Annotated in this window: 47 protein-coding genes, 4 tRNA genes, 2 pseudogenes and 1 other annotated feature (2 of these 54 only partly in view); of the genes and pseudogenes, 26 read left to right on the top strand and 27 right to left on the bottom strand. The window is 53.8% G+C overall.

Going from position 1 to position 57671, the window contains the following annotated elements:
- Positions 1-789: the 5' portion of an L-proline-binding transcription factor PsrA gene (locus L350_RS19740; RefSeq protein WP_032624001.1), read on the bottom strand. It extends 114 nt beyond the left edge of the window; only the first 789 of its 903 coding nucleotides appear in the window; the start codon lies at positions 787-789; the stop codon falls past the left edge of the window.
- A 266-nt stretch (positions 790-1055) separates the two neighbouring features.
- Here L350_RS19740 and mtfA point away from each other — a divergent pair, with 266 nt between their 5' ends.
- A complete protein-coding gene (gene mtfA, locus L350_RS19745; RefSeq protein WP_003859539.1) occupies positions 1056-1853 on the top strand; it encodes a DgsA anti-repressor MtfA in 798 nt (265 codons plus the stop codon).
- Here the strand turns inward: mtfA and L350_RS19750 are convergent.
- A complete protein-coding gene (locus L350_RS19750) occupies positions 1850-3058 on the bottom strand; it encodes an MFS transporter (protein WP_032624000.1) in 1209 nt (402 codons plus the stop codon). The genes mtfA and L350_RS19750 overlap by 4 nt on opposite strands.
- A gap of 138 nt (positions 3059-3196) precedes the next feature.
- Here L350_RS19750 and L350_RS19755 point away from each other — a divergent pair, with 138 nt between their 5' ends.
- The 6 genes from L350_RS19755 to L350_RS19780 all read left to right on the top strand — a co-directional run bounded on the left by L350_RS19755 (position 3197) and on the right by L350_RS19780 (position 11406).
- The gene (locus L350_RS19755; protein ID WP_032623999.1) at positions 3197-4939 is read left to right on the top strand and encodes an IucA/IucC family protein; all 1743 of its coding nucleotides are present in this window, start codon (positions 3197-3199) and stop codon (positions 4937-4939) included.
- Positions 4939-5886: a GNAT family N-acetyltransferase gene (locus tag L350_RS19760; RefSeq protein WP_032623998.1), complete on the top strand. Its 948-nt coding sequence runs from the start codon at positions 4939-4941 to the stop codon at positions 5884-5886. Before L350_RS19755 ends, L350_RS19760 begins: the two co-directional genes overlap by 1 nt.
- On the top strand, positions 5883-7625 hold the full coding sequence (gene iucC, locus L350_RS19765) for an IucA/IucC family protein (protein WP_032623996.1): 1743 nt from the start codon (positions 5883-5885) through the stop codon (positions 7623-7625). The genes L350_RS19760 and iucC overlap by 4 nt, the downstream gene beginning before the upstream one ends.
- Positions 7622-8947, top strand: a complete 1326-nt coding sequence (locus tag L350_RS19770; RefSeq protein WP_023306541.1) for a lysine N(6)-hydroxylase/L-ornithine N(5)-oxygenase family protein — start codon at positions 7622-7624, stop codon at positions 8945-8947. Before iucC ends, L350_RS19770 begins: the two co-directional genes overlap by 4 nt.
- Positions 8948-8973: 26 nt before the next feature.
- Positions 8974-11163, top strand: a complete 2190-nt coding sequence (locus L350_RS19775) for a TonB-dependent siderophore receptor (RefSeq protein ID WP_032623995.1) — start codon at positions 8974-8976, stop codon at positions 11161-11163.
- 167 nt (positions 11164-11330) lie between these two features.
- Positions 11331-11406: transfer RNA gene (locus tag L350_RS19780), tRNA-Asn, on the top strand.
- 99 nt (positions 11407-11505) lie between these two features.
- Here the strand turns inward: L350_RS19780 and cbl are convergent.
- The gene (gene cbl / locus L350_RS19785; RefSeq protein ID WP_003859532.1) at positions 11506-12456 is read right to left on the bottom strand and encodes an HTH-type transcriptional regulator Cbl; all 951 of its coding nucleotides are present in this window, start codon (positions 12454-12456) and stop codon (positions 11506-11508) included.
- A gap of 96 nt (positions 12457-12552) precedes the next feature.
- Complete coding sequence (nac, locus tag L350_RS19790) at positions 12553-13470, bottom strand: nitrogen assimilation transcriptional regulator NAC (protein ID WP_022648585.1); 918 nt, start codon at positions 13468-13470, stop codon at positions 12553-12555.
- Positions 13471-13790: 320 nt separating this feature from the next.
- Between nac and L350_RS19795 the strand changes: the two genes are divergently transcribed.
- A tRNA-Asn gene (locus L350_RS19795) sits at positions 13791-13866 on the top strand.
- A gap of 83 nt (positions 13867-13949) precedes the next feature.
- On the opposite strand, the gene ldtA is transcribed toward L350_RS19795, so the two are convergent.
- The 3 genes from ldtA to L350_RS19810 form a co-directional block, all read right to left on the bottom strand.
- Positions 13950-14882, bottom strand: coding sequence for a L,D-transpeptidase (gene ldtA, locus L350_RS19800; protein WP_032623994.1), 933 nt, complete (start codon positions 14880-14882; stop codon positions 13950-13952).
- A gap of 62 nt (positions 14883-14944) precedes the next feature.
- On the bottom strand, positions 14945-17638 hold the full coding sequence (locus tag L350_RS19805) for a cation-transporting P-type ATPase (protein WP_023300513.1): 2694 nt from the start codon (positions 17636-17638) through the stop codon (positions 14945-14947).
- A 47-nt stretch (positions 17639-17685) separates the two neighbouring features.
- Positions 17686-18117 (bottom strand): universal stress protein, encoded by a 432-nt coding sequence (locus L350_RS19810; RefSeq protein WP_023300514.1) that lies wholly within the window; start codon positions 18115-18117, stop codon positions 17686-17688.
- Between the two features lie 472 nt (positions 18118-18589).
- Between L350_RS19810 and L350_RS19815 the strand changes: the two genes are divergently transcribed.
- Genes L350_RS19815 through L350_RS19825 form a run of 3 tightly spaced genes read left to right on the top strand, consistent with a single transcriptional unit; the run spans position 18590 to position 23699 of the window.
- Complete coding sequence (locus L350_RS19815; RefSeq protein WP_022648590.1) at positions 18590-19675, top strand: efflux RND transporter periplasmic adaptor subunit; 1086 nt, start codon at positions 18590-18592, stop codon at positions 19673-19675.
- Positions 19675-22737 (top strand): efflux RND transporter permease subunit, encoded by a 3063-nt coding sequence (locus L350_RS19820; RefSeq protein WP_032623993.1) that lies wholly within the window; start codon positions 19675-19677, stop codon positions 22735-22737. The genes L350_RS19815 and L350_RS19820 overlap by 1 nt, the downstream gene beginning before the upstream one ends.
- A 38-nt stretch (positions 22738-22775) precedes the next feature.
- Positions 22776-23699, top strand: coding sequence for an acyltransferase (locus tag L350_RS19825; protein ID WP_161956935.1), 924 nt, complete (start codon positions 22776-22778; stop codon positions 23697-23699).
- Here the strand turns inward: L350_RS19825 and pagP are convergent.
- A complete protein-coding gene (gene pagP, locus L350_RS19830; RefSeq protein ID WP_032623990.1) occupies positions 23696-24271 on the bottom strand; it encodes a lipid IV(A) palmitoyltransferase PagP in 576 nt (191 codons plus the stop codon). The two genes, L350_RS19825 and pagP, sit on opposite strands and share 4 nt — an antisense overlap.
- Before the next feature lie 256 nt (positions 24272-24527).
- Between pagP and shiA the strand changes: the two genes are divergently transcribed.
- The gene (gene shiA / locus L350_RS19835) at positions 24528-25844 is read left to right on the top strand and encodes a shikimate transporter (protein ID WP_032623989.1); all 1317 of its coding nucleotides are present in this window, start codon (positions 24528-24530) and stop codon (positions 25842-25844) included.
- 76 nt (positions 25845-25920) lie between these two features.
- A complete protein-coding gene (locus L350_RS19840; protein WP_022648595.1) occupies positions 25921-27375 on the top strand; it encodes an AMP nucleosidase in 1455 nt (484 codons plus the stop codon).
- Positions 27376-27506: 131 nt separating this feature from the next.
- On the opposite strand, the gene L350_RS19845 is transcribed toward L350_RS19840, so the two are convergent.
- A tRNA-Asn gene (locus tag L350_RS19845) sits at positions 27507-27582 on the bottom strand.
- Between the two features lie 103 nt (positions 27583-27685).
- Positions 27686-29169: pseudogene (emmdR, locus tag L350_RS19850) on the bottom strand (multidrug efflux MATE transporter EmmdR).
- A 161-nt stretch (positions 29170-29330) separates the two neighbouring features.
- Here emmdR and L350_RS19855 point away from each other — a divergent pair.
- Positions 29331-29406 (top strand) — tRNA-Asn (locus tag L350_RS19855).
- 136 nt (positions 29407-29542) lie between these two features.
- Here the strand turns inward: L350_RS19855 and L350_RS19860 are convergent.
- From L350_RS19860 to dacD, 4 genes are all read right to left on the bottom strand, one after another.
- Positions 29543-29878, bottom strand: a complete 336-nt coding sequence (locus L350_RS19860) for a DUF496 family protein (RefSeq protein ID WP_000450410.1) — start codon at positions 29876-29878, stop codon at positions 29543-29545.
- Between the two features lie 147 nt (positions 29879-30025).
- Positions 30026-31084: an FUSC family protein gene (locus tag L350_RS19865; protein ID WP_032623988.1), complete on the bottom strand. Its 1059-nt coding sequence runs from the start codon at positions 31082-31084 to the stop codon at positions 30026-30028.
- 91 nt (positions 31085-31175) lie between these two features.
- Positions 31176-31649: a DNA gyrase inhibitor SbmC gene (sbmC, locus tag L350_RS19870; RefSeq protein WP_032623987.1), complete on the bottom strand. Its 474-nt coding sequence runs from the start codon at positions 31647-31649 to the stop codon at positions 31176-31178.
- A gap of 118 nt (positions 31650-31767) precedes the next feature.
- Complete coding sequence (gene dacD / locus L350_RS19875; RefSeq protein ID WP_144300339.1) at positions 31768-32940, bottom strand: serine-type D-Ala-D-Ala carboxypeptidase DacD; 1173 nt, start codon at positions 32938-32940, stop codon at positions 31768-31770.
- A 191-nt stretch (positions 32941-33131) separates the two neighbouring features.
- Between dacD and sbcB the strand changes: the two genes are divergently transcribed.
- Entirely contained in the window at positions 33132-34568 is a 1437-nt protein-coding gene (gene sbcB, locus L350_RS19880) for an exodeoxyribonuclease I (RefSeq protein WP_400182190.1), read from the top strand.
- A 123-nt stretch (positions 34569-34691) separates the two neighbouring features.
- Here the strand turns inward: sbcB and L350_RS19885 are convergent, their stop codons facing one another.
- The 4 genes from L350_RS19885 to L350_RS19895 all read right to left on the bottom strand — a co-directional run bounded on the left by L350_RS19885 (position 34692) and on the right by L350_RS19895 (position 38117).
- The gene (locus tag L350_RS19885; protein WP_022648602.1) at positions 34692-36050 is read right to left on the bottom strand and encodes an APC family permease; all 1359 of its coding nucleotides are present in this window, start codon (positions 36048-36050) and stop codon (positions 34692-34694) included.
- Positions 36040-36102, bottom strand: coding sequence for a membrane protein YoeI (yoeI, locus tag L350_RS24135; RefSeq protein ID WP_099458931.1), 63 nt, complete (start codon positions 36100-36102; stop codon positions 36040-36042). Before yoeI ends, L350_RS19885 begins: the two co-directional genes overlap by 11 nt.
- A 219-nt stretch (positions 36103-36321) precedes the next feature.
- A complete protein-coding gene (locus L350_RS19890; protein WP_022648603.1) occupies positions 36322-37251 on the bottom strand; it encodes a LysR substrate-binding domain-containing protein in 930 nt (309 codons plus the stop codon).
- Positions 37252-37292: 41 nt separating this feature from the next.
- Positions 37293-38117 (bottom strand): SDR family oxidoreductase, encoded by an 825-nt coding sequence (locus tag L350_RS19895; protein WP_023300524.1) that lies wholly within the window; start codon positions 38115-38117, stop codon positions 37293-37295.
- Positions 38118-38289: 172 nt separating this feature from the next.
- On the opposite strand from L350_RS19895, the gene hisL reads away from it, so the two are divergent.
- From hisL to hisIE, 9 genes are all read left to right on the top strand, one after another.
- Positions 38290-38340: a his operon leader peptide gene (gene hisL, locus L350_RS24130; protein WP_099516347.1), complete on the top strand. Its 51-nt coding sequence runs from the start codon at positions 38290-38292 to the stop codon at positions 38338-38340.
- Positions 38316-38439 (top strand) — a sequence feature (His leader region). (Overlaps the previous gene by 25 nt.)
- A 45-nt stretch (positions 38440-38484) precedes the next feature.
- Positions 38485-39384, top strand: a complete 900-nt coding sequence (gene hisG, locus L350_RS19900; protein ID WP_032623983.1) for an ATP phosphoribosyltransferase — start codon at positions 38485-38487, stop codon at positions 39382-39384.
- A gap of 5 nt (positions 39385-39389) precedes the next feature.
- The gene (gene hisD, locus L350_RS19905) at positions 39390-40694 is read left to right on the top strand and encodes a histidinol dehydrogenase (RefSeq protein WP_023300525.1); all 1305 of its coding nucleotides are present in this window, start codon (positions 39390-39392) and stop codon (positions 40692-40694) included.
- A complete protein-coding gene (gene hisC / locus L350_RS19910; RefSeq protein ID WP_032623982.1) occupies positions 40691-41752 on the top strand; it encodes a histidinol-phosphate transaminase in 1062 nt (353 codons plus the stop codon). Before hisD ends, hisC begins: the two co-directional genes overlap by 4 nt.
- Positions 41749-42816 (top strand): bifunctional histidinol-phosphatase/imidazoleglycerol-phosphate dehydratase HisB, encoded by a 1068-nt coding sequence (gene hisB, locus L350_RS19915; RefSeq protein ID WP_032623981.1) that lies wholly within the window; start codon positions 41749-41751, stop codon positions 42814-42816. Before hisC ends, hisB begins: the two co-directional genes overlap by 4 nt.
- Positions 42816-43406, top strand: a complete 591-nt coding sequence (gene hisH, locus L350_RS19920) for an imidazole glycerol phosphate synthase subunit HisH (protein WP_003859485.1) — start codon at positions 42816-42818, stop codon at positions 43404-43406. The genes hisB and hisH overlap by 1 nt, the downstream gene beginning before the upstream one ends.
- A complete protein-coding gene (hisA, locus tag L350_RS19925; protein WP_032623980.1) occupies positions 43406-44143 on the top strand; it encodes a 1-(5-phosphoribosyl)-5-[(5-phosphoribosylamino)methylideneamino]imidazole-4-carboxamide isomerase in 738 nt (245 codons plus the stop codon). Before hisH ends, hisA begins: the two co-directional genes overlap by 1 nt.
- Complete coding sequence (gene hisF / locus L350_RS19930) at positions 44125-44901, top strand: imidazole glycerol phosphate synthase subunit HisF (protein ID WP_003859481.1); 777 nt, start codon at positions 44125-44127, stop codon at positions 44899-44901. Before hisA ends, hisF begins: the two co-directional genes overlap by 19 nt.
- Positions 44895-45506 carry a bifunctional phosphoribosyl-AMP cyclohydrolase/phosphoribosyl-ATP diphosphatase HisIE gene (gene hisIE, locus L350_RS19935; RefSeq protein WP_032623979.1) on the top strand — a complete coding sequence of 204 codons (612 nt, stop codon included), beginning with the start codon at positions 44895-44897 and terminating at the stop codon, positions 45504-45506. The genes hisF and hisIE overlap by 7 nt, the downstream gene beginning before the upstream one ends.
- 111 nt (positions 45507-45617) lie before the next feature.
- Here the strand turns inward: hisIE and L350_RS22815 are convergent.
- Positions 45618-46573: pseudogene (locus tag L350_RS22815) on the bottom strand (IS4 family transposase); the annotation flags it as partial.
- Between the two features lie 112 nt (positions 46574-46685).
- Positions 46686-47666: an LPS O-antigen chain length determinant protein WzzB gene (gene wzzB, locus L350_RS19945; RefSeq protein WP_032623976.1), complete on the bottom strand. Its 981-nt coding sequence runs from the start codon at positions 47664-47666 to the stop codon at positions 46686-46688.
- A 192-nt stretch (positions 47667-47858) separates the two neighbouring features.
- Between wzzB and L350_RS19950 the strand changes: the two genes are divergently transcribed.
- Complete coding sequence (locus L350_RS19950) at positions 47859-48863, top strand: NAD-dependent epimerase (protein WP_032623974.1); 1005 nt, start codon at positions 47859-47861, stop codon at positions 48861-48863.
- Positions 48864-48914: 51 nt separating this feature from the next.
- Here the strand turns inward: L350_RS19950 and ugd are convergent, their stop codons facing one another.
- Together ugd and gndA are read right to left on the bottom strand one after the other, a co-directional pair.
- Complete coding sequence (gene ugd, locus L350_RS19955; protein WP_032623973.1) at positions 48915-50081, bottom strand: UDP-glucose 6-dehydrogenase; 1167 nt, start codon at positions 50079-50081, stop codon at positions 48915-48917.
- A gap of 222 nt (positions 50082-50303) precedes the next feature.
- A complete protein-coding gene (gene gndA / locus L350_RS19960; protein ID WP_006811221.1) occupies positions 50304-51710 on the bottom strand; it encodes an NADP-dependent phosphogluconate dehydrogenase in 1407 nt (468 codons plus the stop codon).
- 129 nt (positions 51711-51839) lie between these two features.
- Between gndA and L350_RS0122090 the strand changes: the two genes are divergently transcribed.
- Positions 51840-52295, top strand: coding sequence for an acyltransferase (locus L350_RS0122090; protein WP_032623972.1), 456 nt, complete (start codon positions 51840-51842; stop codon positions 52293-52295).
- A 95-nt stretch (positions 52296-52390) separates the two neighbouring features.
- Here L350_RS0122090 and L350_RS19965 read toward each other — a convergent pair whose 3' ends face one another.
- The 5 genes from L350_RS19965 to L350_RS19985 form a co-directional block, all read right to left on the bottom strand.
- On the bottom strand, positions 52391-53287 hold the full coding sequence (locus L350_RS19965) for a glycosyltransferase family 2 protein (RefSeq protein ID WP_032623970.1): 897 nt from the start codon (positions 53285-53287) through the stop codon (positions 52391-52393).
- A complete protein-coding gene (locus tag L350_RS19970) occupies positions 53280-54167 on the bottom strand; it encodes a glycosyltransferase family 2 protein (RefSeq protein WP_032623969.1) in 888 nt (295 codons plus the stop codon). The genes L350_RS19965 and L350_RS19970 overlap by 8 nt, the downstream gene beginning before the upstream one ends.
- A gap of 24 nt (positions 54168-54191) precedes the next feature.
- Entirely contained in the window at positions 54192-55361 is a 1170-nt protein-coding gene (locus tag L350_RS19975) for a hypothetical protein (RefSeq protein WP_127341374.1), read from the bottom strand.
- A 141-nt stretch (positions 55362-55502) separates the two neighbouring features.
- Positions 55503-56753, bottom strand: coding sequence for an O-antigen translocase (locus tag L350_RS19980; RefSeq protein ID WP_032623967.1), 1251 nt, complete (start codon positions 56751-56753; stop codon positions 55503-55505).
- On the bottom strand, positions 56750-57671 hold the 3' portion of the coding sequence (locus L350_RS19985) for a DegT/DnrJ/EryC1/StrS family aminotransferase (protein WP_032623966.1). It continues 182 nt past the right edge of the window; 922 of the gene's 1104 nt are visible here — the last part of the coding sequence; the start codon falls outside the window, past its right edge; it ends in the stop codon at positions 56750-56752. Before L350_RS19985 ends, L350_RS19980 begins: the two co-directional genes overlap by 4 nt.

Genomic DNA, 57671 nt, shown 5'->3' with positions numbered 1-57671 from the left:
TGTTAAAGGCACCGACGTCAGCAGCGAATGCTCTGCGCTGGGCATTGACATGGCGGGAACGGCCGCAATGCCGATCCCGGCTTCAACCATCCCGAGCATAGTCGTCACGTGCCGCGTTTCGCAGATGCTGGGGCGCTCAGGCCGAATATGTCCGACCCGCTGGTCGAGAAGATTGCGGTTGCCGGAGGTCTTATCCAGACCGATATAATCCTGCTGATAAAAAGCCTGCCACGTCAGGCTTTTTCTTTTTGCAAGCGGGCTGTCTCGTCGGCAGGCGGCCACGTAGACGTCCTCCACCAGCGGGACAAACTCGATGTCGGGCTGTAAACTCCGGGCAAAGCAGATACCAAAATCCGCCTGTCCGCGGGTGACGGCCTCGATAACATTTCCGGCGCTGCTGTCGATAAGTTTAATGCGCACGCGGGGGTAACGGGACTGAAAGCGGCGGATCACATCCGGCATAAAGTAACAGGCGGCTGACGGCACCGTCGCCACGGTGATTAATCCCGTGCGCTCCTCGCTGGCCTTATCGATATCCGAAAGCATGGACTCCACGTCGACAAGCAGTTGCCCGCACCGGTCGGCAAAGGTCTGTCCATACAGGGTCAGCGTGACGCGCCGGGTAGTTCTGTCGAACAGTTTTGTCCCCAGTGCCGCCTCCAGCTTTTCAATTCTGCGACTCAACGCCGACTGGGAAAGGCAAATAGACTCCGCCGCAAGACGGAAATTGCCGTATTCCAGTAAAGCGCGGAAGGCGTAGAGATCGTTGAGGTCAAAATTGACGGGCATACTGACGGGATCCTTAAGCACGGTAGGGTAAGAAGAGATTTATCATAGCCGCGTACGACATACTTCACAAAATGAAGGGGATACCCCTAAAGCGCTATCAACCTTACGGCACATAGTGATAGTTTATGCGGGCTGGATTCCTCTTAAACAGGCTGCCAGTCTGCATGCCGCCGAAGAGGAGTGTCATACTGCTTAACAGAGTATGTTGGCATGCTAACAGCCCCTGACCTTTCCATTTTGTTCACGTGCGAGTAACGAGCAAAGCGATGATTAAGTGGCCCTGGAAAACGAACGACGCTGGTCGAAATATGGCGCTGCCCTGGGATGAGGCTCTGGCGATCCCCGTGCTGGCGAATCTCTTGCCTGAAGAGCAATCAAAGCTGATTCAGCTGGCCGAGCGTTTTTTACAGCAAAAACGGCTGGTGCCGCTACAGGGCTTCGAACTGGATCCGCTTAAAAATTCGCGCATCGCCCTGCTCTTCTGCTTACCGGTACTGGAGCTGGGTATCGAATGGCTGGATGGCTTCCATGAAGTGCTGATCTACCCGGCGCCGTTTATCGTCGATGATGAGTGGGAGGATGACATCGGGCTGGTGCACAACCAGCGTATGGTGCAGTCCGGGCAGAGCTGGCAGCAAGGGCCGATCATCCTCAACTGGCTGGATATTCAGGACTCGTTCGATGCCTCGGGCTTCAACCTGATCATTCACGAAGTAGCGCATAAGCTGGATACCCGCAACGGCGATCGCGCCAGCGGCGTGCCGCTGATCCCGCTGCGTGAAGTCGCGGGATGGGAGCACGACCTGCACGCGGCGATGGAAAACATTCAGGATGAGATAGACCTGGTGGGTGAAAGCGCGGCCAGCATTGATGCCTATGCCGCGACCGATCCCGCCGAGTGCTTCGCGGTGCTGTCCGAGTATTTCTTTAGCGCACCTGAGCTTTTCGCCCCACGCTTCCCGGCGCTGTGGCAGCGTTTCTGCCAGTTTTACCAGCAGGATCCGCTCCAGCGTCTGCGGCAAAGTGAGGACGCAGCCAGCACCTCCTCTCATCCGTTCCACTAATGTTCAGCAGGGGTACGATCGGTCGATCGTACCCATACGCTCACCGCAAGAAACAGCAGCGCCATTCCCCATGCGGCAGTAATCAAAAACTGCTCACCGTAAAAGCGCGTCACCACGGGTACCAGCAGCGCACTGGCCCCGTACCCCAGCGTATGGCTGGTGGCGATCACCCCTGCCCCTTTGCCCGTCGTCAGCCGATCGTTGAGCAAAAGCTGGTATCCCGGCGTGGCCATGGCGGCACCCAGCGAGGTGATGACAATGCCCACGTAGAACAGGGCTAAACTGGCGAGACACATCAGCCCAAGCCCCGCCACCATCAAGACCGCGGCAATTAAGAGTAAAACCCTCGGGCTAAAATGCTGCGGGCGTACCACCAGAAACTGCGCCGCCAGGGTCGCCAGCGCGGCCAGGCTCAGCAGCAGGGCGACATGATGGCTGATTTGCACGGCATCGCCATTAAATAACGGATGAAGATGCGGCGATAAACCAAGCTGCATCAGGCTGACCAACGCCGCCAGCAGCAGCGCCAGCAGCAGGAAAGGCATCATAGAGGCCTGTAACCGCGTCGACTGGTGCGCCACCGGCGGCAGCGGGGGATCGGCGGCTTCGCGCAGCACCAGAAGCAGCGCGATAAACGGCGCCAGCGCCATCAGCCAGAGCGGTGCGACCGGGCTGACGCTGAGCATCAGCGCGGCCAGAGGCGGTCCCAGCAGACGCCCGCAGCTAAGGCCAGAGCTTATCGTTGCCAGCGCCGCCATTCTTTTATCCAGCCCCGCGCGTTGAATGGCCCACGTCTGGGCCGCAGGCACCAGCCCCGATACCGTCAGGCCGTACAGCATGCGCGACAGAACCAGGCCCGCCATTCCCCAGAGGGCATTCAGCGCGCCGTTGGCCATCGCCCAGACCACCAGCGCCATCACGACGAAGCTCGCCAGATAGCCGCCTAACGAGGCCAGCATCACGACCTTACAGCCGTGCCGCTCGCTCTGGCGTCCCCACCAGGGCGATGCGGGTAAAAAGAGCATCGAGCCGAACATCAGCAGCCCGGCCCAGACGGAGAGCGACAGTCCGGTCAGGGAGACCAGCTGCGGCAGCATGACCAGCAAACCGTTTTGTCCGATACCCAATAAACCGGCGCCCAGTGCAAGGGGCCAGTTTGCCTTCGGGGCCATATTGTCAGTGATGTTCTCAGTACAGGCGCGCATAGAATTGTGAAGATAATGTCAATAAATGTGTGGAAATTATGAAGTTTATGAAAACAAATATTGCAAAAATAGTTGCGGCTGTAAACAGAATGAATATCATAACGAGAATTATTATCAGTCATGGAATGAGGTACATCTATGCGTGCTCTGCCCCGCTCCGCCGGTACAGATGTTGCGGCCCAGTGTTTTTTGAACGCGCTGCTGCGCGAAACGAAGGACTGGCACTATCTTCCCGCAACCCGTGCGGATGAGTTATCGCAGATACATATCCCGCTCTCCCCAACCCAGGCCATCCGGGTTCCGGTACGCTATTTCTCCCCCACGCAGCATCACCAGTATTGTTTCCCGGCCACGCTGATTCAGGCCGACAGCGACGGCGGTGACACGGTCACATTCCATCAACTGATTGATTTCATACTTGAAAAAGAGACAGTAAAAGGCGCTCTGGACGCCGATACGCTGGCGCGCTTTAAGCAGCGCGTCCTGGAGAGTCATACGCACACCTGGCAGGCCATTGATTTACGCCACAACTGGGCAAACCTGCGCGATAAGCCGCTGACCTTTGCCGAAGCGGAACAGGCGCTGCTGGTCGGCCATGCTTTTCATCCTGCCCCAAAATCGCACGAGCCGTTTAACGAGGCCGAGGCGCGCCGCTATCTGCCGGATTTCGCCTCGCGCTTCCCGCTGCGCTGGTTTGCGGTTGAGCATGAACTGATTGCCGGGGACAGTCTGAACGTCTCCCTGCGTGAACGTCTGCTGCGCTTCGCGGCCCAGAGTGCGCCGGATCTTCTCGGCCACTTCACCGACACCCGCTGGCTACTGCCGATGCATCCGTGGCAGGCTGCCTATTTGCTGGAGCAGCCGTGGTGCCAGCGTCTGGTTGAAAAAGGCGCCCTGCGGGATCTTGGCGAGGCGGGCGCACAGTGGCTGCCTACCAGCTCTTCCCGCTCGCTGTACAGCGAAACCAATAGCGACATGATTAAGTTTTCCCTCAGCGTGCGGCTGACCAACTCCGTGCGCACGCTGTCGGTCAAAGAAGTTAAGCGCGGCATGCGCCTGGCGCGGCTGGCGAAAACGGCACGCTGGCAGGAACTCCAGGCGCGCTACCCGACCATGCGCGTGATGCAGGAAGACGGCTGGGCCGGGCTGCGCGATGAAAGCGGCGTCATTCAGGAAGAGAGCCTGATGGCCCTGCGCGTCAACCTGCTGTTTGATACGCCAGATACCCAAACCAACGTGCTGGTGAGCCTGACCCAGGCGGCACCGGACGGCGGCGACAGCCTGCTGGCGGCAGCGGTGCGCCGTCTGAGCCAGCGTCTGGATCTCCCGCTCGCCCAGGCCGCGCGCTGCTGGCTGGACGCCTACTGCGACCGCGTATTGCTTCCGCTGTTCAGCGCCGAGGCGGACTACGGTCTGGTCCTGCTGGCCCACCAGCAAAATATCCTCGTTGAGATGCAGCAGGATTTCCCCGTTGGGCTGATCTACCGCGATTGTCAGGGCAGCGCCTGGACCGAAGGGGCCGACGCGTGGCTGAAAGAGGCAGGCGAAACCGAGGTGGAAAACCGCTTCGGTGATAGCCAGCTGCTGCGCTACTTCCCTTATTACCTGCTGCTGAACTCTACCCTTGCCGTCACCGCCGCGCTCGCCGCTGCCGGCTTCGACAGCGAAGAGAACCTGATGCCCCGCGTGCGTGACGCGCTGGCCAAACTGCGCACGACGGCGAAGCAGACCCGCTGCCTTGATTATGTGCTCGACAGCCCGACCTGGAACTGCAAAGGCAACTTCTTCTGCTACCTGCACGATCGCAACGAAAACACCATCGTCGATCCGGCGGTGATCTATTTCGACTTTAGCAACCCGTTTTATAAGGAGAAGGCGTGATGGCAAACGCGAATATCGTCCATTCCGGCTACGGCTTTCGCTGTACGGCCACGGAACAAAACCTGCCGCTGACGCTGGGTCTTGACGGCAGCGCGGTCCTTGCGCGTCTGGCCGGGCTCCCGGACGGCTGGCTGGTGGACGCCCTCGACCAGCTGTTTGTAGCCTCCCCCGCCCTGACCGGCATTACCCTGCCGTGGGCCGCCTGGCAGGATGAACCTCAGGCGCAGGCGCTGTTTAGCCTCGCAAACGGGGATTATCTGGCGCGCGAAATATTCTGGCAGCTGCCGCTGTGGCTGAAAGGCGAACGTCCGCAGGTGAGCGGCGGAATGCAGTTTGATGAAAGCCGTCAGCTGTACTTCCCGCTGCGCCCTCATCGTCCGCAGGGCGAAGTGTATCGCCGTTACGATCCGCAGATTAAGCGCACCCTGAGCTTCCGCGTAGCGGACGTGGCGCTGGACGGCGAGCGTTTTACCCGCTGGATGAACACCCCACGCGTGAACGCCTTCTGGGAGATGGCGGGCCCGCAGGCCGAGCAGGAAAACTACCTGCGCCGTCAGCTCGACTCGACCTATTGTTACCCGGTGATCGGCTGCTTTGACGATCAGCCATTCGGCTATTTTGAACTCTACTGGGCGGCGGAAGACCGCATTGGCCGCCACTATCGCTGGCAGCCGTTTGACCGCGGGCTACATATGCTGGTGGGTGAAGAGAACTGGCGCGGGGCGCAGTATATCCGCAGCTGGCTACGCGGCCTCAGCCACTATCTGTATCTCGATGAACCGCGTACGGCGCGCATTGTGGCGGAACCGCGCTTCGACAACCAGCGTCTGTTCCGCCATCTGGCATCCGCCGGTTTTGACACGTTGAAAGAGTTCGACTTCCCGCACAAACGTTCCCGTCTCATCATGAGCGAGCGTCACCGCTTCTTCCATGAGGTGGAACTGTGAACGCGCTCTGGCAGAAAGTGAACCGCGAGATGGTGGCGAAGATCCTCGCTGAACTGGAATATGAACGCACCCTGCGCGCCGAGCCGGTTTCGGCGGACTACTGGCGCATCAGTATGGGCAACGCGACCTGGCAGTTTAGCGCCACGCGTGGGATCTGGGGCTGGCTGCATATTGACCCTGATACCCTGACCACCGCCAGTGGCGCGGCGGTCGAAGCGGAAAACGCGCTGCTGCAACTGGCCACCGTGCTGGAGATGAGCGACGCGCAAACGGCGGAGCACATGGAAGATCTCTACGCCACGCTGCGGGGCGACATGCAGCTGTTGCAGGCGCGTGACACGCTGGATGCCGATGCGCTGATCCACCTCGACCCGGACGAATTACAGTGCCTTATGCGCGGTCACCCGAAGTTTATTTTTAACAAGGGACGCCGCGGCTGGGGGCTGGATGCCCTGCGCCTTTACGCGCCGGAATATCGCGGGCGTTTTCGTCTGCACTGGGTCGCCGTGCAACGCGATCGTCTGGTCTGGAGCAGTGACGCCGATTGCGATATCAACACCTTGCTCGCCAGCGCCATGGACGATGCCGAGCGCAACCGATTCGACGCCCGCTGGCAGGAACTGGATCTGGACGACAGCTGGCTGCCGGTGCCGCTGCATCCGTGGCAGTGGCAGCAAAAAATTGCCATTCATTTCCTGGCACAGCTCGCGCGCGGTGAGATGGTGGAGCTGGGAGAGTTCGGCGATGAGTATCTGGCGCAGCAGTCCCTGCGCACGCTGACCAACGCCAGCCGTCGCGCGCCGTATGACATCAAGCTGCCGCTGACCATCTACAACACTTCCTGCTACCGCGGTATTCCGGGCAAGTATATTGCCGCCGGTCCGCTGGCCTCGCGCTGGCTACAGCAGCAGTTCGCCAGCGATGCCACGCTGATTCACTCCGGGGCGCAGGTGCTTGGCGAACCCGCAGCCGGATATCTGTCGCATCCGGGTTATGCCGCATTGCCTGAGGCGCCGTACCGCTATCAGGAGATGCTGGGGGTGATCTGGCGCGAGAACCCATCCTGCTATTTACAGGATGGCGAACAGGCGGTGCTGATGGCCGCGCTGATGGAAACCGATAACGACGAGCGCCCGCTGATTGACGCATGGATCAAACGCTCGGGGTTAACCGCAGACGCATGGCTGGAAAAGCTGTTTGAGGCGACGGTGATTCCCTTCTATCACCTGCTCTGCCGCTACGGGGTGGCGCTCATCGCCCACGGCCAGAACGTCACGCTGGTGATGAAAGATTACGTCCCACAGCGCATTCTGCTGAAGGATTTCCAGGGCGACATGCGCCTGGTGGACGAGGATTTCCCGCAGGCGCAGAGCCTGCCGGAGCAGGTAAAAGCCGTCACCGCACGCCTCAGTGCGGATTACATCATCCACGACCTGCAAACCGGCAACTTTGTCACGGTGCTGCGCTTTATTTCCCGTCTCACCCTGCAAACCGGCGTGAGCGAAACCCGCTTCTATCAGATCCTGGCGCAGGTGTTACGTCGCTATATGGCCGCCCATCCGGATCTTGCGGCACGCTTCGCGAAGTTCGACCTGTTTAAGCCGCAGATTATTCGCGTGATCCTCAACCCGGTCAAACTGACCTTCTCTGAACACGATGGCGGCAGCCGCATGCTGCCGAACTACGTCTGCGATCTTGATAACCCTCTTTTTCTGGTCTCCCAGGAGTCAGCGCAATGAAAACCTATGATTTCATCGGCATTGGTATCGGTCCGTTCAACCTCAGTATTGCCGCGCTGGCAGAGGGGCTGGACGGTTTTAGCTCGCTGTTTCTTGAACGCAAGCCGCACTTCTCCTGGCACCCGGGAATGATGGTACCGGACTGCCACATGCAGACCAGCTTCCTGAAGGATCTGGTCAGCGCCGTGGAGCCAACCAACCGCCACAGCTTCCTGAACTACCTGGTACAGCGCAAAAAGTTCTACCGTTTCCTCACTACCGAGCAGCGCACTGTCTCGCGCGAGGAGTTTGCCGACTACCTGTGCTGGGCGGCGGATAACCTGACTAATCTGGCCTTCAGCCAGCAGGTGCAGCAGGTCAGCTTTGATGAGCAAAACGGTCTGTTTGAGGTCGTGACCCAGCGGGATCGCTTCCTGGCGCGCCACGTCTGCGTGGGGATTGGGAAGCAGATCAATCTGCCAGACTGCGTCACCGCGCAGGACGACACCTGCTTCCACGCCAGCGAAATGATGCTGCGCACGCCGGATTTAGCAGGCAAGCGCGTCACCGTCGTCGGCGGCGGCCAGAGCGGTGCGGATCTGTTTTTGAATATCTTCCGTGGGGAATGGGGCCAGCCGCTGAGCCTCAACTGGATCTCGCGTCGCAACAACTACAACGCGCTGGATGAAGCCGCGTTTGCTAACGAGTATTTCACGCCGGAGTATGTGGACAGCTTCTCCACCCTCGGTGACGACGCCCGTCGCCAGATGTTGCAGGAGCAGAAGATGACCTCCGACGGGATCACCACGGAGTCGCTGCTGGCCATCTATCGTGCTATGTATCACCGCTTCGAAGTGCTGCGCGAAAAACCCTGGGCGCACCTGATGCCGTCCCGCTCGGTGACGGCGCTGACGCGCCAGGAGAACGGGCAGCGCCTGAGCATCCAGCATCACCTGGATGGCGGTCGCGAACAGCTGGAGAGCGACGTGGTGATTTTCGCCACCGGCTACCGCGCCGTGCAGCCTGCTTTCCTCGCTCCGCTCTCTTCCCGACTGCGTCTGGATGAGGATGAAGCCTTCTGCATCAACAACGATTTTACCCTTGAATGGGACGGCCCGCAGAGCAACCGCCTGTTTGCCGTCAATGCCGGGATGCACCGTCTCGGTATTGCCGAACCCCAGCTCAGCCTGATGGCCTGGCGCGCGGCGCGAATTCTGAATCGCGCTCACGATGACGAGCCGTTTGAACTGGCAACCACCCCCGGCGTGATCCACTGGCGGAGCACCACCAGCCCGGAGAGCAGCCAGGTTTTTAAATCATTAATGAAGACCACCGAGTACTGACACACACATTCAGGATCAACATAACAATGAAACGTTCTCATCTTTGGGTTTTAAATCCGTGCTTGCTTGCCATGCTTTCTACCTCTGCGTGGGCGGAAGAACAAAAGGAAGAAGATATTGTGGTTTCTGCCAGCCGGGCACATCGCAGCGTGGCAGAGATGGCGCAAACCACCTGGGTTATAGAGCGGGCGGAAATTGAGCAGCAGGTTCAGGGCGGGAAAGAGATTAAAGAGGTGCTGGCCCAGCTGATCCCCGGCATGGACGTCAGCAGCCAGGGACGTACCAACTACGGCATGAACCTGCGCGGTCGCTCCATGATGGTGATGGTGGACGGCGTGCGCCTGAACTCGTCCCGCAGCGACAGCCGCCAGCTCGACTCTATCGATCCGTTCAACATTGACCGTATCGAAGTCATTTCCGGCGCCACCTCGCTGTACGGCGGCGGCAGTACCGGCGGTCTGGTGAACATCGTCACCAAAAAAGGCCAGCCGGAGACCGAAGTGGAGTTCCAGACCGGGGCAAAAAGCGGGTTTAACAGCCATAACGACCATGATGAGAACGTCTCAGCAGCCGTGAGCGGCGGCAACGACAACGCCTCTGGACGTCTGTCGGTCTCCTATCAGCGCTACGGCGGCTGGTATGACGGCAACGGCGACGAGGTGATTATCGATAACACCCAGACCGGCTTGCAGTATTCCGACCGTATCGACGTGATGGGAACGGGCACCATCAACATCGACGATCATCAGCAGCTCCAGTTAACCACCCAGTACTACAAGAGCGAATCCGACGGCAAACACGGGCTGTTCCTCGGAGAGAATTTCGCTGCGGTCACGGGCGATGCCAAAGCCTATAACAAAGATAACCTGGACTCTGACCGTATCCCGGGCACAGAGCGTCACCTGATCAACCTGCAGTACTCGAACACCGACTTCTGGGGGCAAGATCTGGTTGCGCAGATTTACTACCGTGATGAGAGCCTGACCTACTACCCGTTCCCGACGCTGAGCAAAGGCGCGGTGACCAGCATTGGCGCGTCCCAGCAGAAAACCGATTTTTACGGCGGCAAGCTGACGCTGAACAGCAAGCCGATGGACGACCTGACCCTCACCTGGGGTGTGGATGCCGATCACGAAACGTTCGACGCCAACCAGCAGTTCTTCGACTTAAGCAAAGCAGCGGCGAGCGGCGGCATGGAGCTGGACAACGCCTACAACGTGGGCCGTTACCCGGGATACAGCATTACCAACCTCGCGCCGTTCCTGCAAGCCAGCTATGACATTGACGCTATCACCCTGAGCGGCGGCGTGCGCTACCAGTACACCGAAAACAAGGTGGACGATTTTGTCGGTTACGCCCAGCAGCAGGCAATCGCCACGGGCAAAGCCACCTCCGCTGACGCGGTGCCGGGCGGGAAAACCGACTACAACAACTTCCTGTTTAACGCCGGGATCCTTGGACGTCTGACCGAACAGCAACAGCTGTGGTTTAACTTCTCCCAGGGCTTCGAAATTCCGTACCTGGCGAAGTACTACGGCTCCGGCACCTATCAGCTGGTCGATGGTCACTATCGCCTGCAAAACAGCGTGAACGTGAACGACTCAACGCTGGACGGTATTAAGGTCAATGCTTACGAGCTGGGCTGGCGCTTCACCGGCGATAACCTGCGTACCCAGGTGGCGGCCTACTACTCGCTCTCGGATAAAACCATCACCATCAACAAGAGCGACATGACCATCAACCTGGAAGACGACAAACGTCGTATCTACGGGATTGAAGGCCAGGTGGATTATTTCTTCACCGACAGCGACTGGAGCACCGGGGCGAACTTTAACGCCATCAAGTCCGAAACGCGTGAAAACGGGAAATGGGAGAAGCTGACGGTCGACAGCGCCAGCCCGTCGAAAGCCAGCGCATGGGTGAACTGGGCGCCGGGCGACTGGGCCCTGCGCGTGCAGAGCACACAAACCTTCGACGTGTCTGACGCCGACGGTAAGAAGATCGATGGCTATAACACCGTTGATTTCCTGGGTAGCTACGCCCTGCCGGTGGGCAAAGTCAGCTTCAGCGTGGAGAACCTGCTGGACACAGACTACACCACCGCCTGGGGCCAGCGCGCACCGGGGCTGTATAGTCCAACCTACGGTGCACCGGGTCTTTATACTTATAAAGGCCGTGGCCGTACGTTTGGTCTGAACTACTCCGTTCTGTTCTGATCCTGCGCGCCGCCTGTCTGCGGGCGGCGCGATTTGCTGTGCAATTTGAAAGCAAATTTGCTATTAAATCATCGGTTTGCTGAAATTGTCGGCAAACGAACAAAAACGGTGTTTTCCCCTTTGACAAGGCGCACGCAGGTCGATAATATGCGCCTCGTTCACACGATTCCTCTGTAGTTCAGTCGGTAGAACGGCGGACTGTTAATCCGTATGTCACTGGTTCGAGTCCAGTCAGAGGAGCCAAATTTGAAAAGCCTGCTTTTAAAGCAGGCTTTTTGCTTTTGTGGGTTCGGTAAATTTGCCGGGTGGCGGCTGCGCCTTACCCGGCCTACTGATTAGCGACTAAATCTGATAATCAATCGCCACCTCTTCCGGCTCCATCACCTGGCGTTTGATCTCATCCACCGACAGCCCCGCGTTGCATAGCTCAATAAAACGCCACACGTAGTTGCGCTGAAGCTGCCCGCGCTTTAGCCCCAGCCAGACGGTATTCGCGTCGAACAGGTGACGCGTATCCAGACGCACCAGATTTCCGGCCTCATATTCTCCGCCAGACTGCTCGGCCACCAGGCCAATCCCCAGCCCTAACTCGACGTAGGTTTTGATCACATCGGAATCCTGCGCGCTCAGCACCACGTCCGGTGTGAGACCTTTACGCTTGAACGCTTCATCAATGCGCGAGCGTCCGGTAATGCCCTGCCGGTAGGTAATCAGCGGCCATTTGACGATCTCTTCCAGCGTCAAGGGCGAAACCTGATTCAGCGGGTGATCGGCGGGTAACAGCAGGCTGTGATGCCAGCGGAACCACGGGAACGCCACCAGCAGCGGGTCGTTGCTCAGCCGTTCACTGGCGATACCAATATCTGCCCCACCGTTATGCAGCAGCACTTCGATTTCCTGCGGCGTGCCCTGGATCAGTTCCAGACGTACGTCCGGGAAGATCTCACGAAATGCTTTGATAACGGTCGGAAGACTGTAGCGCGCCTGCGTATGGGTGGTGGCGATTGTCAGCACACCTGACGCGTCGTTGGTAAAGAGATCTGCCAGCCGACGAACGTTGCTGGCCTCGTTGAGAATGCGCTCAGCGATGGTCAGCAATGCCTTGCCTGGCTCCGTCATGCCCAGCAGGCGCTTGCCGCGACGGATAAAAATCTCAATGCCTAACTCCTCCTCAAGCTCGCGGATATGTCGGCTGACACCCGACTGAGAGGTGTAAAGCATGTTAGCGACCTCGGTCAGGTTGTAATCCCGCCTGGCCGCCTCACGAATAATTTTAAGTTGCTGGAAATTCACGATTCACTCCGGCGCATCTGACATAAGGCTATTGTTAGAGTCAGCCGGGCTGGAGAACAAATAATAAAAACCAGCATCTTATGCTTATTTGGAATATCAGCTGACCAGTTGCAGCTCGCGATTTTCCAGCGACGGCTTACTGACCAGAGACATCAGGATCTCTTTCACCGCCTGCGCCTGCGGTGACAGGGAGCCGCGCGCGGACATATTCAACGACAGCGGTAAGCTCATGGATGGCGTGGTGATGCGGGCCATCCAGCCATTCGCCGCGCTGCACAGTGAACGTGCGGCAGACTCGGGCAGTACCGTTACCCCCATGCCGCTGGCAATGGCGGCAGTCAGCGTGGAGATGGAATCAATCTCCCCGATAATCTTCGCCGTCAGACGGCGCAGCGAGAACGCTTCGTCAACGCGAACGCGCACGGCGCTGTAGTCGCGCGGCAGGAACAGGTTCATCTCTGCCACGGCGGTTAAATCAATGCTCTGGCCGGGGCAATCACGGGTCCCGACCAGATAAAGATCTTCCTTAAGCAGCGGCTGGCTGGTGATCCCGGCAACCGGTGAGCGATCGTACAGCACCGCCATATCCAGCTGACCGTTGAGCAGTTTGTCATTGAGCACGGAACCACTGTTCTCATGCAGATAAACCAGCACTTCCGGTAGCTCCGCGCGCACCGCCTGAAGCAGCGGCATGGTTACCGACGATGCGGCCGTTCCCGGCGCCAGGCCGATGGAGACATTCCCGCTCAGGGTCTGACCTACGTTGTGCACGGCCAGTTGCGCCTGTTCGCACTGACGCAGGATCGTACGGGCATGGGTATATAAAATTTTTCCCGCTTCGGTAGGCGTTACGCCGCGCTTGGTGCGGATCAACAGTTGCTGGTCCATTTCGCCTTCCAGAGTCGCGACCTGCTGGCTCAGCGCAGGCTGCGCGATATGCAGCACTTCAGCCGCCTGGGTCAGGCTGCCGATATCGACGATTTTTACGAAGTATTTCAGTCGTCTTAAGTTCATGTTGCCCCCTGTTCGAAAATAGCGTGCCGGTAACGGCTGTGTTGTTAAACAGGTTTTGCAATATGGATGCCAGGTTTTGGCAGCGAATAAATATCTTTGCTAAGCGGCTGAAAATAAGGAAAGCCAATCGCTGGTGCCTGTTTTCAGACAGTGACAACGGATTCCGATCTGCCCCATTCGGGGTATATCTGCACAATAATGGTGCATTCCGTTGGCAAAAACGTCAGTTTGCTGTTTTTGTCAGCAAACAGTCTAAAGTCGGCGATCCATCCTTTGACAAGGCGTACGCAGGTCGATAATATGCGCCCCGTTCACACGATTCCTCTGTAGTTCAGTCGGTAGAACGGCGGACTGTTAATCCGTATGTCACTGGTTCGAGTCCAGTCAGAGGAGCCAAATTTGAAAAGCCTGCTTTTAAAGCAGGCTTTTTGCTTTTCTGCGTTTGGTAAGTTTGTCGGGTGGCGCTCTGCTTATTCGACCTACGGTCCTGTAGGCCCGGAAAGCGCAACGCCACCGGGCATTGCAAGCCTCACCGGCATCCCCGACCGCCGTTCCAGCTCAGCGCCCGCCCCTTCACTTATCAGCTGCGTCCTTTGCGCGGCCGAAATGGGCAGCGGCACTTTTCGGGTTGATTCAAATTCCGCGCGATTGCGTGAAAGCGGCTCGTGAACCTCTACCCAGCGGCTACCATCCGGCTCGGTGGTCACTTTTACGGGCTGATCGATAAGCTGTACCCGCGTCCCCACCGAAACGTTATCGAACAGGTATTCGATATCGTTATTACGCAGGCGAATGCAGCCCTGGCTGACGCGCAGACCAATGCCGAAATTTGAGTTGGTACCGTGGATCGCGTACAGCCTGCCGATATAAAGGGCATACAGCCCCATCGGGTTATCCGGCCCGGCGGGCACGAACGCGGGCAACGTTTTCCCCTCTTTCGCGTAAGCGCGTCGCGTGTTTGGTGTGGGTGACCAGGTTGGGCCTTCCTGCTTGCGTTCAACGGCGGTTACCCAGTTACGCGGCGTTTCGCGCCCGGCCTGACCGATGCCAATAGGCAGCACCTCAACCGTGTTGCTGCCGGGTGGATAATAGTAAAGACGCATTTCCGCGACGTTCACCACAATCCCTTCACGCACCGTTGGCGGCAGAATAAGCTGCTGCGGCACCACCAGCGCTGTACCGGCACGTGGTAAAAACGGATCTACCCCCGGGTTAGCTTCCAGCATATTGCTTAACCCTTGCCCGTGCTGCGCTGCAAACGCTTCGAGCGGCAGGGTATTGCCTTCAGGAACGGTGACAGTTATCGGCGCTCCCACCAGGCGGCTCCCCTCGGGTGGGAGTGGGTAGGTTACAGCAGATGCAGCGGGAACCAGTATACAAAGCGTAAAAACAAACGCGGCAAATCGAATCATAGTGTTCTGTACTCGGTCAAAGAGAAAGCCTGCCGGTGGGCAGGCTTAGCCTACTCATTCAGTTAACCTTTCGTCGTGCGCCATCTCCGGGTAAGGACTTTTTCCGCTTCCACAATCATGAACATTGCGAACCCGATCAGGAAGGTAATGATCCAGTAGCGGAACGGCAGCGCTTCGGTACCGAACAACATTTGCATAAACGGCGCATAGACGATCAGAAGCTGAAGGGCCAGAAGTACGCCGCTCACGATCCATATGCCCTTGTTAGCCAGCAGACCTTTACTCAGGGAGAAGCCGTCGGTGACGCGGCAGTTGAGCATGTAAAACCACTGGGCAGTGACCAGCGTTTGCAGCAACACGGTGCGGATGAACTCCGCCGAGTAACCGCGCGGTTGCAGCCAGGCCTCCAGCACAAAGGCGCTGATGGCAATCATCAGGCCGACAAACACCACGCGCCAGATGGCGTAACCGTCCATCACGTGCAGGTTAGACTTACGCGGCGGCCGGTTCATGATGTCCTTCTCACCCGCTTCAAACGCCAGACCAAACGACAGCGTTGCCGAGGTTGCCATGTTCATCCACAGGATCAGTACCGGTGTTAACGGGATCAGGTTCCCCGCCAGCAGGGCAATAATGATCAGCAGGGCCTGGGCGATGTTGCTCGGGATAACGAACAGAATGGTCTTTTTCAGGTTGTCGTAGACCCGACGCCCTTCATGGACCGCCCGGGCAATGGTGGCAAAGTTATCATCCGTTAACACCATATCGGCGGCTTCTTTGGTGACTTCAGTACCTTTGATCCCCATCGCGATGCCGACATCCGCCCGCTTCAGCGCAGGCGCATCGTTCACGCCGTCCCCGGTCATCCCGACCACTTCCTGCTTACTTTGCAGCGCCTGCACCAGACGGAATTTATCTTCCGGGCTGGTTCGGGCAAAGATATCGTATTTTTGCGCCGCCTCGCTCAGCTGGTGGTCGTCCATCGCCTCCAGTTCGCGCCCGGTAATGGCGCTCGCCGCGTTGCCAATACCCAGCATCTGACCAATGCTCATCGCCGTTTGTGGATGATCCCCGGTAATCATTTTCACGCGAATGCCCGCCTGCAAGCAGTCGGCAATGGCCGAAATGGCTTCCGGGCGCGGGGGATCCATCATGCCCGCAATGCCGAGCAGTATGACCCCCTCTTGCAGATCCGCATGCGTCAGCTCGCGCTGCCCGCTGGCGGCCGGTTTCCAGGCCGCAGCCACCATGCGCAATCCTTCGCGCGCATACTCTTCAATCTTCTCTTCCCAATAGTGCAGGTTGAACGGCTCCAGCCCGTTTTGAGTCTGCTGGTGCTGGCAAAGACGGAAAAGGACGTCCGGCGCACCGGTGATTAACATCACCTCTTCGTCGCCCAGGCGATACAGGGTGGACATGTATTTATATTGCGAATCGAATGGGATTTTACTGCGCAATTCGGCGTCAATTGCCGGAAGCGGGATTTTTGCCGCCAGCACCTTCAGCGCGCCTTCGGTGGGCCCGCCGGTGATTTTCCATAGCCCCTGCTCATCTTTGATCAGCTGGCTGTCATTACAGAGATCGACGGTGCGCAGATAGCGCTCCAGCACAGACCCCTGGGTCACGGTTACCGGTGTTGGATCGTCAACAGGGTGAATATTGCCCACCGGCTCGTAGCTGTCTCCCTCCACGCGGTAGGTGGTGTCCGCAGTAATCACCGCTTTTACCGTCATCTCATTCATGGTCAGGGTGCCGGTTTTATCCGAGCAGATCACCGTCATCGCCCCCAGCGTTTCCACGGTAGGCAGCTTGCGAATAATCGCCTTGCGACGCGCCATCGCCTGCACGCCCAGCGAGAGGATGATAGAGATAATGGCCGGTAAACCTTCCGGCACCGCCGCCACCGCAAGGCTAATCAGCGACAGCACCAACTCTGAAACGGGCATATCACGGAAGATAAGACTGAAAACGAACAGCGCCAGCATCATCACCAGAATGGTGATAAAAATGGTCTTGCCGAGCTTGTCCATTTGCACCATCAACGGGGTACGGTGTTTTTCAATGTCTGACATCATCTGGTTGATATGGCCGAGTTCGGTCTCCCCCCCGGTCGCCACCACCAGCCCTTTTCCCCCGCCGGAGCTGACGGTGGTGCCAGAATAAAGCAGGTTGTAACGGTCGCCTAACGGCAACTCCCCGTGGAGCGCATCGCTGCTTTTCTCCACTACCGTGGATTCGCCGGTAAGAATAGCTTCTTCCACCCGCAGGTTGTGCGCCTCTATTACGCGAAGGTCGGCAGGAATGCGATCCCCGGCGCGTATCACCACGATATCTCCCGGCACCAGCGCTGTCGTCGGGATAGTTTCATGGTTGCCCTGCCGGATGACCACAGCCTCGCTGGAGAGCATATTACGAATGCTTTGCAGCGATTTCTCCGCATTGCTCTCCTGAATATGTCCAATCAGGGCGTTGATGATGGCCACCCCAAGAATGACAAACATATCCACCCAGTGTCCCATTATCAGCTTCAGCAGCGCCGCCGCCAGTAGGACGTAAATAAGGACATCGTTGAAATGGGCCAGAAAGCGCAGCCAGCCAGGTTTACCCGGTTTTTGCGGTAAGGCATTTTCACCGTATTTTTCCAGTCTGGCGGTGGCTTCTGCACTGGTAAGTCCGTCCAGGCTGGATTGGATATTTGTCAGGGTTTCATCAACGGTCTGTTGATAATACGGATGGTGAGGCTTTTCTGTTATCATCGTTCCTTCCTCGGGTTCTTTTCAGAAATCACCTTGCTTTCATGTCATTAACGAATAACGAAAACAGGAACATGTGCATAACGAACGATACTCGCCGCCTCTGACCCTAATAAATGGGTTTGAATATTTGGATTGCGCGACCCCACAATAATCGCGCCGACGTTAAGTTCATCCGCCAGTTTGATTACCTCATCACGTATATTCCCGCTGCGAACATGTAGATGGACATTTGCTTCCGGCAGGCTGATTTTTTTTACCAGCGCGGCCAGTTTTTCTTTAGCATTATTAATCATATATTCATCCATCTTTCTCGCGTCTGCAATAAAACCGCGGGTCAGTTCCGCCGAGAACTTTGGCATAACGTACAGCAGATGGACATTACCCGATGCGCTTTGCGCCAGGAATTGGGCATGCTGTAGCGCTTTATCAGACAACGCTGTTTCGTATACATCCACCGGCACCAGAATCGTTTTATACATATCAAGCATCCTTTTTATAACCAACACAACAGTGAGTGAATCAGGAGAGATCGCATCAAACCCATGGGTACAGGCGTGAATGCCTTTTACGGAAAAAAGGAATGGATGCTATTAAACGTAGCACAGGAATATCAGGATGTTATTCAAAGGGGATACGCTATCGTATCGCTTGTTTCGCCTGAGTATGTCACGCCACTAATAATGGTTATTTAACATTTATTTATTCACCGACTATGCTCATAGTCAGACATGCAACACGTTCATTCTCATTATCCCGCGCCACCTTCAACCTCATGGAGGAATGCATGTACGGTTTAAGCCTGATTCGCCTTGGTTTGTTTATTGCGCTTGCCATTATCGCCAGCACAGCAATCGGTTTATTTACCTATGTGGTCGTCTCGGCCCTGGCGGAATAGTGCCACCCCAGCATTGATGACGAAATAAATAAAACAATTATTATCAGGGGAATACTGTGAAGCGCTACCTCTCTCTTCTGCCTGCTGTTTTATTGCTGCTGACGGCGTGCGACCCCAAACCCGACCGCGCCGCGCCCCTGCCAAAAATGGTAAAAGTCGCAGAGGTGGTGAAGGCCGGCAACGCGCAGCAGCGCGTATTTCCCGCGCGTATCGAATCCGGCGACGCCACCGATCTCGCGTTCAAACGTGCCGGGCAGATTGAGACCCTGGACATTCGCCAGGGTGCCGTTGTCAAACAGGGGCAACGGCTCGCCAGTCTTAACGATCGCGAAGCCCGGCAGCGTCTGAACGACAGGCAAACGGCGGCGACCCTGGCTCAGCGGCAGTTCGACCGCTTCCAGACCCTGGCAGGACGCCAGGCCGTGTCGAAGGCCGAGATGGATGTCCAGCGCGCAAACCGCGATTCTGCAAACGCCGCGCTACAGATTGCTCGCGAGGAATTAAGCCAGATGACGCTCGTCGCCCCCTTTAGCGGGACAGCGGCCAGCGTACATGTGCGAAATCATCAGGTCGTCTCAGCCGGCCAGCCCGTCGTCACCCTGACCCGTACCGACCTGCTGGACGTGGTGTTCAGCCTTCCAGAGAACCTGTTTAACACCTTCGATATCCGCAATGCGCAGTACAAACCGGTAGTGAGGATCAACGCCCTGCCCGGTCGCGAGTTTACCGCTGTGTACAAAGAGCACTCAGGCAGTAGCGACAGCAACACATTGACCTGGCAGGTGATTTTAACCATGCCCCGCCCGGATGATTTTCCCGTCGTGGGCGGCGTCAGCGGAACGGTCACCATCAATTTAACCAACCTACCGGCGGGCGTGGGCAGTGAGGCGCTGGTGGTGCCGGTTGAAGCGGTCTTTAACCCGGATAACCGCCCGCGCAATGAGCCACACGTCTGGGTGGTGACGGGCGAAGGCGATACGTTGCACCTGGAAGATCGTAAGGTCAGCGTCGGGCAAGTCAGCGCTGAGGGGGTCGTCATCGTCGGTGGGCTTAAGGCGGGTGAACGCGTGGTGGCCGCAGGCGTTGGGGAGTTACATCCCAACCAGCCGGTACGTATCTGGACGCGTGAACGGGGACTGTAATGGATATCTCTCGTCAGTTTATCAGCAACCCGGTTCGCGTCTGGCTGACTATTCTGCTGCTGGGCGTAGGTGGCATTATTGCCCTGTTGAACATCGGCAGACTGGAAGATCCGGCGTTTACCATCAAAACGGCGGTGGTAATCACTCATTATCCGGGCGCGTCGGCGCAGCAGGTTGAGGAAGAGGTCACCCTGCCGCTGGAAAACGCGCTTCAGCAGTTACCTTACCTGGATAACGTCAGCTCCATCTCCTCCAGCGGCCTGTCGCAGATCACGGTCAATATAGCCTCGCGCTACCACTCAAATGCGCTGCCGCAAATCTGGGATGAACTGCGACGCCGGGTGGGAGATGCCGCCCGACAGTTTCCACCGGGGGTAGTGACCCCGTTTGTGAATGACGATTTTGGCGATGTGTTCGGCTTTTTCTTTGCCATTTCCGGCGATGAATTCAGCAATCCGGAACTGGTGCGGTATGCCGAGCAGCTGCGCCGGGAGTTGGTCCTCGTGCCGGGCGTGGGCAAAGTGGCCATCGGCGGAGCCCTCACCCAGCAGATTAACGTGGACATTTCTCTGAGCAAAATGGCCGCGCGCGGGATTACGCTTAACCAGCTTTCTGCCCAGCTCAGCAGGCTGAACGTGGTTTCCAGCGCGGGAGAGATCCCCTCCGGTACTGAGTCAATTCGTCTGCATCCTACCGGTGAATTCGAAAGTATTGACGAGCTGGCCGATCTCATAGTGACCCCGCCCGGCGTTGGGGCGGCTACCCGTTTACGGGATATTGCCACCCTGTCACGCGGGCTGGATGCGTCCCCTGCCAGCATCTACCATGCCAACGGCAGAAAAGCCGTCACCATGGGCGTCTCCTTTATACCCGGCGTTAACGTGATCGACGTGGGACATGCCCTGGAGGCGAAGCTTGATCAGATGTCAGCCGAGAAACCGGCAGGTATCCATATCGACCTGTTTTACGATCAGGCGGCGGAGGTCGGGCATTCCGTCAACGGATTTATCATTAATTTCCTGATGGCGCTGGCGATTGTCGTCGGTGTGTTGCTGATCTTTATGGGCTTACGCAGCGGGCTCATTATCGCCTTTTCCCTCGCGCTCAACGTGCTGGGCACGCTGCTGATCATGTATCTCTGGGGCATAGAACTACAGCGTATTTCACTGGGGGCGCTGATCATCGCCCTCAGTATGCTGGTCGATAACGCCATTGTGGTTGTCGAAGGGGTACTGATAGCCCGGCAGCAGGGCTCGCCCCTGCTTAACGCCATTAACGCTATAATTCGCCGCTCTGCGCTGCCGCTGCTGGGTGCGACGGTCATCGCCATCCTGGCTTTTGCGCCCGTCGGGCTGTCGCAGGATTCCACTGGCGAATACTGTAAGTCGCTGTTTCAGGTGCTGTTGATTTCACTGATGCTGAGCTGGTTCTCAGCCCTCACCATTACGCCGGTGCTGATTAAATGGTGGCTGTTTAAACATGACGCTGCACCGCCAGACGCCGACAAAACGGATCCCTACGACAAACGCATCTATCGGATCTATCAGGCGGTGCTCAACGCGCTGTTACGGCGTAAAGCGCCAACGCTGATGGTGATGGCCGCACTGCTGGCTGCCGCCATCTGGGGCTTTGGCTCGGTGCGGCAGAACTTCTTCCCCTCATCCAGTACGCCAATTTTCTTTGTCGACCTCTGGCTTCCTTACGGGACCGACATTAACTGGACCGAGAAGATGACCGGTGATATCGAGAAAACCATTAACGGTCAGCCTGGCGTGGAAACTACGGTCTCGACGATTGGTCAGGGAAGTATGCGATTTATTTTGACCTACAGCGGACAGCGGCAGTACAGCAACTATGCACAAATCATGGTGAGAATGGACGACCAGCGTAACATCCCCGCCCTGACCCGCCACGTTGATGAGTACATCGCACGGAACTACCCGCAGGTTAATGCCAGCACGAAACGGGTGATGTTTGGCCCCTCCGGTGACAGCGCCATTGAAATACGTATTAAGGGCCCCGATCCGGACAGGCTGCGTCTGATCGCCAGCCAGGTAGACAACATTCTTACGCGCGATCCGGCGACGGACAGCGTCAGGAACGACTGGCAAAACCGCAGCAAAGTGATCCGCCCGCAGTACGTCACCGCGCTGGGACGTGAGCTTGGCGTGGATAAGCAGGACGTCGATAACGCCCTGGAGATGAATTTCTCCGGCAGCCGGGCGGGACTGTACAGAGAAGGAAGCGACCTGTTACCCGTGGTGGTGCGCCCGCCGGAAAGTGAACGGCTGGACGCCAATCACCTGAATAACGTCCTGGTATGGAGCCAGACCCGTCAGCAGTATATTCCGCTGAGCAACGTCGTCAGCGGCTTCGCGCTGGAGTGGGAAGATCCGCTGATCCTGCGTCGCGACCGCTCGCGCGTGCTGACCGTGCAGACCGACCCTGACCCGCTAAGCCAGCAAACGTCCGGCGATATTCTCGCCCGCGTGAAGCCGCAAATAGATGCCCTGCCTCTGCCCCACGGCTACAGCATCGAATGGGGCGGGGACGCGGAGAACTCCAGCGAAGCGCAGCAGGGGCTATTTACCACGCTGCCGCTCGGGTATCTGGTGATGTTTGTGATCACGGTGCTGATGTTCAGTTCGGTGAAAAACGCCGTCGCTATCTGGCTGACCGTGCCGCTGGCGCTGATCGGCGTTACGCCCGGTTTTTTACTTACCGGGATCCCCTTTGGCTTTATGGCACTGATTGGCCTGCTGAGCCTGAGCGGGATGCTGATCCGCAACGGCATTGTGCTGGTGGAAGAGATAGAGCAGCAGAAAGCGCAGCAGGATCAGCACAGTGCGATCGTTTACGCCGCCACGTCGCGCCTGCGTCCCATCCTGCTCACCGCCTTTACGACCGTGCTTGGCCTCGCCCCCCTGCTGCTGGATGTGTTCTTCCAGAGCATGGCCGTTGTGATTATGTTTGGGCTTGGGTTTGCTACAATCCTGACGCTGCTGGTACTCCCCGTAATTTACGCGTGTTTTCATCGTAAGGACGAAGCTGAACAACAATGAATGCGACAGGGCTGAACATCATCAAGACGCTGGGCTGTATGACGGCGGTCACCTTCTTCACCATCTACAACACCTGGGACCATTACGATTATGACTATCACTGGATCCTCGGTTTTTTAACCTTCATTTCGACCATCGCCACGCCGTTGTTTTTTGTGGTTGCAGGGTATCTGGATGGGCAATCCCGACACGGCACGCGCTGGCAGCTGGATAAGATCAAAAGCCTGGTGATCGTCTTTCTGTTCTGGGTAACCATTTACTACCTGTGGGAGCCCTATCAGCGCGGATATCTGATCCAGCCCTGGTTCGTGTTCGCGTTTGTCGTGATTTACACTTTTCATCCGGCGGTGGAGTGGCTCAGCCAGCGGCGAACGCTGTTTTGCGGGGTGATTGCCACCCTGCTGCTTTTCTCATACGGGTACGATTTGCTGTCAGCCCTCTATCCTGATGTCCACGTGCTTTCATTGTCGCCGCAGTATCGCCTGTGGACGTGGCTGCTGTTTTATCTGACGGGGCAGCTCTTTTGCGATCCGCAGATTGCGGCGTGGATCGGCCGCAAAAATGTGGTCAGGGCAGCGGTGATTGCCATACCGTTTATCTATCTCTTCACGTGGTTTTACGAACGGCATTTCTTTTTTGCGCTATTTAAAGCGGACAGAAACGCCTTTATCCTCACCGGATCGCAAATCTACATTCTGATTATCGCCCTGGTGATTGCGGCCAACGGCGTTCGTTTTCGCCGCAATGCGGAGTTTAAAGAGTCCGTGCTGGCCGCCATTAGCAAAACGATGACCGGGGTCTATATCATGCACTACTCGGTGTTTCACCTGCTGACGGCGCTCATTCCGGTAACGTCCCTGAGCACCAAACTTGCTCTGATTGTGCTCACCTTTGTTACGTCGGTCCTGTTTTCGCTGCTGATTCTGTCCAACGCAGTGGCCAAAAAAGTGATCACACTTTAAAAGCCCAGGCGCAGCCAGGCAAACAGCACGTTGCCGTTGTTGTAGGTTCCGGGAATATAGGTGAACTGGACGGTGACGCGCTTATATCCGGCAGAAAAAAGCGGGAAGATAAATGGCAGCGGGACATAGTTGGCAAAGTCGTCGCGCGCGGTGATCCCCGCGGCGGCCCCCAGCCCCAGACGGAAATCTTTTGCGTTATCCAGATACCAGCCCTTTTCCCAGCCGTAGCCCATCGCGGGCTGCCACTCGCTATGTGAATCTTTAAACATCATGGCAAAGAGTGCGCTCCAGTTGCCCTCGTCGTTGTAGCGAGAAACGCCCAGTCCGCCGCCCCACGGCATTTCGTTGTAGTTATCCGTTTTCTCTTTGTCATACATAAAGCGGGCATGCCAGCTCAGAAACGGCAGGTAGAGATCGTAACGATCTGGCTGCTCCCAGGTCTGGGAAATATCGTCTGTTACCGCATCCCACCAGCGGTGGATGCGCTGTTCGCCGTAGACTTTTGGCTCCGCATGCAGCGGCGAAGCCACCAAAAACAGGACTACCCAGAGTGCAGGAAAGAGGCGTTGCATCGTTATTCCCTCAGCTTACGTCACACAGCGATCATTATTACTGTAAACCATTCAGCCCTAACCGGAGCCAAACAGGCTGATTTATATTGGGACCCGATAAGATGAAATTTATTGATTCTGCGCTTTCAGGAAAGATAAAAACGTTTTCTCAGGCCGTCTGTCGCGGTAGTCTCATACGTTCCGTCAATATGACGGCTGCAACGTGAGTGACCTTTTCTTATACCAATAATTAAAAATCAGTACAGACAGGACAACTATGGACTCCACCCTCATCTCCGCTCGCCGCAACGAGGAGACACCTTCGCTTAACCGCGCCCGCCGCGCCGCTTTAGGTAGCTTCGCAGGCGCCGTCGTCGACTGGTATGACTTTCTGCTCTACGGTATTACCGCTGCGCTGGTCTTTAACCGTGAATTCTTTCCTCAGATCAGCCCCGCCATGGGCACGCTTGCTGCGTTTGCCACCTTCGGCGTCGGTTTTCTGTTTCGTCCGCTGGGCGGGATAATTTTCGGCCACTTCGGCGATCGCCTTGGCCGTAAGCGCATGCTGATGCTCACCGTCTGGATGATGGGCATTGCCACCGCGCTGATCGGTATTTTGCCCTCCTTTGCATCGATTGGCTGGTGGGCCCCGGTGTTGCTGGTGACGCTTCGCGCCATTCAGGGCTTTGCCGTCGGCGGCGAATGGGGCGGCGCGGCACTGCTGTCCGTGGAAAGCGCGCCGAAGAATAAGAAAGCGTTCTACAGCAGCGGCGTGCAGGTAGGTTATGGCGTGGGTCTGCTGCTCTCCACGGGCCTGGTGTCGCTCATAAGCCAGCTCACGACAGACGAGCAGTTCCTGAGCTGGGGCTGGCGTATTCCGTTTATCTTCAGCATTGTGCTGGTCGTGGTGGCCCTGTGGATCCGTAACGGCATGGAAGAGTCGGCTGAGTTTGAGCAGCAGCAACGCGAAAAACCGGTCGCGAAAAAACGGCTGCCGGTGATGGAAGCGCTGGTGCAGCACCCTGGCGCTTTTCTGAAAATTATCGCCCTGCGCCTGTGCGAACTGCTGACGATGTATATCGTCACCGCCTTCGCCCTCAACTACTCCACGCAAAACCTCGGTCTGCCGCGGGAATTGTTCCTGAACATTGGCCTGGTGGTGGGCGGGATCAGCTGCCTGACCATCCCCTGCTTCGCCTGGCTGGCGGATCGCTTTGGCCGTCGACGGGTGTATATCACCGGGGCGCTCATCGGCACACTCAGCGCCTGGCCGTTCTTTATGGCGCTGGAGGCCCAGTCGGTCTTCTGGATTGTCTTCTTTGCGATCATGCTTGCGAACATCGCTCACGATATGGTGGTCTGCGTGCAGCAGCCGATGTTTACCGAGCTGTTTGGCGCAAACTACCGCTACAGCGGCGCGGGCGTGGGATATCAGGTGGCGAGCGTGGTCGGCGGCGGGTTTACGCCGTTTATCGCCGCCGCGCTGGTGACGTTCTCCGGCGGGAACTGGCATAGCGTGGCGATTTATCTGCTGGCAGGTTGCCTGCTTTCTGCTGCCACCGCCCTGTTGATGAAGGAAACCGCGCACAGCTGATCTCCTCACTTTTGTTTCACAGGCGTGTGACATACTATCGGGTATAGCCGCACACCTGTGGAACAAGGAGACAGACATGAATAATAAGGGCTCCAGCCTGACCCCGGCTCAGGCGCTGGAAAAACTCGACGCGCTGTATGAACAGTCCGTCAATGCACTGCGCAGCGCCATCAGTGACTATATCGAAACAGGGAAACTTCCCGATGAAAAGGCCAGAACCCAGGGCCTTTTTGTTTATCCATCGCTCTCTGTCACCTGGGACGGCAGCGCCAGCAGCAATCCGAAAACCCGCGCCTATGCGCGTTTCACCCACTCCGGCTGTTACAGCACGACCATCACGCGACCTGCGCTGTTCCGCCCCTATCTGGAAGAGCAGCTTACCCTGCTGTATCAGGATTACGGCGCGCATATCAGCGTTGAACCGTCCCTGCACGAGATCCCTTACCCGTACGTGATAGACGGCTCAGCGCTGACGCTGGATCGCTCCATGAGCGCGGGGCTGACCCGCCATTTCCCGACCACTGAGCTGTCGCAGATTGGCGATGAGACGGCGGACGGGATCTATCACCCGGCAGAGTTTTCACCGCTGTCGCACTTTGATGCCCGCCGTGTCGATTTTTCGCTGGCACGCCTGCGCCACTACACCGGCACCCCAGCCGAACATTTCCAGCCGTTCGTACTGTTTACCAACTACACCCGCTATGTAGACGAATTTGTCCGCTGGGGCTGTAGCCAGATCCTTGACCCGGACAGCCCTTACATCGCTCTCTCCTGCGCGGGCGGGATCTGGATCACCGCCGAAACCGAAGCACCGGAAGAGGCCATCTCCGACCTGGCGTGGAAAAAGCACCAGATGCCCGCCTGGCACCTGGTCACCGCCGACGGTCAGGGCATTACGTTGATTAACATCGGCGTTGGCCCGTCGAATGCAAAAACCATCTGCGACCATCTGGCGGTTCTGCGCCCGGACGTCTGGCTGATGATCGGCCACTGCGGCGGCCTGCGTGAAAGCCAGCTGATTGGTGATTATGTCCTCGCCCACGCTTATCTGCGTGACGACCATGTCCTTGACGCGGTTCTGCCGCCGGACATTCCTATCCCGAGTATTGCGGAAGTACAGCGCGCCCTGTACGACGCCACCAAAGAGGTGAGCGGCATGCCGGGTGAAGAGGTGAAGCAGCGCCTGCGTACCGGTACGGTCGTCACCACCGACGATCGTAACTGGGAGCTTCGCTATTCCGCCTCCGCCCTGCGTTTCAATCTCAGCCGTGCGGTCGCGATCGATATGGAAAGCGCCACCATTGCCGCGCAGGGCTACCGCTTCCGCGTCCCGTACGGCACGCTGCTGTGCGTGTCCGATAAACCGCTGCACGGCGAGATCAAACTGCCGGGTCAGGCGAACCGTTTCTACGAAGGGGCGATCTCAGAGCACCTTCAGATTGGTATTCGCGCCATCGATTTACTGCGTGCAGAGGGCGACAAACTGCATTCCCGTAAGCTGCGCACCTTCAATGAGCCACCGTTTAGGTGATACTAAGGACATTTCACGCACACCGCTTACCCGGCCTGAGATTCTGTAGGTCGGGTAAGCGGAGCGCCACCCGACAATTTTACTGAACGCAGAAAAGCAAAAAGCCTGCTTAAAAGCAGGCTTTTTAAATTTGGCTCCTCTGACTGGACTCGAACCAGTGACATACGGATTAACAGTCCGCCGTTCTACCGACTGAACTACAGAGGAATCGTGTGAACGGGGCGCATATTATCGATGCGCCCTGAGGATGTCAAAGGGTGAATGCAGATTTTCAATCGTTTGCCGATTTATTCTCCACTTCGCACATTTGTCAGGCACTTGCCGTTTCCGAAACCTCCTGCTCCGTTTTTTTTCGCGGATATTTCCACAGCCAGCGTCCGCTCACCATGCGCCAGTAGAACAGCGCCCCGCGCACGGCCCAGTCAAGGAACATCCCCAGCCAGACGCCGACAACGCCCATACCTAACATTACCCCCAGCGTGTAGCCCGCCACGACGCGGCAGCCCCACATGCCGAGCATGGAGACCCACATCGCAAACCGGGCATCGCGCGCCCCTTTCAGCCCGGCAGGAAGTACCCAGGACGCGGCCCAAATTGGCATAAACGCCGCGTTGAGCCAAATCAGCACCTTCACGACCTCTTTCACGTCATTTTCGTGCGTATAGAACGAGGCCATTAGCCCGGCTAAAGGCGCAGTTCCCCACGCAATCGCCGTCAGTCCAATGGTTGAAAGCCAGAAGACATGCCTAAGCTGCCGTTCCGCCTGCCCAATCTGCCCTTTTCCGAGGCGTCTGCCGGTGATGATCGTCGACGCCGATCCCAGTGCGTTTCCGGGCAGGTTAATGAGCGAGGCGATGGAGAAAGCAATAAAGTTGCCGGCGATGACGTCTGTTCCCATCCCGGCAACAAACATCTGCGTCAGCAGTTTCCCACCATTAAACAACACGGATTCGATGCTGGCCGGAATCCCGATCCCCATCACTTCCCAGATAATGGCGAAGTTAAGCGGACGGAAATAGCTTTTAAGCGTCAGGCGCAGCGATGGCGTAATTCCCGCCATCAGTACGCCGATTATCGCCGCCGCACCAATATAACGGGAAATGGTCAGCCCTAATCCCGCGCCGACAAAGCCCAGCCCCTCCCAGGAAAAGACACCGTAAATCAAAACACTGCTGATAATGATGTTCAGGATGTTCATGCCGCCATTTATTAGCAGCGGAATTTTGGTATTCCCTGCGCCACGAAGCGCACCGCTACCAATCAGCGCGATGGCAGCCGCCGGATAGCTCAGCACCGTCATTTCCAGATAGGTGAGCGCCAGGTCCTTCACTTCACCTGTCGCTTCACCCGCGACGATGTCGATAATTTCTTTGCCGTAATAATGGATAACCGCCGCCAGGATGATCGAAAAGAGGGTCATGATCATCAGCGACTGTCTGGCCGCCTCCCGGGCGCGTTTTGGATCGAGTTTTCCAAGACTAAACGCCACCACTACCGTTGTACCGAGATCGATAGCGGCAAAGAAGGACATCACAACCATGTTGAAACTGTCCGCCAGCCCTACCCCGGCCATGGCTTCTTTACCGAGCCAGCTCACCAGGAAGGTGCTTAACACCCCCATCAACAGGACGCAGGTATTCTCCAGGAAAATAGGCACAGCAAGGGGGGTGATTTCACGCCAGAACAGAACTCGATAACTCTTACGTTTTGCATACCAGGGCGTGCGCATAATCGCCTGGCGCAGGGGTGCGGTGACGTTCAAAATGGGCCTTAACGAGAAAGTTGAAACTCCATTTCAAATGATGGGGCAGAAATGCGTATCCTGCAAAGTATTTTCCATAAAATTATGTTTGGATTTACAACAAAATGACGACAGAATCATCAAACAATCACTTTTGCCTGAGATCAGGTTTGACAAAAGTTTTTTCGCCGCTAAGATAAGCCTCCACAACGATTCCTCTGTAGTTCAGTCGGTAGAACGGCGGACTGTTAATCCGTATGTCACTGGTTCGAGTCCAGTCAGAGGAGCCAAATTAAAAAAGCCTGCTTTTAGAGCAGGCTTTTTGCTTTTCTGCGCCACGTAAATTGTCGGGTGGCGCTACACTTACCCGACCTAGGGTCCTGTAGGCCCGGTAAGCGCAGCGCCACCGGGCAACAGAGTGTGCGATTACTCGCCTTTAGCGTCGACGTTTTTGATTTCGCCCATCACTTTCAGCTTTTTGGAGATGTCGCGACGCTCTTTGGACAGCTCAGCGTTTTTGATGATGTAGTCATCAACGCGATCTTCATAATCGCTCTTCATGCTGGCGATGATGCCCTGAATGGCTTCAACGCTCATACCTGGCTTGATGTAGTCGCTCAGGTTGTCCAGCAGCAGGACACGTTTCTGGTTGTCACGGATCTTCTTCTCTACGTCCTGGATTTCGCGCTGTAGCTTGTTTTTGCGGCGGAACAGGCGGACGAACTCCAGAACATCCTGGAACGAAGGCTTGGTAGTTTCCATTTTTACACCCCTGATAATGTGAGATTCGGATTCGTTAAAGCAACCGTTTTAACAGACAGCGGCTGCGAATGACAATGAGTATATCGTTTAAAACCATCATAACCCTAATTGTTGCTGAATCGAAGCAGCAGGCATCACATACGCTTTTTATTTGCGCAGTGCCCGGCAAATCAGCTGCGATAACAACTCCAGCTGTCGCGCCAGCTCCATACTCAGCCAGACATAGCCGTGGATGGGCGTTTCAGACACATTGTCGCTCTGACGCTCATTCATCAGCTGTTTGAGCTCGATGACGATGTCATTCAGCCGCTCGCTGTTCGCCCGTATCGGCTGTGGGTTACCTTCGTAAAGTGCATGAGCGATGGTTAGCAGGGTCTGTTGCGTCATCTGCTGCGTCTCTTTCAGCGTATGCGCGTTGAGCATCAGAAGATGGCTGGGGCGTGAGGCCCAGTGGGCATTGATTTGCAGTTCAAGCATACAGACCAGATTACGGCTGACCGTTTGAATGGCTTCAAAAATGGCTTTCTGGATATGCGTCTCTTTGCTTGCCGGGGTAATTAACCCGCGCATTTTGACCACATCATTAAGGATTTTTTGCAGGTGCTTTTCCAGCCGCGGACGCTCAATCAGATTCGGCGAAAACCCGGCCTGGTAAACCCGGTTAAATGCCGTGACGTAGTTTGCCATCTGAATGCGCCAGTGCAGGAAGGCGCGCTGCGGCCAGATGCCGGTAAACAGCATGGCGAGCAACGAGCCGAGGATCACGTCCCCGCTTCGCCACAATGCGGTGGTCATATCGCCCGCCGGTGCACCGACCACTACCGCGAGCGTAATGCCAATCAGCAGCGCCTGATACGGTTTCTTGCCGAGGGCCAGCCATCCGCAAAGAAACATCGCCACCGCGCACCACAGCAACATGAACGGAAATGAAATTAGCTCCAGCTTCAGGGCGATAAGCCCAAGCGCCGAGCCTAAAACGGTACCACCTATGCGTTCAAAAGCGCGAGGGACCACGTTCCCCCAGAATGAGATCGGCCCCATCACCACCACCAGCGTGATCAGCGGCCACGTTCCTTCCGGGATATCCAGCAAACGAACCAGTACGAAGGTCAGCACAAACGCCAGCGCAATGCGGCAACCATGCACCACGCGATAATGTTTGTATAACCGAATTTCAAAAGGGGTTAATGACTTGTCGGGGCGCACACCCGTCTCCAGCTTTACGGCAAACCACAATTGTACTGTGTTTTCAGCCGGGTGGATCGCGCCCGGCTGAAAAACCCTGCGTTTCGCAGGATTATCCCACTTTGTGCTCTACCGGTACAAACATCTCAATATCCCAGTAGCCGTCAGCATTGCCATCGTTCAGATAGCGTTCGAAGCAGGGTTTTGGCGCAATCTGGAATTTGCTGTCTTCCAGCAGGGAGTTGAAGAACTGATACCACGGGGTAGCGAAATCATGATTATCGACGCGCGCGGCGGCAATAGCATACTCTCCGGCAGCAATTTCGGTCAGCATTACCCCTTCGCTGTTATCAGGGATAGTGAAATCGTCCGCTACCGTTACGGCGGTAACGCAGCGAAGCTTTTCCGCCGGCACGTCATCCGGATTGTCATAATAAACGGCCACCCACTCCTGCGGCTGAATATGACGTCCATCTACCCACATAACCAGCTGTTCAAATCCCTGCTTGACCGTCTTTTCCCACGGCCCCACGAGATGAAAGCCAGCGATCGTACGTTTCTGTTGCTGCCTGATGCTGTAGTCCATGCTGCCTCCGTTTATTACTGTATATATATACACTATAAAGCAGAATCGAGATTATCGGCAAACCAGGAGTGTTTATTATGTGAGCAGACTCGCAACACTGCCAGTCTGCCCGAAAAGGTTAGAGTTTATGATGCAGATAATCGCCGAGGCGGGAGAAAAGGCCGCCCTTTTCAACGCGCTCCAGCGTAACCAATGGCCAGTGCGCTACCACCTTGTCACGATCGTACAGCTGGATCTCCCCTACCCGCTGATGCGCGGCAATCGGCGCTTCCAGCTCTTTTTTATCCATTACATATTTCGCCTTGATGTTCGGCACTTCCGTTTCGGGTAATGCCAGCCAGAAATCCTGATCCGTGCCCAGCGCGATCTGCTCTTTATCGCCATACCAGATGCGTTCGGTTCCCACTTTTTTGCCGTTATGCAGGATCTGCACCGTATCGAAATTTTGCTGTCCCCAGTGGAGCAGCTTGCGCGCCTGATCTTCACGTCCTTTCGGGCTGTCTGCCCCCATCACCACCGCAATCAGTCGACGCTGACCATCCACCGCGGAGGCGATCAGGTTAAAGCCCGCGCCCGAGGTGTGTCCCGTTTTCAGACCATCCACGTTCATGGTCTTATCCCACAGCAGGCCGTTGCGGTTCTGCTGAGTGATGCCGTTCCAGGTCAGACTTTTCTCGCTGTACATGTGGTAGAACTCAGGCTCGCCGTGGATGATGGCCCGGGAAAGCACGGCTAGATCGTAAGCGGAGCTGTGCTGACCGGGTGCATCCAGCCCGTGTACGGTTTCGAAGTGGGTATCGCGCAGGTTCAGCTTTTCAACGTAGTCATTCATCATCCTGACGAACTGCGGCTGACCGCCCGCCACGTGATCCGCCAGCGCCACGCAGGCGTCATTGCCGGAATCAACAATCAGGCCGCGGCTGAGATCGCGCACGGAAACCCGATCGCCCTCCTTCAGAAACATCAGCGACGAACCGTCAAAGACCGGATTGCCTTTTGCCCAGGCGTCACGTCCGACCGTCACAATGTCATCGGGGCTGATGCGGTGGCTATCAATAGCACGATCGACAACGTACCCCGTCATCAGTTTGGTCAGGCTCGCCGGATTACGCTGCTGATGTTCGTTGCCCGCCGTTAAGATTTGACCCGTGGTGTAATCCATCAATACCCAGGATCCTGCCTGGATGGCAGGCGGCTGAGGTGAAAAATCCAGCGGCTCGGCAGCCAGCGCGGATGAAATACTCGAAGCGAGTAAAGAAACAGCAATAAACAGACGGCGTTTCAACGGTATATCCTCAGGTCAGTAAAAATCGATGACCTTTTTACGGGAGTTCTGATGTCGTTACCTGCCTTAATTGCAAAAAAATGTGACAGCACGCAGATTTTTTCGGAACAAATCTCGCAAATTTCTTGCCTGAAGGTGCTTTTTATTCGGACTGCTCACCCCAATCGTTTACCATAGAGACGTCAATTTTTAACAGGATGAGATTACTGGTGTCTGACTCTGCCGCGCGCCCGACTTTTTTGTTCCACGATTACGAAACCTTTGGCACCCATCCGGCGCTGGACCGACCGGCGCAGTTTGCGGCTATCCGAACCGATGACGAATTTAACGTCATCGGCGAACCCGAGGTGTTTTACTGTAAACCCGCCGATGACTATCTGCCGCAGCCGGGCGCGGTGATGGTGACGGGCATCACCCCTCAGGAAGCGCGGGATAAAGGCGTTAGCGAAGCAGAATTTGCCCGTCGCATCCACGACCTGTTCACGGTGCCCAATACCTGCGTGGTGGGTTACAACAACATCCGTTTTGACGATGAAGTGACGCGCAATATCTTCTACCGCAACTTCTACGATCCGTATGCCTGGAGCTGGCAGAACCGCAATTCGCGCTGGGATTTGCTGGATATTATGCGCGCCTGCTATGCGCTGCGCCCGGAGGGAATTAACTGGCCGGAGAACGACGACGGCTTGCCGAGCTTCAGGCTCGAGCATCTGACGCGGGCCAACGGCATTGAGCACAGCAACGCCCACGACGCGATGGCAGACGTCTACGCGACCATCGCTATGGCGAAGCTCGTAAAAACCGCGCAGCCTCGCCTGTTTGAGTATCTGCTGAGCCATCGCAGCAAGCAAAAGCTGATGACGCTGATTGACGTGCCGCAGATGAAACCGCTGGTGCATATTTCAGGGATGTTCGGTGCGTGGCGCGGGAACACAAGCTGGGTGGCGCCGCTTGCCTGGCATCCAGACAACCGTAACGCCGTCATCATGGTGGATCTTGCCGGGGATATCTCGCCGCTGCTTGAGCTCGACAGCGACACCTTACGTGAACGGCTTTATACGCCGAAAGAGGCGCTGGGTGACCTGCCAGCCGTACCCGTAAAACTGGTGCACATCAATAAATGCCCGGTGCTTGCGCAGGCCAACACGCTGCGCCCGGAAGACGCCGACCGGCTGGGGATTAACCGTCAGCACTGCCTCGATAACCTGAAAGTGCTGCGCGACAACCCGCAGGTGCGCGAGAAAGTCGTCGCCATTTTTGCCGAAGCAGAGCCGTTCGTGCCGTCTGAGAATGTGGATGCGCAGCTTTATAACGGCTTCTTTAGCGATGCCGATCGCGCGGCGATGAACATCGTGCTGCAAACCGACCCGCGTAATTTGCCCGCGCTGGATATCACCTTTGCGGACACGCGTATTGAGAAGCTGATGTTTAACTACCGTGCGCGCAACTATCCAGGCTCGCTGGATGAAGCAGAGCAGGAGCGCTGGTTACAGCATCGGCGCAACGTGTTTACGCCTGAGTTTCTTAATAGCTATGCCCAGGAGCTGGAGATGCTTTACGGCCAGTATGAAGGGAATGCTGAGAAACAGGCGCTGCTGAAAGCGCTGTTCCAGTACGCGCAAGAAATTGTCTGAGTAGCGGGTACAAAAAAGCCGGAGGCGATGTCTCCGGCTTTTTTTTTTGCCGGTTGGCGCTAACGCTTACCCGGCCTACAAAACTGTAGGTCGGGTTGAGCATAGCCGCCACCCGACACAGTCTTACGCGACGTCTTCGTACTGAGGAACCGGGTTGCGGAAGCTCTTCGTTACGCAAGCCAGGTAAATCAGACCGATTGCACCCCAGATCAGACCCAGAACCATTGAGCTCTCTTCCAGGTTGATCCACAGGGCGCCCACCGTCAGGGCACCACACACTGGCAGCACCAGATAGTTGATGTGGTCCTTCAGCGTCTTGTTGCGCTTCTCACGGATCCAGAACTGCGAAATCACGGAGAGGTTAACGAAGGTGAACGCCACCAGCGCACCAAAGTTAATCAGCGCAGTGGCCGTTACCAGGTCGAACTTGATTGCCAGCAGGGCAATCGCGCCCACCAGCAGTACGTTCCACGCCGGGGTACGCCATTTCGGATGCACGTAACCAAAGAAGCGAGTTGGGAACACACCGTCACGGCCCATCACGTACATCAGACGAGAAACGCCCGCGTGCGCTGCCATACCGGATGCCAGTACGGTGACGCTGGAGAAGATCAGCACGCCCCACTGGAAGGTTTTACCCGCCACGTACAGCATGATTTCAGGCTGCGATGCATCCGGATCTTTAAAGCGAGAGATATCCGGGAAGTACAGCTGTAAGAAATAAGACGCACCGATGAAGATCAGGCCGCCAATCAGCGCGGTCAGGAAAATCGCTTTCGGGATCACGCGCTCAGCGTCTTTGGTCTCTTCAGACAGAGAAGAGATACCGTCGAAGCCCAGGAACGAGAAGCACAGGATAGTCGCCCCGGTGATCATCGGCACAACGTGCGCACCTTCAGACCAGAACGGACGGGTGCTGGTCAGCGTACCTGCGCCTTCACCGTGGGAAACGCCGTAGATGATCAGCCCAACGATAACCGCAACAATCCCCATCTGAAGGATCACGATCAGGGTGTTGAAGTTAGCCACGGTCTTGATGCTGCGCAGGTTAGAGATGGTCATAAAGGCCACCAGCGCCACAACGAAGATCCACGACGGTACGGAAGGTACCAGCGCTTCGAAGTAAATTTTTGCCAGCAGAATGTTGATCATCGGCATGAACAGGTAGTCCAGCAGTGATGACCAGCCCACCATAAAGCCAACAGCCGGGCTAATGGATTTCTGAGCATAGGTGTACGCAGAGCCTGCGGACGGGAAACGGCGAACCAGTTTACCGTAGCTCAGCGCTGTAAAGAGAATGGCGACCAGTGCAAAGGCGTACGCCGTTGCAACGTGACCGTCAGTAAGGCCTGATACGATACCGAATGTATCGAACAGCGTCATCGGTTGCATATAGGCAAGGCCCATCATAACAACCGGAATCAACGTAAGCGTTTTACGTAATTCCACGCGAGAGGTGTTTGGAGTTGCGTTATGCGACATAGTTATTCTCCTTTACGGTGATAACCGCCACGTAAGCGAAAAATTGCCCCATTTCTTTCTTCCTCAGCGACAACAACTGTCGGATTTTAGTAAATATCTATCCGGTACGAAGCCCGGCCTCTTGGTTTTTAGTTTCGTTTCGTACATGCAAAAAAAAATAACCGACGCCTTTTATATCGTCGATTATTCATTTGTTTGCAGCGGCGGCATTTTGCCCTATTCCAGATACAAAAGGCAATACATTGAGAAACCTGCCCATAAATTAATTTTACTAACTGGTTGATTTCCCATCATCTGCCTGAGTGTAAACTGTCGCGATAGCACTATTTGCTAAAATTTCGTCTCGCCACCAGGCGCTGGCAAGCCCGGCGGTCTGTTCATTCCAGCCCACCCATACCGATTCGTTACTGCTCTGCGCTAAAACCTGTTTTTCCACCAGCGCGCCGCTTTCAATAAAGCGCTGTGCTAAATAACGGGGAAGGTAGCCGCACCCCAGGCCGCTTATTTGCAGTTCCAGCTTGGTTTTAAAATCAAAAACGGTGATGGCCTCCTGCTCATCCAGAAGCTGCGATGAAATGCCGCACTCGGGGCGGGAGCTGTCTCCCACCACAATGGCGCGATGGTTTTTAATGACGCGTCTTGAAACAGGCTCCGGTTCATTCGCCAGCGGGTGGTGAGGCGCAACGGCAAAGATCTGCTCCAGAACGCCCAGCCGGGCGAAACCAAATTCACTCAGTTGAGGAGGCTCATGCAGCGCTCCAACGATGATATCCGCCCTGCCCTGCGTTAAGGCGTCCCACGAGCCGCCCAGCACGCCGTTGATAAAAACCAGCCGCGTGACGCTATGGCGCTGATAGAACGCCTCAATAAGCGGGGTAAGCAGCGAAAAAGGGAAAGTATCATCAACCCCAATCACCAGCTCATTTTCCCAGCCCTGATGAAGTTTGACGGCCTGTTTTTCCAGCTCGCGAACCGTATGCAGCACGTCACGCCCTTTTTCCAGCAGCATCTGCCCAGTACGGGTGAAACGCGCGCGATGGCCAGTGCGGTCAAGGATTTGAATATTGAGATCGCTCTCGAGCTTTTGCACGGTGTAGCTCAGAGCCGAAGGGGTTTTATAGAGCTTCGCCGAGGCGGCGGCAAAGCTCCCCTCTTTTTCCAGCGCATCCAGAATAACAAGAACATCCAGCAGCGGTTTCATCTTCGCCCCCTTGCGGTGTGCGATGGCCTCCGCCGGCGCAATTATTCCATGGGCATAACCAGCGGATCGGGATACTGATATTCAAATCCCAGTTCATGGCAAATACGATTGCCATCAATAATTTTGCCTTTGCGCTCCCCCTGCGCCTCACTGAACACCGGCGGCGCCAGACCCAGCTGGCGCGCCATCATCGGATAAAAGGTGCTGCGTGGCGGATGCGAAGGCGCACATATATTATAGATGTGCCCCCCTTTCGGAGCCTGTAAAAGCAGCTCTATTGCACCGATAACATCTTCAAGGTGTACAAGGTTAACGCCGTGCTGACCATCCGGCGCGGATTTACCGGCAAAGAAGCGTCCCGGATGACGCCCCGGCCCCACCAGCCCGGCGAGGCGTAAAATATCCACCTGCGTGCCAGGCAGATTGTGCAGCCAGTCTTCCAGCTCTTTCAGTACCCGTCCGCTGGCGGTTACCGGACGGCGCTCGGTGTTTTCTTTCGCCGTACCGTCGATATCGCCATAGACGGAGGTCGAGCTGGTGAAAATGATACGCGGAATATGGTGCGCCAGGGCGCTGTCGACAATCTCCTGCACCGCCTGCAGGTAAAACGTCTCGCCCGGCCCGCTGCGCCGCGCTGGTAAGGTAATGACCAGCGCGTCCACATTCATCAGTTCATCCAGCTCGTCGGTATCGCAGATAAGCTCGGGTTCGAGACGCAGCTCGACACCATCAATGCCGCACATGCGCGCCGCCTCAACCCCGTCCCGCGTGGTCTTACTCCCTGTCACCTGCCAGCCTTTCGCGGCTAATGACATCGCCAGTGGCATTCCTAACCACCCTAATCCGACAATCGCGACCTTTTTCATGACATTCTCCGCTTAACGACGCCTGTTATAAGGCTACGCCAGCCTTATGGAACGCACAATTCATACCATCAATATGAAATGAATTAATGATCAAAAAAAGCCCTTGCTTTATGGCGTACAACTGGTTTAGGTTAAAAGACATCAAATGCATAAGCATTCAACGAGAATTTATATGACACGCGTTCCTTTTAAAAACCACCATCATCACCATCATCCTGACTAGTCTTTCAGGCGATGTGTGCTGGAAGACGTTTGGATCTTCCAGTGGTGCATGAACGCATGAAAAAGCCCCCGGAAGATCTTCTTCCGGGGGCTTTTTTTTGGACCGCATTCAGACAGGTTAAAACAGGTTAACGAGGAACACAGAATGTTAGATAACTCACGTTTACGCATAGCTATTCAAAAATCAGGCCGTTTAAGCGATGATTCACGCGAACTACTGGCCCGCTGCGGGATTAAAATCAACCTGCACACCCAGCGCCTGATCGCCCTGGCTGAAAATATGCCGATCGACATTCTGCGCGTACGTGATGACGATATTCCGGGCCTGGTCATGGATGGCGTCGTTGACCTCGGCATCATCGGCGAAAACGTGCTGGAAGAAGAGTTATTAACCCGCCGCGCGCAGGGCGAAGATCCACGCTACTTTACCCTGCGTCGTCTGGACTTCGGCGGCTGCCGCCTGTCGCTGGCCACGCCGGTTGATGAAGCCTGGGATGGCCCGGCCGCGCTGAACGGCAAACGTATCGCCACCTCTTACCCTCACCTGCTGAAGCGTTACCTCGATCAAAAAGGCGTGCAGTTTAAATCTTGTCTGCTGAACGGCTCTGTTGAAGTGGCGCCGCGTGCGGGCCTGGCCGATGCCATCTGTGACCTCGTCTCCACCGGCGCCACGCTGGAAGCCAACGGCCTGCGCGAAGTGGAGGTGATCTACCGCTCCAAAGCGTGCCTTATCCAGCGCGACGGCGAGATGGCGGAGGCTAAACAGCAGCTCATCGACAAGCTGCTGACCCGTATTCAGGGCGTGATTCAGGCGCGTGAATCCAAATACATCATGATGCATGCGCCAACCGAGCGCCTGGACGAAGTGATTGCCCTGCTGCCAGGTGCTGAGCGCCCAACCATTCTGCCGCTGGCGGGCGACCAGCAGCGCGTGGCGATGCACATGGTGAGCAGCGAAACCCTGTTCTGGGAAACGATGGAAAAACTGAAGGCGCTGGGCGCGAGTTCTATTCTGGTGCTGCCAATTGAGAAGATGATGGAGTAACGACCATGAGCTTTAACACAATCATCGACTGGAATACCTGTAGCGACGCGCAACAGCGTGAGCTGCTGATGCGCCCGGCAATTTCCGCCTCGGAGAGCATCACCCGCACCGTGGCGGAGATCCTCGATAACGTCAAAGCCCGCGGAGACGACGCGCTGCGTGAGTACAGCGCGAAGTTTGATAAAACTGAGGTCGACGCGTTACAGGTCACCGCGCAGGAGATCGCCGGGGCGGAAAGCCGCCTTGGGGATGAGATCAAACAGGCTATGGCCGTCGCGGTGAAAAATATTGATACCTTCCACACCGCGCAGAAATTGCAGGCGGTGGATGTGGAAACCCTGCCCGGCGTGCGCTGCCAGCAGGTGACGCGCCCGGTGGCGTCCGTTGGCCTCTATATTCCTGGCGGCTCTGCCCCGCTGTTTTCGACCGTCCTGATGCTGGCCACCCCGGCACGTATCGCCGGTTGTCAAAAGGTGGTGCTCTGCTCTCCGCCACCGATCGCCGATGAGATCCTGTATGCGGCGAAGCTGTGCGGCGTGCAGGCGATCTATAAAGTGGGCGGCGCGCAGGCGATTTCCGCCCTGGCGTTCGGGACGGAGTCTGTTCCCAAAGTCGACAAAATCTTTGGCCCGGGTAACGCATACGTTACCGAAGCGAAGCGCCAGGTCAGTCAGCGTCTGGACGGCGCGGCGATTGATATGCCTGCCGGTCCGTCTGAAGTGCTGGTGATTGCCGACAGCGGCGCTACACCGGATTTCGTGGCCTCTGACCTGCTCTCGCAGGCCGAGCACGGCCCTGACTCGCAGGTGATTTTACTGACGCCAGATGCCGATATGGCAAAACGCGTGGGCGAGGCCGTTGAGCGTCAGCTGGCCGACCTGCCGCGTGCGGAAACGGCGCGTCAGGCGCTATCGGCCAGCCGACTGATTGTGGCTCGCGATATCGACCAGTGCATCGCCATCTCCAACCAGTACGGTCCTGAGCACCTGATTATTCAGACCCGTAACGCGCGCGATCTGGTCGACAGCATAACCAGCGCAGGCTCGGTGTTCCTCGGGGACTGGTCACCGGAATCCGCCGGGGATTACGCCTCCGGCACCAACCACGTGCTGCCCACGTATGGCTATACCTCAACCTGCTCCAGCCTGGGGCTGGCGGATTTCCAGAAGCGCATGACCGTGCAGGAACTCTCCCGCGAGGGATTTGCCTCGCTGGCGTCGACCATTGAAACCCTGGCCGCCGCCGAGCGCCTGACTGCCCACAAAAATGCCGTGACGCTGCGCGTTGCCGCCCTGAAGGAGCAAGCATGAATATCGAAGAATTAGCCCGCGAAAATGTCCGTCGCCTGACGCCCTATCAGTCTGCGCGTCGTCTGGGCGGGAACGGCGACGTCTGGCTGAATGCCAACGAATATCCCACAGCGGTGGCCTTTGAGCTCTCGCAGCAGACGCTGAACCGCTACCCGGAGTGTCAGCCGAAAGCGGTGATCGAGAACTATGCGCAGTATGCAGGCGTGAAGCCTGAGCAGGTACTGGTCAGCCGTGGGGCGGATGAAGGGATTGAGCTGCTGATCCGCGCCTTCTGCGAGCCGGGTAAAGACGCGGTGATGTACTGCCAGCCCACCTACGGGATGTACAGCGTCAGCGCCGAAACCTTTGGCGTGGCCTGCCGCAACGTACAGGCGCTCGACAACTGGCAGCTGGATTTGCAGGGCATCGCCGATAACCTTGACGGCGTGAAGGTGGTGTTTGTCTGTAGCCCGAACAACCCGACCGGGCAGATTATCAATCCGCAGGATATCCGTTCCCTGCTGGAAATGACGCGCGACAAAGCGCTGGTTGTGGCCGACGAAGCCTACATTGAGTTCTGCCCGCAGGCGACACTGGCAGGCTGGCTTGAAGAGTATTCACATCTCGTCGTGCTGCGTACCCTGTCGAAAGCCTTCGCTCTCGCCGGTCTTCGCTGCGGTTTTACGCTGGCAAATAAAGCGGTTATCGACCTGCTGCTGAAAGTGATCGCCCCGTATCCGCTCTCAACGCCGGTTGCCGATATTGCGGCACAGGCGCTGGCCCCACAGGGCATCAGCGCGATGCGCGAGCGTGTGGCGCAGATCCTGGAGGAGCGTCAGTATCTAGTCGATGCCCTGAAAACGATTCCGTGCGTGGAGCAGGTGTTCGACTCGGAGACCAACTACATCCTGGTGCGCTTCACCGCCTCAAGCGCGATATTTAAATCGTTGTGGGATCAGGGCATTATCTTACGAGACCAGAATAAACAACCTACCCTGAGCGGCTGCCTGCGTATTACCGTCGGCACCCGCGCGGAGAGCCAGCGCGTGATTGACGCCCTGAAAGCGGAGAAAGTATGAGTCAGAAGTATCTCTTTATCGATCGTGACGGCACCATCATCTCGGAGCCACCCAGCGATTTTCAGGTCGATCGTTTCGACAAGCTGGCCTTTGAACCCGACGTGATCCCGGTGCTGCTGAAGCTTCAGAAAGCAGGCTATAAGCTGGTGATGATCACCAACCAGGACGGTCTGGGCACAGACAGCTTCCCGCAGGCGGACTTTGACGGCCCGCACAACCTGATGATGCAGGTGCTGACCTCGCAGGGCATCGCCTTCGACGAGGTGCTGATCTGCCCGCACATGCCTGCCGACGAGTGCGACTGCCGCAAGCCAAAAGTGAAGCTTGTTGAGCATTATCTGGCCGAAGAGGCGCTGGATAAAGCGAACAGCTATGTGATTGGCGATCGCCTCACGGACATCACGCTGGCCGAAAATATGGGCATTGCAGGCCTGCGCTATAACCGCGACACGCTAAACTGGGCGATGATTAGCGAGCAGCTCACCAGACGCGACCGCTATTCTCACGTAGAACGCAACACCAAAGAGACGCAGATCGACGTGAAGATCTGGCTCGATCGTGAAGGCGGCAGCAAGATCCACACCGGCGTCGGTTTCTTCGACCACATGCTGGATCAAATCGCCACTCACGGCGGCTTCCGCATGGAGATCGCCGTTAAGGGCGACCTGTATATCGACGATCACCACACCGTGGAAGATACCGGCCTGGCGTTGGGCGAAGCCCTGAAGCTGGCGCTTGGCGACAAGCGCGGCATCAACCGCTTCGGCTTTGTTCTGCCGATGGACGAGTGCCTGGCGCGCTGCGCGATGGATATCTCCGGGCGTCCGCACCTGGAATATAAAGCCGACTTCACCTACCAGCGCGTGGGCGATCTCAGCACCGAGATGGTGGAGCACTTCTTCCGCTCGCTTTCTTACACTATGGGCCTGACGCTGCACCTGAAAACTAAAGGCAAAAACGATCACCACCGCGTCGAGAGCCTGTTCAAAGCTTTTGGCCGTACCCTGCGCCAGGCGATCCGCGTGGAAGGTGACGCCCTTCCCTCGTCGAAAGGAGTGCTGTAATGAACGTGGTGATTCTGGACACCGGATGCGCCAACCTGAACTCCGTACAGTCGGCGATTATGCGCCACGGCTACGAGCCGGTGGTGAGCCGCGATCCGGACGTGGTGCTGCGCGCGGATAAACTCTTTCTGCCGGGCGTAGGCACCGCCCAGGCGGCGATGGATCAGATCCACGAGCGCGAGCTGGTTGATCTCATCAAAGCCTGTACTCAACCGGTGCTGGGCATTTGCCTCGGCATGCAGCTGCTTGGCCGCCGCAGCGAAGAGAGCAACGGCGTCGATCTGCTGGGCATTATAGAAGAAGACGTGCCGAAAATGACCGACCACGGCCTGCCGCTGCCGCACATGGGCTGGAACCGCGTTTATCCGAAGGCGGGCAACAGGCTGTTCCAGGGAATCGAAGACGGCGCGTACTTCTACTTCGTCCACAGCTACGCCATGCCCGTGAATACCTACACCATCGCCCAGTGCAATTACGGCGAGGCGTTCACCGCCGCCGTGCAGAAAGATAACTTTTACGGCGTGCAGTTTCACCCGGAACGCTCCGGTGCCGCCGGCGCGCAGCTGCTGAAAAATTTCCTGGAGATGTGATGATAATTCCCGCTTTAGATTTAATTGACGGCACGGTTGTTCGTCTCCACCAGGGCGATTACGGGCAGCAGCGCGACTACGGCAACGACCCGCTGCCGCGGTTACAGGCTTACGCCGCGGAGGGCGCTGAGGTGTTGCACCTGGTCGATCTGACCGGCGCGAAAGATCCGGCGAAGCGCCAGATCCCACTGCTTAAAACACTGGTGGCTGGCGTGGACGTCCCGGTGCAGGTGGGCGGCGGCGTGCGTACGGAAACCGATGTTGCCGCCTTACTGGACGCGGGCGTGGCGCGCGTGGTGGTCGGTTCGACCGCAGTGAAAGATCCTGAGAGTGTCAAGGGCTGGTTCCGCCGCTTCGGTGCGGATGCGCTGGTGCTGGCGCTGGATGTGCGCATTGACGCGCAGGGTAACAAGCAGGTCGCGGTCAGCGGCTGGCAGGAAAACTCCGGCGTAACGCTGGAAGAGCTGGTCGGGATGTATCTCCCGGTAGGGCTGAAGCATGTGCTGTGCACGGATATTTCACGCGATGGTACGCTCGCAGGCTCTAACGTCTCACTGTATGAAGAGGTTTGCGCGCGTTATCCGCAGGTGGCGTTTCAGTCCTCTGGCGGTATCGGCGACCTGGCGGATATCGCCGCTCTGCGCGGAACCGGTGTACGCGGCGTGATCGTGGGCCGCGCGCTGCTGGAAGGCAAATTTACGGTGAAGGAGGCGATTCAATGCTGGCAAAACGGATAATTCCTTGCCTGGACGTGCGTGATGGTCAGGTTGTAAAAGGCGTGCAGTTCCGCAACCACGAGATCATTGGCGACATCGTTCCCCTGGCTAAACGCTATGCCGAAGAAGGCGCAGACGAACTGGTATTTTACGATATCACCGCCTCCAGCGATGGCCGCGTGGTGGACAAAAGCTGGGTGGCGCGCGTGGCAGAGGTGATTGATATTCCCTTCTGCGTGGCGGGCGGGATTAAATCTGCTGACGATGCGGCGAAAATTCTCTCTTTCGGTGCGGACAAAATTTCGATTAACTCCCCTGCGCTCGCAGATCCGGAGCTGATTACGCGTCTGGCGGACCGCTTTGGCGTGCAGTGCATTGTCGTGGGGATCGACACCTGGTTTGATACCGCGACGGGCAAATATCACGTTAACCAGTACACCGGCGATGAAAGCCGCACGCGCGTCACCCAATGGGAGACGCTGGACTGGGTGCAGGAAGTACAAAAACGCGGTGCAGGTGAAATTGTGCTGAACATGATGAACCAGGACGGCGTACGCAACGGTTACGACCTCGAGCAGCTGAAAAAAGTGCGCGCGGTGTGCCAGGTTCCGCTGATTGCCTCCGGCGGCGCAGGCACCATGGAACACTTCCTTGAAGCCTTCCGCGATGCGAACGTAGACGGCGCGCTGGCCGCTTCCGTGTTCCACAAACAGATTATCAATATTGGTGAGTTAAAAACGTACCTGGCCGACCAGGGCGTGGAGATCAGGGTATGTTAACAGAGCAACAACAGGCGCAGCTGGACTGGGAAAAAACTGACGGATTACTGCCGGTGGTTGTACAGCATGCCGTTTCAGGCGAAGTGCTGATGCTGGGATACATGAACCAGGAGGCACTGACAAAAACGATCGACAGCGGCAAGGTGACGTTTTTCTCGCGCACCAAGCAGCGTCTGTGGACGAAAGGGGAAACCTCGGGTCACTTCCTGAACGTGGTCAGCATTACGCCAGACTGCGACAACGACACCCTGCTGGTGCTGGTCAACCCGATTGGGCCGACCTGCCACAAAGGCACCAGCAGCTGCTTCGGAGAGGCGAGCCACCAGTGGCTGTTCCTCTATCAGCTGGAACAGCTGCTGGCAGAGCGTAAATCAGCGGATCCCGAGAGCTCATACACGGCGAAGCTGTACGCCAGCGGCACCAAACGGATTGCGCAGAAAGTGGGTGAAGAAGGCGTTGAAACGGCGCTGGCGGCCACCGTGCATGATCGGGAGGAACTGGCGAACGAAGCGTCGGATTTGATGTATCACCTGCTGGTGCTGCTTCAGGATCAGGAGCTGGATTTAACGACGGTGATTGAGAATTTGCGGAAACGACATAAATAAAAAAAAACCGGGGAGACTCTAATGCTGGTCACTTAAGGTGACCAGCAGTTTTTTTATCCGGGTATTTCTTGCCCTTCACCCTGAGCTCTCTCGGGTAACTTCGCTCCCGTCTTCCCGGTAATACCAGCCATCTCGCCTGTTCGTACGGTGACGGTACAGCTCGCTCAGCGCACCCGCCGTATAACGACAGGGGTCTTCCAGAGACGTGAGGACTTTCCTCTCCTTTCCGTCCACTTTCCGGCTCAGAAGTCTGGCAGCGACCTCTTCCGGCAGTCCCGGCCATTGTTTCCGGGCCTGCGGGCTCGTTTTCAGCTTCACCCGCTCGTCACCCCGCCCCAGACGGCACACGACCTTATACTCCGTATTCTTTATCAGGGGCAGCAGCCAGTGCCGGTTCTATTCGGCGTGCTGCCAGTGATGCAGCAGCCCCGGGGAGTAATATCCCTTGTCGAACAGGGGGATACTGTTGTCCGGTACCCGGTCCGTTAACTGTGCCGCCAGACGCATTTCGCTGACGCTCTCACTGTCGAAAGCGCTGGCGTTAATCAGATGGCTGCTGAGCTCCATTAGACAGACCATGCGCACCTGCGGATAGTTGCCTTCGCTGTGCTGGTTGCCGTGTTTGCTGAACGCTTCGCTGTTCTCCCGCGTATCAGACGTTCTCCAGACCACACCATCCATCGCAAACAGGTACAGTCCGTGCCATTGCGGGTGTGACACCTGGTGGTTCCAGTATTGCTGCGTGATATCAAAAAGCTCCCGGACAGCCCCTTCGCCGAGCTTTTTGCGGCGCTGGATAACGGCGCTTCGTGCGGTGAATGGCGCGCCCGAACGGCCAGTGATATCCATGAGATTAACAATATCGGTCATCGGCCTGTCACAGAAAACAGACATGCCGACAACAAGCCATGCAATTGATTCGATGGGAGTTTACGTTTACGGAGCGTCACAGTATCGGTCAGCCTGAAGGCTTCCCGGATAAGGTCTGCGTGGATGAGTTCGGAAAGGGAACAGGCACGTTCCGGTGCGGTGAGATGTATATTACCGGGAGCCTGAGAAAGTTCCATTTTAAAAGGGTCCATGAAGAGACATGAACCCTTTTTACACCAGCCACTGGATCGGTCAACCGATCCTTAAAAGATCGGCATTAGGGGCGACCCGGTCTTTTTTGTTTGTAAATCAGGCTCTTGGTTTGTAGTTTCTCAGCGCATTGCGGCCAAGGACGACAGCAGAACCAATAACACCACCAAGCAGTATCGCGAGGATGAGGGTTACAGCCTTTTTAGGGCTATCACGGCGGAAAGGAAGGTCCGGTTTCATAACGTAACGATAGACATGAATGGTATCAGGATTAACGTTGAGATTCTGAATATCCAGTAAATTCTTTTTGGTCTGATAGTAAGAGCCAGAGAACACCAGCGGGCGAGATGCTTCGTTATCAACCATTGATTTGAGGGCAACAGTACCTAACAGAAACATCGTTTCCTGGGTCACATCCTGAGTTTGCTGAAGCTGCGGTGTGCTAATTTTTGCGGCTTCTGCGTTTTTAAGCGCCTCTGAAATCTGCTTGATACGCAGATCTTTTTGCTCCTGTACGACTTTCTCCTCATTTTTGAGGGAATCGTTCAATGTAGTAATCTGCTGCTTGAGGTTGTCTCTTAGGTCAAGCGCCAGTTCTTTAGCCGTCTGCTCATCGATCTGCTGAATATACTGCGCCAGTTGCTTCTGTGCAGCCTCAGCCGATTCACCCTGATAGCTAACGGTTAAGGGTAATGCCTGGCCTTTCACGGTCGGTTCGATAGTAAGTTTCTCCGAATCTTCCTGATTATCAAGCGCCTGCGCTAATGCGGAGAAGGAAGAGTTGAAACGGCCAATGGCGCGATTCTGAATGTCCAGCATAGAAGGTGCGGCACCGCCATAAAGGATGTTCAACGCGTTTGCATAGGTGGCAATTTGCGCCGCATCAGGCTGGGAAATGATGGCGGATGAAGTCCATTTTTCTTTAGCAACAGTGATGTATGCAACAGCGAGAACAATAAAAGCAGCAATAAACGCTCCAATTACCCACTTACCGCGCCATAGTTGTACTACTAAATCAAGTAAATCAATTTGCTCCGGGTCATTGCTGCGATTGACCAGGCTATCGTTGTTCTGCGTCATACAATCCCTAACAGATGAAAAAGGGCAAAAATAATCTTGTTTCCATAGTGTATCTCTTGTTGTAGAAAATTCTATAAGAATCCGATGAGTTATATCGGAAAGATGGGTTATGTATGTGAAGAGCAACGCGCTATCATAGACGGATTCTGATGTCCTGGGACATCAACAAGAACACTGTGAATGAGGGAAGCTATGAAATTTCTGGTAACGGGCGCGGCGGGCTTTATCGGTTCTCATGTCAGCAAGCGCCTGCTTGATGCAGGGCATGAAGTTGTTGGGATTGATAATCTGAATGATTACTATGACCCTAACCTCAAGCTCGCTCGCCTCGAACTGCTCAAATCCGGGAGTTTCACCTTCCACAAGCTGGACTTAGCGGACCGCGAGGGCATGGCTGCGCTCTTCGCCAATGAGAACTTTGACCGCGTGATCCATCTTGCCGCACAGGCGGGCGTGCGTTACTCGCTGGAAAACCCGCATGCCTACGCAGATGCTAACCTGGTAGGTCACCTGAACGTGCTGGAAGGCTGTCGCCACAACAAGGTTCAGCATCTTCTGTATGCTTCATCCAGCTCTGTATACGGCCTCAACCGTAAGATGCCGTTTTCTACTGACGACTCCGTAGACCATCCGGTTTCCCTGTATGCGGCAACCAAAAAAGCCAATGAGCTGATGTCGCATACCTATTCGCATCTGTACAACCTGCCGACCACTGGCCTGCGCTTCTTTACCGTCTATGGCCCATGGGGACGCCCGGACATGGCGCTGTTTAAATTCACCAAAGCCATGATTGAAGGCAACAGCATCGACGTATACAACTACGGAAAGATGAAGCGCGACTTCACCTATATCGATGATATTGCGGAGGCGATTATTCGCCTACAGGACGTCATTCCTCAGGCCGATGCCGACTGGACAGTCGAAACCGGTTCGCCAGCAACCAGCTCTGCCCCGTATCGCGTGTATAACATCGGCAACAGTTCACCTGTCGAACTGATGGATTACATCACCGCGCTTGAAGAGGCACTGGGCAAGGAAGCGGTGAAAAATATGATGCCGATCCAGCCGGGGGACGTGCTGGAGACCAGTGCGGACACCAAAGCGCTGTATGACGTCATTGGGTTTAAACCACAAACCTCAGTCAAAGAAGGCGTGAAAAACTTCGTCGACTGGTACCGTAGTTTCTATAAGGTTTAAAAACAGAAAACCCGGCAAGATGCCGGGTTTTTTATGCGCGACAGTTAGCAATCAGTCACTACCGAATAGGTCACGGGTATAGACTTTATCTTTTACGTCCGCCAGCTCTTCCGCCATACGGTTGGAGATAATTACGTCCGCTTCTTTCTTAAATGCATCCAGATCGCGGATCACACGTGAATGGAAGAACTCGTCTTCCTGCATGGCCGGTTCATAAATGATGACCTGTACGCCTTTTGCCTTAATACGCTTCATGATCCCCTGAATGGAAGAGGCGCGGAAGTTATCCGAACCGCTCTTCATGATCAGTCGATACACCCCCACCACTTTCGGCTGGCGCGCCAGGATTGAATCCGAGATGAAGTCTTTACGCGTACGGTTAGCATCCACAATTGCGGAAATCAGGTTATTTGGCACCGCCTGATAGTTTGCCAGCAGCTGCTTAGTGTCTTTTGGCAGACAGTAGCCGCCGTAACCGAATGACGGGTTATTGTAGTGGTTGCCGATACGCGGGTCGAGGCACACGCCTTCAATGATCTGACGGGTGTTCAGGCCTAAGCTCTCTGCATAGCTGTCCAGCTCGTTGAAGTAAGCCACGCGCATTGCCAGATAGGTGTTAGCGAAAAGCTTAATCGCCTCCGCTTCAGTGGAGTCGGTGAACAGAACCGGAATATCTTGCTTGATGGCGCCTTCCTGAAGCAGCGCCGCAAAACGCTCCGCACGCTCGGAACGCTCACCGATCACGATGCGTGATGGATGCAGGTTATCGTATAACGCCCTGCCCTCGCGGAGAAACTCAGGCGAGAAGAAGACATTATCAATACCCAACTCTTCTTTAATAGATTTGGTGAAGCCTACTGGAATGGTCGATTTGATAACCATTACGGCGTTAGGATTGATCGCTACAACGTCTTTAATAACTGCCTCAACGGTAGAGGTGTTGAAGTAGTTGGTTTTCGGATCGTAGTCGGTTGGCGTGGCGATGATGACGTAATCCGCATCACGATACGCATCTTCTTTGTCGGTAGTAGCACGGAAATTAAGTGATTTATTCGAAAGATAATCCTGAATCTCTTTGTCAACAATAGGAGACTGCTTCTGGTTCAGCATGTCCACTTTGGCCTGAACGATATCCAGCGCAACCACTTCATGATTCTGGGCAATCAATATACCGTTTGAGAGGCCAACGTAACCAGTTCCGGAGATAGTTATTTTCATTCGCTTATGACTTCTTTGAGTTAATTGTAGAGATGATCGTCAGACCATCGCGAAATAGACTGTTGGGCTTTGTACCTTCAGCCTGACAGAACTGTCAAGGCAAACCAGGACTAATCCCCGCGAGCGGGCCGACATTCAGACAACTTCGAAAAAAAACGTCATTTTTTAACGTAAAAAAACCCGGAGATATCTCCGGGTTATGTTCACCGCAGCTGTATTAACTCAATCCAGCCATTCGGTGTGGAACACACCTTCTTTATCAGTACGCTTATAGGTATGCGCACCGAAGTAGTCACGCTGTGCCTGAATCAGGTTCGCTGGCAGAACGGCAGCACGATAGCTGTCGTAGTACGCCACCGCAGCGGAGAAGGTAGGAACTGGGATACCATTCTGCACCGCGTACGCAACCACATCACGCAGCGCCTGCTGATATTCATCTGCAATTTGCTTGAAGTAAGGAGCCAGCAGAAGGTTTGCGATACCTGCATTTTCTGCATAGGCATCGGTGATTTTTTGCAGGAACTGTGCGCGAATGATACAGCCAGCACGGAAAATCTTCGCGATCTCACCGTAATTCAGATCCCAGTTGTTTTCGTCTGAAGCTGCACGCAGCTGAGAGAAGCCCTGCGCGTAAGAAACGATTTTACCCAGGTACAGTGCACGACGTACTTTTTCAACGAATTCAGCTTTGTCGCCGGCTGGTTTTGCCTGCGGGCCGGACAGCACCTTAGATGCCGCAACGCGCTGCTCCTTAAGAGAAGAGATATAACGCGCGAATACGGATTCGGTGATTAGAGACAGCGGCTCGCCCAGATCAAGAGAGCTCTGGCTGGTCCATTTACCGGTACCTTTGTTCGCCGCTTCATCCAGAATCACATCGACCAGGTATTTACCCTCTTCATCTTTCTTAGTGAAGATATCTTTGGTGATGTCAATCAGGTAGCTGTTAAGCTCGCCTTTGTTCCACTCGGTAAAGGTCTCAGCGAGTTCTTCGTTAGAGAGGTTCAGGCCGCCTTTCAGCAGGGAGTAAGCTTCGGCTATCAGCTGCATATCGCCGTATTCGATGCCGTTGTGCACCATCTTCACATAGTGGCCAGCACCGTCAGGACCGATATAGGTCACGCATGGCTCACCGTCTTCAGCAACGGCTGCGATTTTGGTCAGAATAGGCGCTACCAGTTCGTACGCTTCTTTCTGGCCGCCAGGCATGATAGATGGACCTTTCAAAGCACCCTCTTCACCGCCAGATACGCCGGTGCCAATAAAGTTGAAGCCTTCAGCAGACAGTTCACGGTTACGACGGATGGTATCGTGGAAGAAGGTGTTACCACCATCAATGATGATGTCGCCTTTATCCAGATACGGCTTCAGGGAGTCGATGGCTGCATCGGTACCTGCGCCCGCTTTCACCATTAACAGGATCCGACGAGGTGTTTCCAGAGACTCAACGAACTCTTTAACCGTATAGAATGGAACCAGTTTCTTGCCTGGATTCTCAGCGATAACTTCTTCGGTCTTATCACGGGAGCGGTTGAAAACGGAGACGGTATAACCACGGCTTTCGATGTTGAGCGCCAGGTTGCGCCCCATCACTGCCATACCGACAACGCCGATCTGTTGCTTGGACATTACATACTCCTGTCATATAACATTATTATTGAGCGAGCAGAATGTGTAAATTCTATCTTAGATCGATTATAATAGAAAGCATTCAGCAGTATTATTTTAATAATTACGCGTCAACTTTAAGGTTAATAAATGAAAATACATAATCTAAGTGATGTTAAATCAACACAAATCGGTCAAAACACTACCATATGGCAGTTTGCGGTAATTTTCGAAAATGCACAAATTGGTAAAAACTGCAATATATGTGCTCATACATTAATCGAGAATGATGTTATCATTGGTGACAATGTAACTGTTAAATCAGGAGTTTATATTTGGGATGGCACAATGATCGAAGATAATGTATTTATTGGACCCTGTGTTGCTTTTACAAATGATAAATTCCCAAGATCAAAGAAATATTGTACTGAGTTCCCTAAAATCTGGATTAAAAAGGGGGCATCAATTGGTGCCAACTCAACCATATTACCAGGAATAACTATAGGTGCTAATAGCATGATAGGTGCAGGCACCGTAGTAACGAAAGATGTTCCTGACAATGCAGTTGTAGTTGGTAATCCAGGGAAAATCGTGCGTTACCTTTAAAAGTAAATGGTTCAGAAATTTACAATTCTGAACCAATTACTCATAACAGTGCTTGCGGCATATTAATATTTAGAACAACTTATAATTTCATTCTATTATTTTAACTTTCTTGAAAAATTTTTTCTGATACCGTCATAAATTCCTAGAACCACATACTTGGTAAATTTTAATTTATCTTTCTTAAGCATTAACATGATAAAATAGAAAGATATTAGCCTAAATATATTATATGAACTCCAACTAAATGTGAACTTCCTGTAGAAACTACAATAAACGCCATTACGGAATACATAAAAATATCGATATGTTGAATGTATTGGTACCTCCAAAACATTTAATATTTTTTTACGGTCATCACCGAGCTTGTGGATTAAATGAGCTTTAGTTACGCCAAATAATTTATATCCCTTTTGGGATAACCGTAAACACCAATCGGTATCAACATATTCAAGGAAAAATCCCTCATGGTTTTCAGATTCAGAAGACCATATATCAACGCAAAAAAAAGTTCCCGATGAAATTAATTGTTGAGTTTCAATATATTTTTCATTTTCGTCTGCGCTAACCACTATACGTTTAAATGTTGTGTAACGGTAAAAGGGAAATTTTTTCCCTGATCTTTCATCAATAATTATAGGCCCCAGTGCTCCAACTTTCATACCTTGCTGGGTAAGATCCGAATAGGCATCTTTAAGACTTGAAATGAATTTAGGTTCTAAACGGCTATCTTGGTCCAAAAAACAAACAAATTTACAATTATTTTTAATTGCTAATCGAGCACCTATATTTTGTGCTCTTCCGATACCAGCATTTTCATTTAAGAATTCAAAGTGCAACTTATCGGGTATTTGAAGATCGCTGAAATCACTACTGGAGCCATTATCGACAATAATTATCTCATCAACTTGTGAGGTCATCGAGTTAATTAAAATTTGGAGATCATTAATATTTGGGTTATATGTAACTACCACTCCGCAGACTTTATTATCCATGAGAGAAATATACCTTCAATATAAATATAACTCGTAAAACCTTACGAACGATGCTCCCAAGCATCGAATAAAAAATAGATAGCTTTGATTCTGAAATAAGACTTAATCCGTAGCTTTTAAGATATAGCTTGTATATACCTTGCCATTCAGATGCATAGCTGTAATTTATTTTTCGTATTTCTAAATTCATATTCTTCCTAAAGGCAGTACTTTTAGAAATATTTGAAGAATGCACTCTATACGCAGCTATTCTCTCTGAATCATAGAGAACTTTAGCATGTCTAAATAATCTTAAATAAAAATCTCGGTCTTCAGCGATCAGTGATTCATTATAAAAGCCAATCTGATTATATACGTCTTTTTTTATTAGCAGACATGGGCCAGGAATGCACCAATTAGTAATAATTTCTCCAGCCAAGAATTTAGAGCTCTCAAGGGCTTTTGGACTGGCATGAAAATAATCTTCAAATCCACTATTTAAGACTATTTTAGATTTTTCATCAATGATCATGACATCACTTATTATTGCATCATAATCAGACTCATTAAGTAAACGCACTTTATTGTCAATCACATCTGACAATGGAAAATCATCAGCGGCACAAATGTAAATAATGTTATGAGTCGATAACTTAACTCCTTTATTTAAAGTTCGACATATTCCAAGATTCGATTCATTTTTATAAAAACGAACATTTAGTTTTGTATCAATGTTTTTCTCTATCCAGATCGATACCCGTTCTACAGATGTATCGCGTGAATAGTCATCAATAATAATCACTTCAACATTTAGAATATCTATTTTGTTTAATGCATTGAGACACTCTTCAACATATAGTGCTTGATTATACAGTGGAACTATCACGGATAGAGAATTCATAGTTTTCTTATTTATCACCAAATTTTATACACCTTTTAATCGCCTGTTATATATAGATTGATTAAGTAGCGACACAATAAGCGGGAAAATAAACACGAACGTTGTTTTTAAATACAAACCCCATGTCAAAGTTGGGTCGATAAATAAATAACAAGAATAGGTACAAAAGATAATATAGAATACAACTCTTAATGAATAAGCTCTTGTTCGGTTATTTACTAAAAATGTACCACGTCTTATTGCCAAATATATTAGCCCTAAAACAAACGAAAAAACACCACAAAAATATGGCCCGAATAAATACAACCCAAGAATGTTCTGTCTTGCATTGGGACCAATTCCACTGTCGATATTATAATAGTATTTTGAAATCTCGTATCCAAAAATGACTTTGTCTTTGACCGGATAGCCAAGAATCATAGACAATTTGTTTATTGTACCGCCAAAAAAATAATCCCAGACATAAATATCCTTTGGTAACGAATCCATAAATGGTTTGCTATAACCCTGGTAAAAAACATCACCAAATAAAACAAAACGCTCAAAAAACGCCGAAAGCACACTGCCGTTGGCTCCCCAAACACTGAAAATAACAACCATCAATCCCAGAATTATTAAAGGAGATATGTATGATAGTATCTTTACAACTTTTGCTAATTCTCGTATTTGATATACTTCCTTAACTAAAAATAAGGATACAATCATAAAGAAGAAGTCAGATTTCCCCCCTTTAACCAGCAAACATACAAAACAAAATAATAATAGCACGTAGTCGACAAAACTCTTCCTACGATAAACATATCTCTTAATAGCTACCATAGCTGGGAAACAAACCCAGTAGACATCGGTAAACCATGAAATAATTCCAGCTGATTCATTTGTATCCAACCTCGATAATTGATTTAAGATTGGAATACCTACAATAGCAAAATAATATATACTCGTTATGATGAGTAAAATAGTAGTTGTATAGTAAAAACTGGAGTACCCATAATTCCAGCGTTTGTAAGCAATAAAGCGTTCATGGGAATCATCATTAATCTTTACATAATTTTTCCGCATAAACAACAATGGTATTAAAAACATAACCTCAGTATATAAAAAAGAATAGAAATAAAAATCATCTATCTCTGAGGTAAACTCTAACAATAAAACAACTGAACAGGAAAAAACCTGTGCAACAAAACCAATCATCAGAGGGTCTGCAACATGCCTAACTTTGTTACCAAACCATGCATAATAAATTATGAAAACCAGACCCAACAAAGATAAATATAACGTGAGGTTCGAGTATAACAGATCTAAAAACTGGCCATTGTCCATAAGTAGATTTACTCAGCTAGAAATTCTTTTTAAATTTGTCACAACAAAAATAAAATAGAGAGTATAGTTCAATAAGTAAGCTATATTGGCGCCCTGAATTCCAAAATGCAGGATAAAATAATAACTCAGTACAACCAACGTTGCAGAAAAAAACACCTCACTTGCAACAAACCATTTTGTTGCATTCCGAGCTATCATAGGAAATGCATAAAGCCAGCTTGCTATTTTAACAACATCCCCCATAAGTTGAATGCCAAATAAATCTCTTGCGTTCCTGAATTGCTCAGTGAATAAAACAGTTATGACTACATCACGTAACAAATAAATTGTAACGGCCATAATTATTACAATCGGTATTATTATTTTGGCTGTATTCCAAATCTCAAGTTTAATCGAATAATAATCACTTATTTTAGACAATCTTGGGAGATAATAAGCACTAAGCGCCATGGTACATACCCCCAAGTACACTTCTGATATTTTCCACACGGATTGCCACATCCCAGCAGCGGCCCATCCTTCATTAGCTACCAGCAAGTTTCTAATAAGCATCAATGCCACCGGCATGGCGATAGCAGTGATGATTGCCATAACAATATATCCCCACGTGTCAGCCAATGCTTTTTTATCAATATTACCAAACCATAGGCTGAATCTAAACCATGGCTGCTTAATGCTCATAACAATCAGTGAAATGCCTATCAATGCCGATTGCAAAGCTGCGGCTATCAGAGCTCCATCTATATTCCATCTAATGATTAGCGCTGTCATAACCGCACCAGAAACAGAAACAGAAACTATTCCCAAAAAGACATAGAGTTTATAATTCTGCAGTCCATTAATGACAGAATTGACTAAGGTCCCAATAGCGGTAAAGGGCAAAACGAAAACTGCCAAATAAATAACCCATTGATATTCAGCCCCACCAAATAACCATTGTGATAGATAGTGGTTTAAAAATAATCCAATTGGCAGTAAAATGATATATAATGCTAACATCCAAAATAAAGCAGCTCGCCACCATGGGCTACATGCTTCATAGCCATCTTCATGGTGCTCAGCGGTATAACGTATCACGCTATTTGAAACAGGTGCGTTAATAACACCATTAAATGCATTTACCAGACTTTGTATTTGGCCTAAAAGGGCCATACCTGATGGCCCAGTGTAGATCGCGACTACTTTAGCAATTATAAAGCCAATTAACATTTTTAATAATGTTAATGACCCTGTCATTGCCGTAACCTTTAACAACTTTTTCATACAGTAAATTCATTTAAAGCATCGATAACTTTTTCCACCTCAAGGTTTGACATTGTTGGATCAAGAGGTATAGATAATACAGTATTATGAATTTTTTCCGTCACAGGCAAACTCATACCGTTTAGTTCCTCATATGCTTTTTGCTTATGAGGTGGTATTGGATAGTGAATTAATGATTGAATATTATTTTTTGTCAGCCATGCCTGTAACTGTTCTCTGTATTCGCACTTCACAACAAATAGATGCCAAACATGTGCAGAGTCAAAGGTTACTGTCGGCACTGTGATCAAACTATTAGAGATCCCTTCGATATAAATTTTTGCAATCTCTTGTCTGCGAATAGTTTCTTGAGGAAGATATTTTAGTTTAACAGATAGTATTGCAGCCTGAATCTCGTCAAGGCGACTATTAACTCCAGGATAAAGGTTCTCGTATTTTTTCTGAGAACCATAATTTCTTAAAGCACGGAGTACATCTGCTAATTCATCATCATTGGTAGTGATTGCACCCGCATCGCCCAGAGCACCCAGATTTTTTCCTGGATAGAAACTAAACCCTGACGCTATACCCCAGTTCCCAGATTTTTTACCATTAATATTTGCCCCATGAGATTGGGCACTATCTTCGATGACGAGTAGATCAAATTCTTTTGCAATCTCCATGATTTCAGGCATTGGAGACAATTGTCCATACAAATGCACTGGCAATATCGCTTTTGTCTTCTCTGTGATGACGGAGCGAACATTCTGAGGTGAGAGATTGAATGTATCCGCATCGGGCTCGACAAGTACAGGTTTAAGATTATTCGCAGTGATCGCCAGAACCGATGCTATATAGGTATTAGCCTGAACGATAACTTCATCACCATCTTTTAGCTTTCCTAATTCTTTTAGGGCTCTAAAAATGAGAATGAGTGCA

The organism is Enterobacter sp. MGH 4 (assembly GCF_000534735.1).
Lineage (GTDB): Bacteria > Pseudomonadota > Gammaproteobacteria > Enterobacterales > Enterobacteriaceae > Enterobacter > Enterobacter intestinihominis.
Note: the sequence above shows the minus strand (reverse complement) of the source record. Positions and strands in the feature narration are given on the sequence as shown.

Excerpts from the sequence above, each read along its gene's own strand:
- mtfA (WP_003859539.1), top strand. The coding sequence starts at position 1,056 with ATGATTAAGTGGCCCTGGAAAACGAACGACGCTGGTCGAAATATGGCG.
- L350_RS19750 (WP_032624000.1), bottom strand. The coding sequence starts at position 3,058 with ATGCGCGCCTGTACTGAGAACATCACTGACAATATGGCCCCGAAGGCA.
- L350_RS19755 (WP_032623999.1), top strand. The coding sequence starts at position 3,197 with ATGCGTGCTCTGCCCCGCTCCGCCGGTACAGATGTTGCGGCCCAGTGT.
- L350_RS19760 (WP_032623998.1), top strand. The coding sequence starts at position 4,939 with ATGGCAAACGCGAATATCGTCCATTCCGGCTACGGCTTTCGCTGTACG.
- L350_RS19770 (WP_023306541.1), top strand. The coding sequence starts at position 7,622 with ATGAAAACCTATGATTTCATCGGCATTGGTATCGGTCCGTTCAACCTC.
- L350_RS19775 (WP_032623995.1), top strand. The coding sequence starts at position 8,974 with ATGAAACGTTCTCATCTTTGGGTTTTAAATCCGTGCTTGCTTGCCATG.
- nac (WP_022648585.1), bottom strand. The coding sequence starts at position 13,470 with ATGAACTTAAGACGACTGAAATACTTCGTAAAAATCGTCGATATCGGC.
- ldtA (WP_032623994.1), bottom strand. The coding sequence starts at position 14,882 with ATGATTCGATTTGCCGCGTTTGTTTTTACGCTTTGTATACTGGTTCCC.
- L350_RS19805 (WP_023300513.1), bottom strand. The coding sequence starts at position 17,638 with ATGATAACAGAAAAGCCTCACCATCCGTATTATCAACAGACCGTTGAT.
- L350_RS19810 (WP_023300514.1), bottom strand. The coding sequence starts at position 18,117 with ATGTATAAAACGATTCTGGTGCCGGTGGATGTATACGAAACAGCGTTG.
- L350_RS19820 (WP_032623993.1), top strand. The coding sequence starts at position 19,675 with ATGGATATCTCTCGTCAGTTTATCAGCAACCCGGTTCGCGTCTGGCTG.
- L350_RS19825 (WP_161956935.1), top strand. The coding sequence starts at position 22,776 with ATGACGGCGGTCACCTTCTTCACCATCTACAACACCTGGGACCATTAC.
- pagP (WP_032623990.1), bottom strand. The coding sequence starts at position 24,271 with ATGCAACGCCTCTTTCCTGCACTCTGGGTAGTCCTGTTTTTGGTGGCT.
- shiA (WP_032623989.1), top strand. The coding sequence starts at position 24,528 with ATGGACTCCACCCTCATCTCCGCTCGCCGCAACGAGGAGACACCTTCG.
- L350_RS19840 (WP_022648595.1), top strand. The coding sequence starts at position 25,921 with ATGAATAATAAGGGCTCCAGCCTGACCCCGGCTCAGGCGCTGGAAAAA.
- L350_RS19860 (WP_000450410.1), bottom strand. The coding sequence starts at position 29,878 with ATGGAAACTACCAAGCCTTCGTTCCAGGATGTTCTGGAGTTCGTCCGC.
- sbmC (WP_032623987.1), bottom strand. The coding sequence starts at position 31,649 with ATGGACTACAGCATCAGGCAGCAACAGAAACGTACGATCGCTGGCTTT.
- sbcB (WP_400182190.1), top strand. The coding sequence starts at position 33,132 with ATGAGATTACTGGTGTCTGACTCTGCCGCGCGCCCGACTTTTTTGTTC.
- L350_RS19885 (WP_022648602.1), bottom strand. The coding sequence starts at position 36,050 with ATGTCGCATAACGCAACTCCAAACACCTCTCGCGTGGAATTACGTAAA.
- L350_RS19890 (WP_022648603.1), bottom strand. The coding sequence starts at position 37,251 with ATGAAACCGCTGCTGGATGTTCTTGTTATTCTGGATGCGCTGGAAAAA.
- L350_RS19895 (WP_023300524.1), bottom strand. The coding sequence starts at position 38,117 with ATGAAAAAGGTCGCGATTGTCGGATTAGGGTGGTTAGGAATGCCACTG.
- hisG (WP_032623983.1), top strand. The coding sequence starts at position 38,485 with ATGTTAGATAACTCACGTTTACGCATAGCTATTCAAAAATCAGGCCGT.
- hisD (WP_023300525.1), top strand. The coding sequence starts at position 39,390 with ATGAGCTTTAACACAATCATCGACTGGAATACCTGTAGCGACGCGCAA.
- hisC (WP_032623982.1), top strand. The coding sequence starts at position 40,691 with ATGAATATCGAAGAATTAGCCCGCGAAAATGTCCGTCGCCTGACGCCC.
- hisB (WP_032623981.1), top strand. The coding sequence starts at position 41,749 with ATGAGTCAGAAGTATCTCTTTATCGATCGTGACGGCACCATCATCTCG.
- hisH (WP_003859485.1), top strand. The coding sequence starts at position 42,816 with ATGAACGTGGTGATTCTGGACACCGGATGCGCCAACCTGAACTCCGTA.
- hisA (WP_032623980.1), top strand. The coding sequence starts at position 43,406 with ATGATAATTCCCGCTTTAGATTTAATTGACGGCACGGTTGTTCGTCTC.
- hisF (WP_003859481.1), top strand. The coding sequence starts at position 44,125 with ATGCTGGCAAAACGGATAATTCCTTGCCTGGACGTGCGTGATGGTCAG.
- hisIE (WP_032623979.1), top strand. The coding sequence starts at position 44,895 with ATGTTAACAGAGCAACAACAGGCGCAGCTGGACTGGGAAAAAACTGAC.
- wzzB (WP_032623976.1), bottom strand. The coding sequence starts at position 47,666 with ATGACGCAGAACAACGATAGCCTGGTCAATCGCAGCAATGACCCGGAG.
- L350_RS19950 (WP_032623974.1), top strand. The coding sequence starts at position 47,859 with ATGAAATTTCTGGTAACGGGCGCGGCGGGCTTTATCGGTTCTCATGTC.
- ugd (WP_032623973.1), bottom strand. The coding sequence starts at position 50,081 with ATGAAAATAACTATCTCCGGAACTGGTTACGTTGGCCTCTCAAACGGT.
- gndA (WP_006811221.1), bottom strand. The coding sequence starts at position 51,710 with ATGTCCAAGCAACAGATCGGCGTTGTCGGTATGGCAGTGATGGGGCGC.
- L350_RS0122090 (WP_032623972.1), top strand. The coding sequence starts at position 51,840 with ATGAAAATACATAATCTAAGTGATGTTAAATCAACACAAATCGGTCAA.
- L350_RS19965 (WP_032623970.1), bottom strand. The coding sequence starts at position 53,287 with ATGGATAATAAAGTCTGCGGAGTGGTAGTTACATATAACCCAAATATT.
- L350_RS19970 (WP_032623969.1), bottom strand. The coding sequence starts at position 54,167 with ATGAATTCTCTATCCGTGATAGTTCCACTGTATAATCAAGCACTATAT.
- L350_RS19975 (WP_127341374.1), bottom strand. The coding sequence starts at position 55,361 with ATGATTGGTTTTGTTGCACAGGTTTTTTCCTGTTCAGTTGTTTTATTG.
- L350_RS19980 (WP_032623967.1), bottom strand. The coding sequence starts at position 56,753 with ATGAAAAAGTTGTTAAAGGTTACGGCAATGACAGGGTCATTAACATTA.